Below are 57,671 nucleotides of genomic sequence, written 5' to 3'. Positions count from 1 at the left end.
CCCTTGCCCTTGCCCAGTTGCGGCAGGTCGGCGACCTTGAACAACAACAGGCGCCCTTCGGTGGTCACCGCGGCCAACCAGTCGTCCTCGCGACTGGCCAGCGGCTTGGGCGCCACCACCCGTGCCCCGGCCGGCAGACTGAGCAAGGCCTTGCCGGCCTTGTTCTTGGCCTGCAGATCCTCGCCCTTGACCACGAAACCGTAGCCGGCATCGGAGGCGATGACGTACAGCGCATTGTCATCGGGCAGCAGCACGCACTCGAAGGTCGCGCCTGGTGGCGGCGTCAGCCGGCCGGTCAGCGGCTCGCCCTGCCCCCGCGCCGAGGGCAGCGAATGGGCGGCCAGCGAATAGCTGCGCCCGGTGGAGTCGATGAACACCGCGTACTGATTGGAGCGCCCGGTGGCCGCCACCTTGAAGCCGTCCCCGGCCTTGTAGGACAGGCCGGTGGCATCGATGTCGTGGCCCTTGCCACAGCGTACCCAGCCTTTTTCCGAGACGATGACGGTGACCGGTTCGGTCGGCATCAGCTCGGTTTCCGACAGGGCGCGGGCCTCGGCGCGGGCTACGATGGGCGAACGGCGGTCGTCGCCGTACTTCTCGGCGTCCTCGATGATTTCCTTGCGCACCAGCTTCTTCAGCTTGGCTTCGCTGCCCAACAGCGCCAGCAGCTTGTCGCGCTCCTTGGCCAGTTCGTCCTGCTCGCCGCGGATCTTCATCTCTTCCAGTCGCGCCAACTGCCGCAGACGGGTGTCGAGGATGTAGTCGGCCTGCACCTCGGTCAGGCCGAAGGCCGCCATCAGCACCGGTTTGGGCTGATCCTCGCTGCGGATGATGCGGATCACTTCGTCGAGGTTGAGGAAGGCGATCAGCAAGCCTTCCAACAGGTGCAGACGCTTTTCCACCTTGTCCAGGCGGAACTGCAGGCGCCGGCGTACGGTGCCGATGCGGTATTCCAGCCATTCGCGCAGCAGTTGCCGCAGGTTCTTCACCTGGGGCTTGCCGTCCAGGCCGATGACGTTGCTGTTGACCCGGTAGCTCGACTCCAGGTCGGTGGTGGCGAACAGGTGGGTCATCAGTTCATCGGCGTCCACGCGGTTGGAGCGCGGGATGATGACGATACGGCAGGGATGCTCGTGATCCGACTCATCGCGCAGATCGGCGACCATCGGCAGTTTCTTGGCCTGCATCTGTCCGGCGATCTGCTCCAGCACCTTGGAACCGGAGACCTGGTGCGGCAGCGAGGTGACCACGATGTCGCCGTCCTCGATGCGGTAGACGCCGCGCATGCGCACCGAGCCGCGGCCGGTTTCGTAGATTTTCAGCAGGTCGGCACGCGGCGTGATGATCTCCGCCTCGGTCGGGTAGTCCGGGCCGAGCACGTGCTCGCAGAGCTGCTCGACCGTGGCGGCGGGCTCGTCAAGCAGGCGCACGCAGGCGGCGGCCACCTCGCGCAGGTTGTGCGGCGGCACGTCGGTGGCCATGCCCACGGCGATCCCGGTGGTGCCGTTGAGCAGCAGGTTGGGCAGCCGCGCCGGCAGGGTCGCCGGCTCGTTGAGGGTGCCGTCGAAGTTGGGCACCCAGTCGACCGTGCCCTGGCCCAGTTCGCTGAGCAGCACCTCGGAGTAACGCGACAGCCGCGCCTCGGTGTAACGCATGGCGGCGAAGGACTTGGGATCGTCCGGGGCGCCCCAGTTGCCCTGGCCGTCGACCAGGGTGTAACGGTAGCTGAACGGCTGCGCCATCAGCACCATGGCCTCGTAGCAGGCCGAGTCGCCGTGGGGGTGGAACTTGCCGAGCACGTCGCCGACGGTACGCGCCGACTTCTTGTGCTTGGAGTCAGCGTCCAGGCCCAGTTCGCTCATGGCGTAGACGATGCGCCGCTGCACGGGCTTGAGGCCGTCGCCGATATGCGGCAGGGCGCGGTCCATGATCACGTACATCGAGTAGTTGAGATAAGCCTGCTCGGTGAAATCGGCAAGGGATCGGCGCTCGACGCCGTCCAGGCTCAAATCAAGGGGTTCGCTCATGCGTGCCTCATTGCAGGGTTGATTGGCGCAGCACCAGGGTGCCGCCCTTCTGACTGAATTCGAGTTGTTTCAAGGCGCTCATGCCCAGCAGGATCTGGTCGCTATCCATGCCCGGGGCGATCAGGGCGGCCACGTCATGCAGGACGATGTCCCCCAACTGCAGGCTGGCCAGGCGCGTGCGGTGCGCGGTCGCCCGGCCGTTGGCGGTGCTGATCATGACCGGCGCGCCGCGCTCCAGGCCCAGTTGCTGCGCCACCGCGCTCGGCACCACGACCTGGCTGGCGCCGGTGTCGAGCAGCAGGGTCACCGTGGCGCCGTTGATCTGACCGTCGACCAGGTAGTGACCACCCCGGCTGCTGGCCAGCTGGACTTCGACGTAGCCGCTGCCGTGCAGCGACTGCGGCTGGCGATTGGGATGGGACCTGGCATCCTCCCACTCGCCGAAGAAATGAGTGGCCAGCAGCAGACCGGCGCCCCAGGCCAGCACCAGCATCACCCGTCCGGCACGCCGACCGGCGCTCTGCTCGCTCACCGCGTACTGCCCCAGCCACCGGCCGGCGCGTCGAAACGCCAGACCACTGGCCGCTGCTCACCATCGGCGCGGGCATGGCCGCCGTTGTCGACGCCGACCCAGGCGCCCTTCTCGTCCACCCACAGTGCTTCGGCCACGCCGTAGCTGAGCGGGTAGCGGCGCTCGTCGGCCAGGGCCGCCTCGGCGAAGGACCAGCATCGCTCCGCATCGCCGCTGGCCGGCTGACGCCGGCAGATGCGGTGCGCCTGGCGCTCCAGGGTGAAGAGCTTTTCGTTGTGAAAGGCCAGCCCGGAAAAATCCCTCGGCGCCTGTGCGCCGCCCAATTGCGCGGGCGACGCTTCAGTGCCGCCCTCGCTGAGGATCACGCAGCCGCCGTCGCAACGCCAGGTCGAACGGCGGTTGTGCAAGACCACCAGGCCGCGTCGCTGCTTTTCGGCAGCCAGCCACAGCCGTTCGCCGGCGGGGTCGATCGCCACCCCCTCGAACAGCGCGTTGAAATGCAGCAGCATGCCGCTGGCCCGGGCCTGGCGCACCATGCCCTCGGGCAACGGCAGCCACAGCGGATCCGCCGCCGGCGGGATCTGCAGCACGGCGGCATGGGTTTCACTGACCAGGTAGCGATTGCCCAGGGCGTCGCACGACAGGCCCTCGAAATCCAGGTGCCCGCCACGCACCAGGCCCGCCATCCAGGCGCGCATGCGCAGCCCCCAGGGCAACGGCATCACCGGGGCCGGCGGCGCCAGGAAATGCTCGGCCTCGGCCTGCCAGACATCGGCGGAGGTATCCAGCCGATAGAGACGGTCGTCCTCACGGTCGGAAACCGCCCACAAGGCGTCGCCGCACCAGGCCAGCCCGGAGAGGTTGCCCGCCGCCATGCCATCGACCGGGTGCTCGCTGCCCAGGCGCAGCTCCTCCAGTGGCGGCGTCTCGGCCAGCAGCGGGGTAGCGACAGCCAGCAACAAGGCGCCGAGCAGACGCCGCATCAGAGCAGCACCTCGGCCAGATTGCCCTTGGACTCCAGCCAGGACTTGCGGTCGCCGGCGCGTTTCTTCGCCAGCAGCATGTCCATCACTTCCCGGGTGCCCTCGAAATCGTCCAGGGTCAACAGCACCAGGCGCCGGGTATTGGGGTCCATGGTGGTTTCCCGCAGTTGCGGCGGGTTCATCTCGCCAAGGCCCTTGAAGCGCGTGACCTGGGGCTTGCCGCGACGCTTTTCGGCCAACAGCCGCTCGAGGATACCGTCGCGCTCGGGCTCGTCGAGGGCATAGAAGATATCCTTGCCCAGGTCGATACGGTACAGCGGCGGCATGGCCACGTAGACGTGACCGGCATCCACCAGCGGGCGGAAATGGCGCACGAACAGGGCGCAGAGCAAGGTGGCGATGTGCAGGCCGTCGGAGTCGGCGTCGGCGAGGATGCAGATCTTGCCGTAGCGCAGCTGGGTCAGATCGTTGGAGCCCGGATCGATGCCGATGGCCACGGCGATATCGTGGACTTCCTGGGACGCCAGCACTTCGCCGCCGTCCACTTCCCAGGTGTTGAGGATCTTGCCGCGCAGCGGCATGATCGCCTGGAATTCCTTGTCCCGCGCCTGTTTCGCCGAACCGCCGGCGGAATCGCCTTCGACCAGGAACAGTTCGCAACGCAGCGGGTTCTGCCCGGCGCAGTCGGCCAGCTTGCCCGGCAGGGCCGGCCCCTGGGTGACTTTCTTGCGCTCGACCTTCTTGCCGGCCTTGAGCCGGCGGCTGGCGTTGCTGATGGCCAGCTCGGCCAACTGCTGGCCGAATTCGGGGTGGGCATTGAGCCACAGGCTGAAGGCGTCCTTGACCACGCCGGAGACGAACGCCGCCGCTTCACGGGAAGACAGGCGCTCCTTGGTCTGCCCGGAGAACTGGGCATCCTGCATCTTCATCGACAGGACGAAGGCGATGCGCTCCCAGATATCCTCGGGCGCCAGCTTGACCCCGCGCGGCAGCAGGTTGCGGAACTCGCAGAACTCGCGCATGGCGTCCAGCAGGCCCTGGCGCAAGCCATTGACGTGGGTGCCGCCCTGGGCAGTGGGAATCAGGTTGACGTAGCTTTCCTGGACGCTTTCGCCACCTTCGGGCAGCCACAGCAGGGCCCAGTCGACCGCCTCCTTGCTGCCCGCCAGGCTGCCGCAGAACGGCTCGTTGGGCAGCCGCTCGTATTCGCTCACCGCGTCGACCAGGTAGGAACGCAGGCCGTCCTCGTAGAGCCACTCGACCCGCTCGCCGCTGGCCTTGTCCTCGAAGCTCACGGCCAGGCCGGGGCACAACACCGCCTTGGCCTTGAGCACGTGCTTGAGGCGGCTGACGGAGAACCTGTGCGAATCGAAGTACTTGCCGTCCGGCCAGAAATGCACGCTGGTACCGGTGTTGCGCTTGCCGACGCTGCCGATCACTTCCAGGTCGCTGGCCTTGAAGCCGTCGGCGAAGGCCATGCGGTACTCACTGCCATCACGCTTGACGCGCACTTCGACACGGGTCGACAGGGCGTTGACCACCGAGATGCCGACCCCGTGCAGGCCGCCGGAGAACTGGTAGTTCTTGTTGGAGAACTTGCCGCCGGCATGCAGCTTGGTGAGGATCAGTTCGACCCCGGGCACGCCCTCTTCGGGATGGATGTCCACCGGCATGCCGCGACCGTCGTCGAGCACCTCGAGGGAATTGTCCTCGTGCAGGATCACCTGGATCGTCTTGGCATGACCGGCCAGGGCCTCGTCGACGCTGTTGTCGATGACTTCCTGGGCCAGGTGGTTGGGCCGGCTGGTATCGGTGTACATGCCCGGACGCTTGCGCACCGGATCAAGGCCGGAAAGGACTTCGATGGCGTCTGCGTTGTAGGCGTTTTGCTGGGCCATAGGTCTCTGCAATCTTCTTGGGTTAATCGGGAGCGTCTAGCAGCAGTCGCACGCCTAGGGCGCGGGCGTGATGCCGGCGAAGGCGAACAGCATGGGCAGGCGCTCGCTGAAGCCCTGGAAACCATGGTCGCCGCCTGCCTGTATGCGCAGTGCGCAATGCCGGTAATAAGCCTGCGCGCGCCGGTAGTCGAGGGTCTCGTCGGCGGTCTGCAGCCAGACCTGGTAGCGCGCGGGGTCCCGCGGCGGGGCAACGTCCAGTTCGGCCAGCGCCGCGACGTGGTCGGCCGTCAGTTCCCAGGTTTCATCACTGTAATGGTTGCGTTGCGGGCCCAGGTAACCATCGAACAACTGGTGCGGGCGTACCGCCGGGTTGATCAACAACGCCTTGAGGCCATGCCGCTCGGCCAGGTGCGTCGCATAGTAGCCGCCCAGGGAGCTGCCGACCAGCACGGGGCGGCCGAGTTCGGCGATCAACGCCTCGAGCTGGGCGATGGCCTGGCGTGGGTGGTGATGCAGGGCCGGCACGCGCAACCGATCCGACAGGTCGATACGGGCCATGGCGGCGCTCAACTGGCTCGCCTTCGAGGATGCCGGCGAGCTGTTGAGGCCGTGGATATAGAGAATGCTTGGAGTCATAGCGGGAGGCTACTAGCGCGGGGCAGTCAGCTGCAAGCGTCAGACGCGCGCCGCGACTGGCAGCGTGACCTGGCGCACCCGAATTCAATACCCCTTGATGCTGTAGTCGACCTCGAAGGCCAGCCCGCTGATGCGCGATACGCCCGTCTCCAGCCGACCGTCGGCATGCAGGCGCAACCAGCGGTAGCCCGGGGCCGTGGTATCGACCTGGAAAGCCTCGCTGCCCGGGGCGAACTGCACGCAGGTCGAGGGCGAGGCGAGCAGGCGCACGTCGCCGCGCGCCTGGTCGAACTCCTGGTGGACATGCCCCCACAGCACCGCGCGCGCCTGGGGAAAGCGCTCCAGCACGGCAAACAGCGCCTCCGGGTTGCGCAGGCCGATCGGCGCCAGCCACTGACAGCCGACGGAAACGGGGTGATGGTGCAGGCAGATCAGGTGGTGCCGCTGCGGCGCCTCGCCAAGGGCGCGCTCGAGCAGCGCCAGTTGCCGGTCGTCCAGGTAACCGGGCACCGCACCGGGAATCGACGAGTCGAGCAGAATGACCCGCCAGCCCCCCAGGTCGACGACCGAGTCGAGCAGGTCGGTACCGATGCAGGCGTCCTGCATGGCCGGGACTTCATCATGGTTGCCGGGAATCCAGCGAACCGGCGCGGCGATCGCCGCCGTCATCTGCCGAAAGCGCTCGTAGGAGCGCGGGCTGCCGTCCTGGGACTGGTCGCCCGTGGCCAGCAGCAGGTCGATCTCGGGCTGCTCCTGAAGCACCAGTTCGATGACCCGCTGCAGGCTATCGCGGGTTTCCATACCCAGCAGTTTGCCGTCCGCCTCGGCAAAGAGGTGGCTGTCGGTCAGCTGCACCAGCAGCACCGAAGAATCAGCAGCGGATCTGAGCACACTCGACAAAGCCGTCTCCTTGAGCGCAATGCGAGAATTATGGTGGCTGGGCCGACCGGTGGTAAACCCGCTAATTAGGATTAGTTCACATAACCCCGAGGCTTTTCCCAGTATTGCGCTGGGATATTGCCCAGGGGGTCTCGTGTCGTGTCAATCATGGAATGTCGGACTCCCGTGGATACCCTCTCGATCCCTGGCCAGCAAGGGCCCGTTCGCAGTCAGGATTCGCCTGTAGGAGCGCGATGCGATGGTGGCCATCTCGCCAATCCGCATCGCGGCCACTATTCGCCGCGGGGGCGCGGCTCCTACGGGATCGCGAAAAACCACCGACCGTGTAGGAGCGTCGCCCCCGGCGCGATGCGATCGTGGCCATCCCGCAGAACCCATGGCATGGCCGCTATTCGCCGCGGGGGCGCGGCTCCCACACGAATGTGGCAATGCTGCGGCAGATACCGCGCGACCGACATTTGATCGGTGTCGCGACGCTAGAGCAACGGCTCCATTTCATGGCCACAGGCCAGGCAATGGCTGAGCCACTCGCCGAGAAACACGTTGAGCTGGGTCTTCTCGTCGGGCTGGTGCATCGCCGCGTTGGGATAGGGATAGATGCCGCGAAAGCGCCGGGCGCTCTGGGCGCCGATCACCTCGGCCATGCGTGCGTCGTGATACACGCGCACCTCCAGTTGCGGTACCGGCAACCAGGGCAGGCTGTGCTCCTGGCGTACCTGCACCGTCGAGGTGTAAGGGCAGCTCTCCACCACTTCCAGCGCCAGGATGCCGAGCTGGCGCTCGCCCTGGCTCAACGCCACGCGCCGGGCTCCCGTCGCCTCGCGCATCGCCGGCAACAGGCGCATCAGGCGCGCATAATTGGCCTCGCAAGCGGCCTGCAGTTCGATCAGATCGACCCGGTAACGCTCGCGCAGCAGACTTACCCCCATAATCCCCTGACCTCGGCGCGATTCAGCGCCAGCCACTGCAATGCGATGATGCTCGCTGCATTGTTGATACGCCCATCCCTGACCGCCTGCAAGGCATCCTCGAAAGGCCATACCTGCACGCGAATATCCTCGCCCTCCTCCTCGAGGCCGTGTATGCCGCCCACACCCGCGCTGTCGCAGCGACCGAGGAACAGGTGCACGAACTCGTCGGAACCGCCCGGCGAAGGGAAGTAGGCGGTCACCGGCCACAAGGATGTCAGCTGCAGCCCGGCTTCTTCCTCGGCTTCGCGACGCGCCACCTCTTCGGGCTCCTCGTCCTTGTCGATCAACCCGGCGACCAGTTCCACCAGCCAGGGGTTGACCGCCTTGTGCATGGCGCCGACGCGGAATTGCTCGATCAGCACCACGCTGTCGGTCACCGCATCGTAGGGCAGCACGCATACGGCATCGTGGCGGATGAACAGTTCCCGGCTGAGCACCGGGCCCATCGCTCCGGAAAACTGCCGATGCCGCAGGCGGAAACGATCCAGGCGGTAGAAACCGCGGAAACACTCTTCACGCTCGATGATCTCGACTGCATCCGGGCCGGGGTTGAAGGTATCGGTCATCTGCCTCTCTCTCGTATGCGTCCACTGTATTGGGCGCATCCTAACGCGCTATCCCGGACACTGCAGCCTCTTTGCAGAATCGCCCCGGCTGGCGAATAATCGAGAACTCCCTCGCCGCGAGGCAGTCGAACCCCCCGTCCTCAGCCAATGGCCCCGCTCCCTCAGATGAATACGCACAGATTCGCCAGACTCGCCGCCATCGCCAGCCTGGGCCTGCTGCTCGGCGCCTGCCAGAGCCTGTCCAGGAGCGCCTCCAGCGACGCGTTGCCGACCACCCACCAGCGCTGGGAACACCGCGCCCCTGGCTGCACGGCGCAGGATTGCCCGCTGGTGAACGTCGACCTGCAACTGCTGACCGGGCACCCCGAACTCAACGCGCGGATCGAAAAGACCCTGCTCGGCCTGACCCGGGAAGCCCTGGGCGAACCCCTGCCCGCCTCGCTGCAGGCCCACGAAAGGGAGTTCCTGGCCAACGCCAGGCCCGGCTGGGTCAGCTACCTGCAGGCCAAGGTCGTGGAGCAACATGACCGCCTGGTGGTGATCGAACTGTCCAGCTACCACTTCACCGGCGGCGCCCATGGCGTCCCGGGGCGTACCTACCTGAACTACGACCGCCAGTTGGACAAGGTGCTGAGCCTGCAGGACATGCTCGTGCCGGGCGAGGAGCCGGCATTCTGGCAAAGCGCGCAGCTGACCCACGAAGCCTGGCTGATCGCCCAGGGCCACGGCAACGATGCCGACTACCGGCAGACCTGGCCCTTCGAACGCACGGGCAACATCGCCCTGAACCGCGATGCGCTGATGCTCAAGTACGACGTCGCCCGCCTGGCGCCCTACGCCTCGGGCCATCCGGAACTGAAGATTCCCTACAGCCAGCTCAATGGCGTGCTGCGCCCCGAGTACATGCCACGCCCCGCTACCCGCTGAGGCGGGGTGAAGCAGTCTTTACGTACGACGCCAGTCCCGTAGCCTGGCGTTGAGCGCAGCGATACCCAGGGCAGCTTCCCGGGTGTCGCTGCGCTCGACCCGGGCTACGCGAGGAAGCGCGCAGCATGGCCAGACTCGCGTGGGAGCCGCGACCTCGCGGCGAATCGTGGCCATACCGCGATTACTGCGGCATGCCCGCCACCGCCTCGCGCCGGGGTCGACGCTCCTACTTCCTTGACGGTGAACGGGCTGTCGCAGACCAAGGAGCAAGACGGTATCTACGCGCTTTGCTTCTGGCTTGCGGCTTGCGAACGGCGCAGCAGCCCGAACGCCGCCTGCAGCAACGCGGCCAGGGCCAGTGCCGGCAGTGTGGCACCGATATCGGGGTAGAACCGCACCAGGCTGTGGAACAGCGTCACCCCAGCGGCCCAGGCCAGCAGCGCGTCCCAGCGCAGGGCGATGATCGGCGCGGGCGCGGGGCGACGCCGGCGCAGGACGAAGTGATCGACCAGTACCACACCGAACAGCGGGGCGAATACCGAGCCGATCAGCAGCAGGAAATTCTGGTATTCGGCCAAGGGGGCGAACCAGGCGATCAGCGTGCACAGCGCACCGATCGCCAGGGCCAGGTGCTCGACCTTGAGCGGCAGCAGAATGCCCAGCGAAACCGACGCCGAATGGATATCGGCGAAGGCATTCTCCGATTCGTCGAGCAGGATCAGCAACAGCGGTATCCCCAGCCCGGCGCCGGCCAGCGCCAGCAACAGCGCATTGACCTCGCCACTGGGCACGAACGCCAGGGTGTAGGCGACGCCCAGGCTCATCAGCCAGCAATTGCCGAGAAAGAAGCCCAGCGCCGTGCCACCGAACACCCGCCCGGCGGTCTTGCCGAAGCGCGAGTAGTCGGCGATCAGCGGCAGCCAGGACAGCGGCATGGCGATGGCGATGTCGAAGCCCAGGGCGAAGGGCATCGAGCCATCCCCGGCGCGCCGCCATAGCGCCCCGAGATCGACCTTGGCGAACAGATTCCAGGTCAGCCAGACACAGGCGCCGAGCAACAGCCAGATGCCCCACTTGCGCAGCACGCGGCGCACGAAGGTCAGCGGACCGGCCACCGCCAGCAGTGTGGCCAGGCTGCCGAACAACAGCGTCCACAGCGCCGGACTGTTCCAGCCACTGCCCGCGCCGAAGGCCTTGACCGCCAGCAGGGCCGCGGCATCACGCATGACGATGATCTCGAAGGCGCCCCAACCGACCAGTTGCAGCAGGTTGAGCAGCGCCGGCAAGGCCACGCCATGGCGCCCGAGGCTCAGGCGCAGCGCGCCCATGGAGGACAACCCGGTGTCGGTACCGATCACCGCCACCGCCCCCAGCAGCAGCACACCGAGGGCCGTGCCGCAGGCGATCGCCAGCAGCGCGCCGCTCATGCCCAGCCCCGGCGCCAGCAAGGCGCCGAGCTGCAGCACCATCAGGCCGACGCCCAGGGAGAACCACAGGGAGAACATATCGCGGGCGCCGAAACGGCGCTGACTCGCAGGGACGGGAATTCCGGGGGTATAGCGACTGACGGGAAGCGCCATGGTGATTTCTCGGTATGAGTGGATTATTGGCCGCTCGCGCAGGAGCCGCGACCTCGCGGCGATTTGCTCACAGCCGATCTTGCGCGATGGCTGCAATCGCATCGCCCCGGGGCGGGGCTCCTACCAAAGTGCGGTGCCTGGCGATTGTTGCCCGCCGACCAGCGTTCCGCAGAAGCCCTAGCCTTGCCGACGATCACGTCCAGCCGGATCGATCTCGCCGTGCGTATCACGCCCTGATCAAACCTGCCGGTAGATCACCGAACCTTCCTCCTTGAAGCGTTCGGCCTGCTGCTTGAAGCCGGCCTCCACCGCCTTGCTCTCGTCGGACAGGCCATTGTCCCTGGCGTAGTCGCGGACCTCCTGGGTGATCTTCATGGAGCAGAACTTCGGCCCGCACATGGAGCAGAAATGAGCGACCTTGGCCGAGTCCTTGGGCAGGGTCTCGTCGTGGAAGGCGCGGGCGGTGTCCGGGTCGAGGCCGAGGTTGAACTGGTCTTCCCAGCGGAATTCGAAGCGCGCCTTGCTCAGGGCGTTGTCGCGGATCTGCGCGCCGGGATGGCCCTTGGCCAGGTCGGCGGCATGGGCGGCGATCTTGTAGGTGATGATGCCGGTCTTGACGTCGTCCTTGTTCGGCAGGCCGAGGTGCTCCTTGGGCGTGACGTAGCAGAGCATGGCGCAGCCGAACCAGCCGATCATCGCCGCGCCGATGCCGCTGGTGATGTGGTCGTAGCCGGGGGCGATGTCGGTGGTCAGCGGGCCGAGGGTATAGAACGGCGCCTCGTCGCAGCATTCCAGCTGCTTGTCCATGTTCTCCTTGATCAGTTGCATGGGTACGTGGCCGGGGCCCTCGATCATGCATTGCACGTCGTGCTTCCAGGCGATCCTGGTCAGCTCGCCGAGGGTTTCCAGTTCGCCGAACTGAGCGGCGTCGTTGGCGTCGGCGATCGATCCGGGGCGCAGGCCGTCGCCCAGGGAGAAGGACACATCGTAGGCCTTCATGATTTCGCAGATGTCTTCGAAGTGGCTGTAGAGGAAGTTTTCCTGATGATGGGCCAGGCACCACTTGGCCATGATCGAACCGCCGCGGGAGACGATGCCGGTGACCCGTTTTGCCGTCAGCGGCACGTAGCGCAGCAGTACGCCGGCGTGGATGGTGAAGTAGTCGACGCCCTGCTCGGCCTGCTCGATCAGGGTGTCGCGGAACAGCTCCCAGGTCAGGTCCTCGGCCACCCCATTGACCTTCTCCAGCGCCTGGTAGATCGGCACGGTGCCGATCGGCACCGGCGAGTTGCGGATGATCCACTCGCGGGTCTCGTGGATATGCTTGCCCGTCGAGAGATCCATGACGGTGTCCGAGCCCCAGCGGATGCCCCAGGTCAGCTTGGCGACTTCTTCCTCGATGCTCGATCCCAGCGCCGAGTTGCCGATATTGCCGTTGATCTTCACCAGGAAGTTGCGGCCGATGATCATCGGCTCCAGCTCGGTGTGGTTGATGTTCGCCGGAATGATGGCGCGGCCGCGAGCCACTTCGTCACGGACGAACTCCGCGGTGATCTCCTTGGGAATGCTGGCGCCGAAACTGTTGCCGCCATGCTGTTCCTTGAGCAGGCCGGCGGCGCGCTGCTCGGCGAGCTTCATGTTCTCGCGGATGGCGACGTATTCCATCTCCGGGGTGATGATGCCCTGACGCGCATAGTGCATCTGGCTGACGTTCCTGCCGGGCTTGGCGCGACGTGGGTTGCGTACGTGGGCGAAGCGCATCTTGGTCAGCTCGGCATCGGCCAGGCGGCGCTGGCCGAACTCGGAAGAGAGGCCGTCGAGGCGCTCGGTGTCGCCACGCTCCTCGATCCACGGCGAACGCACGTCGGCCAGGCCCTTGCGCACGTCGATGGTCACGCCCGGGTCGGTATAGGGGCCGGAGGTGTCGTAGACGGTGACCGGGGCGTTGATCTCGCCACCGCTCCTGGTTTCAGAGAATGCGGTAGGCGTCACATCCAGGCTGATCTCGCGCATCGGCACGCGGATATCCGGGCGCGAGCCCTGGACGTAGATCTTCTGCGAACGGGGAAAGGGCTGGATCGACTGCTGGTCGACTTGTGCGGATTCGCTGAGATTCTGTTGTTGTTTGACGCTCATCGGTTGGCTCCTCGGCTGAATGTCGGAGCGAACCTGACCGCCGCAGCTGTCCGGATGATGTCGAGAGGGGTCAATGCGCGCCGTCTGACAACGATCGGACAGCCTGGGCGCGAGAGCGCCGCGAATGCGGCGCGGGAATTCCGCCATGGGCGGATACCTCTTGTTCCCTACGCAGGCCTTAACCTGATCAGGTTCAACGGGATCCGGAACTATCCGATCTCAGCCCACGATTCTGGGCACCCCGACAAGAACCCGGCCAGTCTACTGAAGACGTCGGCATAACACCAACGACCGCCATGACCCACACGTCGGATAGCGACACACCCGCGATGCTCATCGCCACCAGGGCTTACCCCAATCGCGGCTCAGCCCTGTCTGGCGTGCACCCGCGTTTCAGGGCCCAGGCTTGCGCTGAAACGGAAACAGCCCCTAATCTTGCCGCCTACTGCCCATTCTAGGATCCACAGACATGCTGCGCAGACTCTCCCTGGCTGCTGCCGTCGCCGCCGCTTCAACCGCTATGGCCTGGGCAGATCAGGCCCCGCTGTCGGTGCGTACCGACCTGATTTCCGTGTACCAGGAGGCCGCCGCCAACAACGCCGACCTGGCCGCCGCCCGCGCCGACTACCAGGCCCGCCGCGAAGTGCTGCCACAGGCCCGCGCCGGCCTGCTGCCGAACCTCAGCGCCGGCGCGCAGATGAACGACACCCGCACCACCCTGCAGACCCCGGCGGCGACGCTGTCGCGCAGCGGCACCGTGTATCAGGCCAACCTCAGCCAGCCGCTGTTCCGCGCCGACCGCTGGTTCCAACTGCAGGCCGCCGAGGCGGTCAGCGAGCAGGCCGCCCTGGAGCTCTCGGCCAGCGAACAGAACCTGATCCTGCAAAGCGCCGAAGCCTACTTCTCGGTGTTGCGCGCCCAGGACAACCTGGCCTCGACCAAGGCCGAAGAGGCCGCCTTCAAACGTCAGCTCGACCAGGCCAACGAGCGTTTCGAGGTCGGCCTCTCGGACAAGACCGACGTGCTCCAGGCCCAGGCCGGTTTCGACACCGCCCGGGCCAACCGCATCATCGCCGAGCGCCAGGTGGCGGATGCCTTCCAGGCCCTGATCACCCTGACCAACCGTGACTACCGCAGCATCGAGGGCATCCAGCACAGCCTGCCGATCCTCGCCCCGGTGCCCAATGACGCCAAGGCCTGGGTCGATACCGCCGCCGCGCAGAACCTCAACCTGCAGGCCAGCAACTTCGCGGTCGATGCCGCCGAGGACACCCTGCGCCAACGCAAGGCCGGCCACGCCCCGACCCTCGACGCCGTGGCCAGCTACCAGAAGGGCGACAACGACAACCTCGGCTTCACCAACAGCGGCATCCCGGGCCAACCCCTCTACAGCGGCGACGTGTCGCAACGCAGCATCGGCCTGCAACTGAACATCCCGCTGTACAGCGGCGGCCTGACCAGTTCCCAGGCGCGCGAGGCCTACCAGCGCCTGAGCCAGTCCGAGCAACAGCGCGAGGGCCTGCGCCGGGAAGTGGTGCAGAACACCCGCAACCTGCACCGCGCGGTGAACACCGACGTGGAAACGGTACAGGCGCGCAAGCAGTCGATCATTTCCAACCAGAGCGCGCTGCAAGCCACGGAAATCGGTTATCAGGTCGGCACGCGCAATATCGTCGACGTGCTCGACGCCCAGCGCCAGCTGTACAGCGCGGTGCGCAACTACAACGACGCCCGCTACGACTACATCCTCAACAACCTGCGCCTGAAGCAGGCCGCCGGCACCCTCAGCCCGGCGGACCTGCAGGCCCTGGGCAGCTACCTGAAGCCGGACTACAACCCGGATCGCGACTTCCTGCCGCCGGACCTGGCCCGCGCCGCCGAAGCCCAGCTGCAAGGCGACGAATAAGCTGCAGCGTGGACCGCCCGCCCACGGGTGGAAGGGTGGAGCGTCTCTTCCACCCTAGGATCGAGATCTGACGTAGATACCGTCTTGATCCTTGGCCTGCGAGAGTCCGTTCACACGTAGGAGCGCCGCCCCCGGCGCGATGCGATGGCGGCCACCCCGCAGAATCCATGGCGTGGCCGCTATTCGCCGCGGGGTCGCGGCTCCTACACGAATCGGGCGCTTCTGTGCGCTTATTTGCAGGGTGAGTCGGCTCGCGTAGCCAGTAGCCCGGGTCGAGCGCAGCGATACCCGGGAATCTCGTGCGGCGCCTGCGTCCTAAAGCAAGCGCCCCAACCCATCCAGCAAGCGCTGCAGCGCGCCCCGATTGGCCTTGAGCACGGCCAGCCCGGCTTGCCCCATGGCCACCCTGCGTGGCGGCTCGTCCCACAGCGCCGCCACTTCAGTGGCCAGCGCCTCGGCATCCGCCACCTCGCGCAGCGCTCCACGCTCGATCAGTTGCGCGGTGATCTCCTGAAAGTTGAAGCGGTGCGGCCCCATGATGACCGGCAGGCCCAGCGCGGCCGGCTCCAGAGGATTGTGCCCGCCGGTGGCGACCAGGCTGCCGCCAACGAAGGCGATATCGGCCAGGGCATAGAGAAACAGCAGCTCGCCCATGCTGTCGCCGAGCAGTACCTGCACCTCAGGCCCGACAGCCTCGCCCGAGGAGCGACGCACACAGGCAAGGCCCGCCTCACGCAACTGCGCCGCGGCGCTGTCGAAACGTTCGAGGTGACGCGGCACCAGAATCAGCAGGGCATCCGGATGGCTGGCGAGCAGTTGCCGGTGCGCCTGGATCACCAGTTGATCTTCCCCTTCACGGGTGCTGGCGGCGATCCACACCGGCCGCTGCGGCGCCTGCCACTGCTCCCGTAGCGCTGCGGCGCGAGCCAGCACGCTGGCATCCACGTCGAGGTCGAACTTGATCGAGCCGGTCACCTGTACCGTTTCGCGCCTGGCCCCCAGGGCGATGAAGCGCTGCGCTTCGACCTCGGTCTGCACCGCGAGCAGGTCCAGCTCGGCGAGCATCGGCGCGGTGAGCCTGGACGCACGCGCATAGCCCCTGGCCGAACGTTCGGACAATCGGCCATTGGCCAGCGCGACCGGAATACCTCGGCGGGCGCACTGGTGGATGTAGTTGGGCCACAGCTCGGTCTCCATGATCACCGCCAGCCGCGGACGAATTCGCTCGAGAAAGCGCGCCGCCGCCCAGGGCAGGTCATAGGGCAGATAACGGTGCTGAACGCGACCGGCGAACTGCGCCTCGGGAAACAGCGCGCGAATGCGCTCGGAGCCGGTGGGCGTCATGCAGGTCAGGGTGATCGGCAGATCCGGGTAACGTGTCAGCAGCTCACGCACCAGCGGCGCCGCCGCGATGCTTTCGCCGACCGATACGGCATGCACCCAGATACCACCGGGGCGCAGCGGCAGCAGGCCGAAGGCAAAGCGCTCGCCGACACGTTTGGCATAAGCAGGCGCGCGCCAGGCTCGCCAAATCAGGCGTAGACCGATCAACGGCAGGCAGAGATGGAACAGCAGGCTATAGAGATATCGGTTCATGGCGGCGAAGCTTAGGGGCTCCCGGCGCTTCAGCACAAGCGGGCACTGGCGCGCGAATCAGGGTTTCAACAGGCGCAGGCGCTCGCCCAGATAACGTGCCAGCCACTGCGCTGCCGGGCCCAGTGTCTCATCACGACGGAACACCAGCTCCACCGGCAGCGGTGGCGCGATCCAGTCACTGCTCAGCTCTATCAGATGCCCCTGATAGGTCGGGTACTGTGCCACGTGCCGGGGCAGGCAGGCCCAACCCAGGTTGCGCATCAGCAGCTCAGCCATCACGTAGAAACTGTCGGTACGCCAGGCCGTCGGGCTGATCCGCTCGTTACCGGGGTAGTGGCTGTCCTGCAGGGTAATCAACAGTTGCCGGTGCTGGGCCAGCTCGCGACGGTCGACGGAGCGTCCCTGCGCCAGCGGATGACTGGCCCCGCAGACCATGACCATATCCACCATGCCCAGACGTCGGCGCTCCAGCTCGGCGGGCATGCCCTCATGGTGAAACAGCAGGCCGAGGTCGGCACGCCGCTCGAGCAGTTGTCGCGCCACCGCGCCCTGGCCACCGCTGGTCATCTGCACCTCGACCCGTGGAAACGCCTGGGCCAGCGCCTCCAGGCTGTCCAGCACGGGCGGCATCGGCAGCGCCTCGTCCTGAGCCAGGCGTAGACACACCTCCTCGCCTCGCGACAGCCCGAGAGCCCGCCCCTCCAGCCGCTCGGACTGACGCAGCAACTCGCGGGCCTCTTCGAGCAATGCCTGGCCGGCTTCGGTCAGGCGCGGCTGACGACCGCTGCTGCGCTCGAACAGGCGCACGCCGAGATCGTCTTCCAGCGCTGCCACGGCGCTACTGACCGCCGATTGCACACGCCCGAAGCGCCGCGCCACGGCAGAGAACGAGTGGCCATCGGCAACGGCCACGAATACCTCGAGTTGCTCAAGACTCCAGCGCACAACCTATCTCCCTATCAGATAGGTAATGAGTTTACCTAACAACATGAGCCCGTAGAATTGGCGCTCTGTCTCAGGGTCTGTTGACGTTTCAGCACGACCGCGCCGGAGCCCGTTTTGCCGCGAGGCAAGGGCCGCGCCCGCTCCCGGCGGGCTTGCGGCATTTCCCACATCCATGTGGGTCACACAGCCGCGAAGTTTAGCGGGCTAAATGAGCCGGCGAGAAACGCCGCATCGCGGCAAAACAGGCCCGGCCCTGCGGGTTGCGCGGGAAATCTCGCCATGCGTCGTTGGAGGACTTGGCAAGGGAACACCATTCCCTGCGTCCTCCGCCTAGCGGATCGCCGCCCGGCCTGGCGAGATTTCTCGCGGCAACGCGGCTTGCGCTGAAACATCAACAGACCCTAGGAGTGCTGCCGATGAACGGTTATCTCTATCTCGCCCTGGCCATTGCTGCCGAGGTGGTCGCCACCACTTCCATGAAGGCCGTCGATGGCCTCAACAAACCCCTGCCACTGCTACTGGTGATCGTCGGTTACAGCATCGCGTTCTGGATGCTGATCCTGGTGGTGCGCACGATACCGGTGGGTATCGCCTACGCCATCTGGGCCGGCCTGGGTATCGTCCTGGTGAGCATCGCGGCCATGTTCGTCTACGACCAGAAACCGGATCTGCCCGCGGTGCTGGGCATGGGCCTGATCGTCAGCGGCGTGGTGGTGATCCAGCTGTTCTCCCGCGTCACGGGCCATTGACCAAAAACCGAAAACCTCGCTGAAGGCTGGACGCTGAACGACGAACGCTTTTCGTCCAGCCTTCAGCCTACAGCGCCTGGAATCGGGGCCGATTTCTGCCGGGTGCGGAGAAAGGACAACCTCCCCGGTTATACTGGGCGCCGGTATTTCTGTGAGGCGCCTGCATGTCCCAAGCTCTGAGCACTGACGTCCTGATCGTCGGCGGCGGTATCGCCGGCCTGTGGCTGAATGCGCGCCTGCGCAGCCAGGGCTTTTCCACCCTGCTGGTGGAGCATGAAACCCTCGGCGGCGGGCAAAGCGTCAAGTCCCAGGGGATCATTCACGGCGGCGCCAAGTACGCCCTGCACGGCACCCTCACCGGGGCTTCCGAGGCCATCGCCGACATGCCGCGACGCTGGCGCCAGGCTTTGGCCGGCACGGGCGAGCTGGATCTGGCGGGCGTGCGCCTGTTGTCCGAGGCCCATTACCTGTGGTCGCCGGGCACCCTGGCCGGCAACCTCACCAGCTTCTTCGCCAGCAAGGCCGTGCGCGGACGGGTCGACCAGGTCAAGGGCGATCAGTTGCCGGCCGCCCTGCAACACCCGAAGTTCAAGGGCAAGGTCTACCGCCTGGCCGAACTGGTGGTGGACGTCCCCAGCCTGATCGGGCGCCTGGCCGAACTGGCCGGCGACGGCCTGCTCGCCGCGGACGCTATCGCGCCGCTGCGCGAACGGGAGCAGATCGCCGGGCTGATCGTCGATGGCCGGGAAATCCGCGCCCAGCGCATCGTGCTCAGTGCCGGGCGCGGCAATGCCGATCTGCTGGCGGCGCTCGCCCTGAGCCAACCCGCCCAGCAACTGCGCCCGTTGCATATGGTGATGGTCAAGGGGCCGAGCCTGAAACCGCTGTACGCCCACTGCCTGGGTGGCGGGCCGAAGCCGCGCATCACCGTGACCAGCCACCCGGCCGAGGATGGCCAATGGGTCTGGTACCTCGGTGGCGACCTGGCCGAGGCCGCTGGCGTGGCCCGCGACGAGCCGACGCAGATCGCGCAGGCGCGCAAGGAGCTCGGTCAGTTGCTGCCCTGGGTCGACCTGTCCGCCGCGCAGTGGGCCACCCTGCGCGTGGAACGGGCCGAGCCGGCGCAAAGCGGCCTGACCCGGCCCGACAATGCCTTTCTCAGCGAGCAGGGCCCGCTGCTGGTCGGCTGGCCGACCAAGCTCGCCCTGGCACCGGACTTCGCCGATCGCGTGCTGGCAGCACTGGACAGAGACGGCATTCGCCCGACCGAGCAGCCGCCACTGCCCGCGCTGCCCCGGCCGAACATCGCCGTACCGGCCTGGCAGGAGGCATTCTGATGCGCGACCTGCATGCCCTGCACCGCCCGCTCGGCTCGACCGGCCTGAACGTCTCGCCCCTTGGCCTGGGCACGGTAAAGCTCGGCCGCGACCAGGGCGTCAAATACCCCAATGGCTTCACCATCCCGGACGATGCCCAGGCCCGCCAGTTGCTGGAGCTGGCCCGCGAACTGGGCATCAACCTGATCGACACGGCGCCGGCCTATGGCACCAGCGAACAACGCCTCGGCCCGCTGCTGCGCGGGCAGCGCCAGGACTGGGTGATCGCCAGCAAGGTGGGCGAGGAGTTCGACGCCGGGCAATCGCGTTTCGACTTCTCCAGCGAACACACGCGACTGTCGGTGGAGCGCAGCCTGAAACGTCTGGAAACGGACTACCTCGACCTGGTGCTGGTGCACTCCGACGGCGACGACCTGTCCATTCTGCGCAACGAGGCTGTGTACCAGACCCTCGCCGAACTCAAGCAGGCCGGGAAGATCCGCGGCTTCGGCTTCTCCGGCAAGACGGTCGAAGGTGGCCTGCTGGCGCTCGAACAGGGCGACTGCGCCATGGTCACCTATAACCTCGGCGAGCAGCATGAACGCACGGTATTGGACTATGCTGCCAGTCACGCCAAGGGCATCCTGATCAAGAAGGCGCTGGCCAGCGGGCATGCCTGCCTCGGCGCCGGCGTCGATCCGGTACGCGCCAGCTTCGAGCTGATCTTCGCCCACCCTGGCGTCACGAGTGCCATCGTGGGCACCATCAATCCTCTGCACCTGGCCCATAACGTCGCCATGGCCGCCGAGGTGATCGGCCAACGGACGAGGCGCGGACGAACATGACAGCGGCCTGCCAACAGCAGGCCTTTTTGTGGCCCGCCATCCCTGCGGGCCGTCGCAGGCGACGTCGAGCACGGCCCCCGGCCATTTTTCGCTGCCGCGCTTGCGCACCGACGCCAATACAAGAAGGAGCCGACATGCCGCGCATCATCTCCCGTAAAGATCCCGCCACGTTCAAGACCCTGCCGCTGTTCGTCGAGGCCACCCCCGACGGCCTCGCCTACCAGAGCCTGGGGCGCCCGCTGAACTTCAGCGAGATGCTCGAACGCCGCACCCCCATCGAGGTCGGCGACAGCCAGCGCTTCGCCGTGGAGCTGGCCAACCTCGGCGTCTCGGTGCGCCTGACCCTCAGCTGGCAAGGCCGCGAATACTGGTTGCTGGTACGCCAGCGCCGCCTCGACCGCGGGGATGTGGTGCTCAAGCTGATCTCCGGCTACGTACCGGCCCACGAGCTGAACCTGCCCTTGCTCACCGCGATCCAGGAGGTCGCCGAAGAATGCCTGCTGGAAACCGCCGAGGGCTGGCTGTACGGCCGCTTCGGCGAGACCTGGCTGCCGGCGCCCTACAAGGGGGCGCTGCACTACCGCGAGGCCGTGCATTTTCGTCTGAGCCCGCGGTCCGGCGCCGCACGCCCGGTGCAGTGCGGCAACCTGACCCTGCTCGAGCGCCCGCGCGCCTATGTCCACCTGCCCACGGCGTCCTTGCAGCTGGTCTACGACCTGCGCCTGGAGCTGCCCAGAGAAGCCAGGCAGCCGAGCCTGTTCCATGTCGACGAACACCTCGAAGGCGGCAAGCTGGTCGCGCGCCTCGATCGGGCCCGCCCGGATCTGTACCTGATTCCGCTGGAACAGGGCCGCCCCACCGCCGAGCTGCTGACCCTGAACAAAGGTCAGCTCAAGCCCGCCAGCACCCGCGGCCTATGGCTTGCCGAAAGTTTCGCGGCGCAGGATGGCTGGCTGGTCAGGGACGAACGCATCCGCTGGAAGGACTGGCTGGCCCTGCAGCAGCTGACCGCGAAGCCCGGCAAGCGCACGGCCGGCGGCAGCCGTCGGCAAAGCCCATCGCCAGCCACGCCCACGCCACTGACAACGGCAGCCCTGTCGGGCTAGTGTCGGCGCAAGCGGACGACCGATAGGAGCGCTAAAGGCTGGAGGCTGAACGACAAGCAAAGGCTCTTTCGTCCAGCTTTCCAGCCTCAAGCGTTTTTGATCGAAGGCCGAAGGCCGCTTCCGCCTTTGAGCACCACTCAGCCCGTTCGCTCGGATACGACATTTGATCTGTGATACGACACTAACGTGGTAACGCGCGTAGGAGCCCCGCCCCCGGGGCGATAACGATGGTGGCCACCCCACAAAATCCCCGCTGCGACCACCAATCGCCGCGGGGGCTCGGCTCCTACTGGGCCCGGGCAAACCGCCGCCCTGGCCGCTCGGAGCGAGGCCGTCAGCGACTGCGGATCTTCTCGACGATGGCCGTGGTCGAGCTGTTCTCCACCAGTCCGAGCACCCGCACCTCGCCGCCATAGGCCAGGACGATATCCGCGCCCACCACCTGGTCGATGCCATAGTCGCCGCCCTTGACCAGCACATCGGGCTGCACCTGCTTCAACAGGCGCTCCGGGGTGTCCTCGGAGAAGCTCACCACCCAGTCCACCGCGCCAAGCCCGGCCAGCACGGCCATGCGCCGGTCCACCGAGTTGATCGGCCGCCCCGGCCCCTTGAGGCGGCTGACCGAGGCGTCGTCATTGACCGCCAGCACCAGCCGGTCGCCCTGGGCGCGCGCCTGTTCCAGGTAGGTGACGTGCCCGGCATGGAGAATATCGAAGCAACCGTTGGTAAAGACGATCTTCTCGCCGTGGGCGCGGGCATCCTCGATGGCCAGCAGCAACTGATCCAGGCTCAGCACGCCGCGCTCGGAACCCTCCTCGCGCTGCACCGCACGGCGCAGTTCCGGCGCGCTGATGGCGGCGGTGCCCAGCTTGCCGACCACAATACCGGCCGCCAGGTTGGCCAGCGCCACCGCCTGCGGCAATTCCTCGCCCGCCGCCAGGGAGGCGGCCAGGGTCGAGATCACCGTATCGCCGGCACCGGTCACGTCGAACACCTCACGGGCCCGCGCCGGCAGATGCAGCGGCGCGTGACCGGGGCGCAGCAGGGTCATGCCGTGCTCGCCACGGGTCACCAGCAAGGCCCCCAGTTCCAGCTCGCGCATCAACCGAGCGCCCTGGCCGACCAGCTCGGCCTCATCCTCGCAGCGGCCGACGATGGCCTCGAACTCACTGAGGTTGGGGGTGATCAGGCTCGCCCCCCGGTAGATCGAGAAATCCTTGCCCTTGGGATCGGCCAGCACCGGAATGCCCTTGGCCCGGGCCGCCTGGATCAGCACCTGATGATTCTGCAGCGCGCCCTTGCCGTAATCCGAAAGCACCAGCACCTTGACCTGATCCAGCAACTGCTCGACCTGACGCGCCAGGGCCGCGGCATCGGTCTGGAACGGCTCTTCGAAGTCCATGCGCAGCAGTTGCTGGTGGCGACTCATGACCCGTAGCTTGACGATGGTCGGCTGATCGCCGATACGCTGAAAATAGGTCTTCACGCCGATGGCCTCGAGGCTGTCGCGCAGGCTTTCCGCCGCCTCGTCCTCGCCGGTGACCCCGACCAGCACTGCCGGCGCACCCAGCGCCGCGATATTCAGGGCGACGTTGGCCGCTCCGCCCGGGCGATCCTCGATCTGCTCGACCCTGACCACCGGCACCGGCGCTTCTGGCGAAATACGCGAGGTACCGCCGTGCCAATAACGATCGAGCATGACATCACCCACCACGAGAACGGGGGCCTGATCGAAACGGGGCATGGATAATTTCATGCGGAACTCCGACTTGCTAAGCGCTGAAATGGGCAGAATTCTAGCATAGCGGCAACGGGGCTCCGGTCGGCAACGCGATCTGGCGCGCATAACGCTCGCTACGCTGCCTGTCGACATCGGGTAAACTGGGGCACGCCCCTCCCCACCGGAAGTAGATGCCTGCATGTCGCGCCTCACCAACGAACAGTTTTCCGCGCTGCGCCAGAATGCTGAAGTGATAGAGGCCGACCATAACGGCGAAAAGGTGCTCAGGCTGACCGATGGCAGCTTCCTGAAACTATTTCGCCGCAAGCGATTGATCTCCTCGGCGGCGCTGGTCTCCCATGCCAAGCGCTTCGCCAGCAATGCCGTCGAACTGTGTCGGCGGCAGATCCGCTGCCCGCAGATCATCGCCACCTACCGTATCCGCAGTATCGAGCGCACCGCCGTGCATTACTGGCCGCTGCCCGGCGACACGCTGCGCCAGCGCCTGGCCAGGCACGCGGCGGATCAGGCTGGCCTGTGCCGTCATCTGGGGGTGCTGATCGCGGAATTGCATGAAAAGGGCGTGTATTTCCGCTCGCTGCACCTGGGCAATGTGGTGATCGATGACACAGGCCATCTCGGCCTCATCGACATCTCCGACATGGCCTGCAGCAATGCCCCCCTGGGCCGCCTCAAACGCTCGCGCAACTTCCAGCACCTGTTCCGCTACGCACAGGACATCCGCGACCTGCAGCCCCACCAGGAGGCCTTCATCGACGGTTACGTGCAGGACCTGTCGCCTACCGACGCGGCGCATTTCCGCAAACGGCTCGCCACCTTGTTCGACCGCCAGCCCGGCGCCCAGGCCTGAAGCGATGGCGACGCTCAGCGTGGTGTTGCCCGTGCACAATGCGGCGCCCTACCTGCACGAGGCGCTGGAATCGCTACTGCAGCAGAGCCGTCCGATCGACCAGATCGTCGTCGTCAACGACGGTTCCACGGATGGCTCGCAGGAGATCCTCGAGCGTTATGCGCGGGCACAACGACGCATCGAATTGCACGAGACGCCCAATGGCGGCGTATCACGCGCTCGCAACCTCGGCCTGCAGCGCTGTGCGGGCGACTATATCGGCCTGATGGACGCCGACGACATCAGTCGGCCGATGCGCTTCGAGCAACAGATCGTGGCCATGGAGAAGCGCCAGCTGGATGTCTGCGGCTGCGCGCTGCGTACCTTTGGCCGGCGCAACCGTACCGTGATCTACCCCGCCGAGGATCTCACCCTAAAGGCCAACTACCTGTTCTACGGCCGCACCATTCCGGGCCCCGCGGTGCTGCTGCGCCGCAGCGCCATCGGCGATACCCGCTTCGACGAGGGGCTGCGCTTCGCCGAAGACTTCGGCTTTTTCCTGGCACTGCTCATGCAACGGCCCTCGCTGCGCCTGCACAACCTGCCGCAGCCCCTGTACGACTACCGAACCCATGCCACCCAGGCCTCCCAGCGTCTGGCCCAGGAAAATGAGAACAACCTGGGGCAACTGCTGCATAAGTGGCTGCCCACGGCAGGTATCGAGTGCGACCGCGCGCAACTGAGCAGCCATTACCGCACCTGGCATGAGCATGCACGGTTATCGGCAACCGAACTGAGCAGCTACCTGCCGCTGATGCAGAACCTCTGTGCCTGGCTGCAACACCAGGACAAGGGCGCGCTCAAGGCGCGGAGTCTGTGGACGGCTTTGGCGCTCCGCCATCAAGGCGATGGCGAGGCCCTGGCCTTGGTCAGCCAGGCTGCGGGCTTCAGGCCATCGTGGTGGCGCCGACTGGCGCAGCGCTTGCGTGGCCTCTGACGCTGCGGCGATCATCGCCGCGAGTCCACAAAAACGTGCCGGTATCCAGTGGTTCCATCCCGGGTGGCCGCACCTTGCCTGCCCGTCAGGGCCAATGCCAGGGTCAGCGGAATCCAGGTGAGGAACCAGATCTCGCGGGGCTTGCTCCAGATCCCTGAACCATCCGAAAGAAAGGCGACACTGGCAAAGCACCAGACCCCGAGCAACGCACAACCCAGCGGCGAGGTTCGCGCGCGCCAACCCACCCGGAACACCAGGCCCCATATACCCAGCCAGAGCAGCAGGCCCACTCCGCCAAGGTCCAGGCCCACACTGATGAAGAGGTTATGGGGATGATCGAAGACCGCATTGAGCACTGGCAGAGGCAGACTGTAGACGCTGCCCATGCCCAACCCGCCCCACGGGTGCTGCGCCAGCAGCGAGAGCCCCTCAAGGGCGAGCTCCGGCCGGTAGGACAGCCCCCTGTCGGTCACCAGATTAGGCATCAGGATCGCCATGACGATCAACACCGCGATACCGCCAACGGCACCCAGCACGTAGATCCACTCACGCCGCAAGAGGGCGGAGAACACCAGGCCGACGCCTAGCGCCAACCACACGCCGCGACTCTGAGTGAAGAAGACGAAAGCGGCCAGCGACAGCAAACCCAGGCACCAGAACGCCTGGTGAATTACACGAGCCGGCTTGAGATGCAGCAGGGCCATCAGGAAGAAACCGAACACGTGGGCGGCCAGGATCGGATGACTCAATTGCCAGAAACTGGTCAGACGAAAACTCAACGGCAGCTCGTAAAGCACATAGGCGGTAAAGAGGCAGACAGCCGCCAGCGCGGCCATGCAGTAGCAGCAGACAGCCAGCAGCAACACCAGTTGCCGCTGCGCGATACCGGCGGCCAGCACGCCGGCCCACAAGGTCAGGTAGATCATCAGCGCATGCTTGATCTCCCGCCCCGGTTCTTCGCCATTGCTCCACAGGCTGCTCAACAGCGCCCAGGCAAAAAACACCGTCACCAGGCCCATCAGCGGCGTGCACCAGCTGCGCCAATCCTGGCGATTGGCGAACAGCAGATAAAGGCTGGGCAACCACAGCAACAGGATCATCAACTGGTAGTAAAGCTTGCTGGTCGGCAAGGCGATCCCGAGCAACAGGCACAGCAGCCCTGGCAGCAGGATCAACGGGCTCTTCGCTCCCGAGCCAGGAGCGGCGACAGCATGGTCATTCATCAAACCCAACCTCTCAATCATTGGCCAGGCGCCAGCGGGCACCACGGTTCACCATCGGTATCGACCAGTCGCATCAGCTCGGCGCCACTCCGACCAACAGGCCGTCCAGCAGATCACGGTAGCGACGGCGGAAATCCTCGATGGCGTGCGCACGTCGCAGATAGGCATAGGCCTGCAGTCCCTCGGCATCCCGTGCCTGGTCGGAGAGTTGCAACACCTCTCGCAGTCGCTGCACCAGAGTCGCTACATCGGCGGCGGCGAATATCCGCCCGCCGCAGTCCTGCAGGATAGGCCGCAGACTGTCGATATCGGACCCCAGCACGGGACACTTGCCGCTCATGCCCTCCAACAGAGCCAGCGGCAGCCCCTCGCTGAGCGAAGGCATGACGAACACATCGAACGCCCGCACATATTGCAACGCATCATCCAGCGTACCCGGCAGCAGCACCCGAGCGGTCATGATGTGCTCGGCGATGCAGGCTTCGAGCTCTGTCCGGCAACGGCCATCGCCAATGATCACCAGGCGAGCATCGGGAAACTCGTGCTGTAGTTGCGCGAAGGCCTGCAGCAGGTAGATATGCCCCTTGACCGGTACCAGCCGGCCGATACTGCCGATCACCCGCTGTTCCCTGCTCAGCCCCAGACGGGCGCGGGCCTCATCCGCCGGCAACTGCAGGCTCTCGGCACGGTCGATGTCGATGGCGTTGTTGATCTGCAGCGTATTGGCTGGCGTCAGGCCACAGTCGGAGGCCAGCAGATCCTCCCTGACCGCGCGGGACACACCGACGAAGCGCCATGCCGACGTCAGCAAGCGACGCATTTCCCAGCGCCGATAACGCCGGTCATATTCGCCCAACCCATGCAGCACGCCGATACAGGCACGGATTCGCAACCAGCGATTGAGTAGCATCAGCATGTTGATCGGTTTGAAACGGTGCACGATGACCGCATCGTACCGGTACTCACGACAATGCTTGTACAGTGCCCAGAGCACGCGTAAACGTAACCCCTTGGTCGCCGCCTGGCTGAAGCCGAAATACACCGAGCGTGCGGCGCAACTATGTGGCTCGCCCTCTCCCGGACGACCGCGCAGGAACGCCGTGGTCACTTCATAACGCTCGGCGGGCAAGGCCTTGATGATCTGCTCGGCCAGATCGGAGGCATTGACGTTGTAGCGGTTCTGCAACTGCAGCACCTTGAGACGCCGGCTCACCGGCCGCGCCTCCTGGTCGAGCCTTGCAACAGCAAGCGCAGGAGCTTGCGGGTATAGGTCCAGCGAAGAACCACCAGCGGATCAGCGCGCAACGCCGAGCGATAGAAGATCAACGCCTCCTCCTTCTCTCCCGCAGCGCTGAACAGACGGAACAGGGACAGACACCGCTGGCCATGAAATTTGCGCTTCAGATGCTGATGCTCGCCGGGCATCCGCTGCGGCGAGAAGACCTCCTCGACCAGGGCCAGCCCGGTTTGACGGGCATACTGGAGATTGTGTCGCAGGCTATCGGGGTGCTTGTGAATGATCGCCATGGGATGCTCCAGCAGCGAGCAGGGAAAACGCGCCAATGCCTGGGCAAACACGGGAATATCCTCGGCATTACGCAAGTGCTCGGGGTACAGGCCGGCAGAGAAGACCTCACGGTGCATGGCACAGGCGCCGTTGCACAGCGACAGGCGCTTGTCGAATAGATAAGCATACAAACGCTCGCCCGCTGCCGGCATCAGCGACGCGGCGGCATGCTCCGTACATTTGCCATCGAAGGCGACCGAACGATAGCCGCCGATCACCATGCGCGTCTGCGGCAGCTCGGTAACATGAGCGCGCAAGGCAGCCAGCGTGCCAGGCAGCATTTCATCATCCGCATCGAGAAAGATCAGAAACCGTCCACGCGCATGGGCGATACCGCAATTGCGCGCCGCAGCCGAGCCACCATTGTCCTGGCGCAATGCCGTGAAGCAGGAGCCGTGGGTCTGCTGCAACTCTGCGATGACCGCCGGCGTCGCATCGGTGGAACCGTCGTCAATGACCAGCAACTCGGCATCGGCGTCGGCGAGCTGAGCCAGCACCGAGCCCACGGCTCGGGGCAGAACGGCCGCATAGTTGTAGGTTGGAATAATGACGCTGATAAGCTTTTCAGGCATTGGCAATCCATCGCAACTGACAGGTGATCATGCCTGTCAGCATGTCGACACTTCCTCTCTCAGACGTCGGCCTGAACATCCGGTTCCTCCTGGGAACCTTTCTGCTCATCGTCCAGACCCATGGCATGCAGGCGCGCATAGTAGCCATTGCTGGCCAGCAGCGACTCGTGGGTACCGCGCTCGACGATCCGCCCCTGATCCATGACCAGAATCAGATCGGCCTTCTCGATGGTGGACAGCCGGTGCGCGATGACCAATGTCGTACGCCCCTCCATGACCCTGTCCAAAGCAGCCTGGATATAACGCTCGGACTCGGTATCGAGTGCCGATGTGGCCTCGTCGAGAATCAGCACCGGCGCACTCTTGAGCAGCGCACGGGCGATGGCCAGGCGCTGACGCTGGCCACCCGAGAGCATCACGCCATTCTCGCCGACCACCGTATCGAAGCCCTGTGGCAAACGTTCGATGAACTCGCTGGCATAGGCGGCACGCGCCGCTTCCTCGACCGCTTCGCGGGGCAACTGACGCAGATCGCCGTAGGCGATGTTGTTCAGCACCGTGTCGTTGAATAGGGAAACCTGCTGAGTCACCAGGGCGATATGCTTGCGCAGATTTTCTATCCGATAGGCTTCCACAGGTGTGCCATCGAGCAGAATCTGCCCTTCGCCGTGCTGGTAGAAACGCGGGATCAGGTTGGCCAGGGTCGACTTGCCGCTACCCGAGCGCCCAACCAGCGCCACCATCTGCCCAGGTTCGACGGTGAAGTTTATGTCCTGCAGAACGGCCTTGTCGGTACCGGGGTACACGAAGCTCAACTGGCGAATCTCCAGGGCACCGCGCACCTTGTCTTTTTCAATGGTGCCCTGATCCGGCTCGGGAGTTTCATCCAGTTGCGCGAAGATGCTTTCGGCACCTGCCAACCCCTTCTGAATAGTCGAGCTGACCTCGGAAAGCTGGCGAATAGGCTTGGGTAGCAGACCGGCGGCGGTGATATAGGCCACCAGATCGCCCACGCTGGCATCGCCACGCAGGAACAGCACCAGAAACATCAGGAAAGCCATGGCTGCGTAGTTGACCAGTTGCAGGCTCGGCGTATAGATCGCGCCGGTACGGGTCATGCGCAGTTGCTTGCGCGTGCTGTCTTCACTCGCGGTGTGGAAGCGCTCGCGCTCGTAGCGCTCGCCACCAAAACTGCGCACCACGCGGTAGTTCTGGATGGTCTCCGACGAGACATGGGTCAACTCGCCCATGGCACTCTGGATCTTGCGGCTCTGACTGCGGAACTTCCTGCTCGCGCTTTTCACCATCAAGGCGATCAGCGGCAGGATGGCGACCATGACCATGGTCAGTTTCCAGTTCATCCACAGCAGGTAGCCGAACAGGAACAGCACCGTCAGCCCTTCACGCACCATCACCTTCAGCGCATCGGTGGCCGCGCCGGTCACGGAACCGACGTTATAGGTGATCCGGGAAATCAGATAGCCCGTGGCATGGTTGTCGAAATAGCGATTGGGCAAGGTCAGCAGGTTATTGAACAGCGCGATACGCAGATCCTGAACCAGCCCCAGGGACACCCTGGCCAGATAGTAGCCGCCCAGAAACGACCCCAAGCCCTGCCACACGGTAATCAGCAACAGAGCCAGTGGAACACCGTAGAGCAGTTGCATGCTCCCCAACAGCGGCAGATCCACCGCACCGGCCCGGGGGTCGGCCAAGCCGTCAACGAAATACTTGAGCAGGCCGGCTAGCATCGGTTGGGTCGAGGCAAAAATGATATAGCCGATCATGCTGATGCCGAACATGAACCAGTAACGCTTCATATAGCTCAGCAAGCGCAGATACAGGCTGAGACTAGAAAAGGGGGCTTTTCCGCTAGACGAGAGTGGCATAAATGGCTATGGTCAGAAAATAGATGCCTAGCATACCACCCCCCGCCGCCCCGCCCAAATATCCTCAAGGCTTTCAAGTCCGCACAGAGCAAACCACACAGGCCAAAACGTCGCTGCGAGCAACTCAAGCGTTGAACTTCAGACAACACCTATCACAGTCAATTAAAGCATCACAGCACACGATAGGCTTCGCCAGATGATGACACCCGAAGAAAAATACCCTTACGCAACTTATAAAAACATTAAGAAACACCTGTTAGCGGCCACACAGAGAAACCAGCTCCTGTGCCTGTGTAAGCCGAGCGCAGCCATAATTGCAAATATCATCTACGACAAACGAAGCACGAAGAAAAAATTTCGAAAAGCACTCAGGCTCTTATGGATAACTCCCAACTACAGCGAACTCTGCCAGGCCCAAGGAAACCTTCTGACTTGGAATGTGAAAAGAGCAGACCATAAGCGGAGCGCAGAAGACATGTGTGCGTCTCTCGAGGCAGGCGCATTCAAGCTGACCTACATCGCCGACATGGACAAAGATTGTTCTCGAAAGCTGAACCTCCCAGCCATCGTGAAAGCCATTAAGATCGCCATGCAATGCAGGCAGAACATAGTCAATACCGTGTATATCGTCTGCGCACTCACCTACAGCATACAGAGCATTCAAAAAATCAAAAAGGAAAGAATCACTGACAAGATAAAAAGCTTGGTCTGCTACAACAGCTCGAATGTGCCCGAATGCTTTATTGCTGCCGTCTGCAGGGAGAAAGGGATAAAGACCTTCTCCTTGCAGCATGGGTTCTACTACCAATTCAAAAGTCCGCCGCCTCTGGCAGTGATCAACTATGAAAATGTTGTCGCGGACGAACTGCTTGTTTGGAGTGAGTTCTGCAAGGAGCAGATAGAGAGTTTCTACGAATCCGAGAATAGGGCATGCGACTTCTCCATGCCGATTGCGGGTTATTTCAAAAGCGGCTCGGCAAAGCCCTGCGCAGCACAAAAAGCGGCACATCCGACAGGCAAACATATCCTCTGCCTGCTACCCGGACCAGATGACTTAGAGGCCAGCATCGCACTGCTCAACCTGCTGAAAAACCTTCCCCAGGACCACAGAATAACCGTGCGCATGCACCCATTGATCACTCATCTTGAAGCCGTGACGAAAGCACTCCCAGAGCAGACAGAACTAGACACGAACAGATTATTGGCCGACACGCTTGCTCACAACCAATTTAGCATTGCCGTAGGGTTTAATTCGACAAGCTTGCTTGAAGCGCTGCTGGCAGACATTTACTGCGCCACCTTCAGCAGTGCTGCCAATAATTTCCCCGATATGCCAATTGATGAATTCAGTTGCACAGACGAACTGGAAAGCCTCATCAGAAGGAATCAGGAGCACAGCCCGAATGGCGATAAAAACTATCTTCTCGGGTCAGACACATTTCAATATGAAGCACTGATAATTCCACACGCTAATAAATAGTCGATATTGGCCGTTCTCTTGCATACTGTAGGAACGCGTCTATATCGCCAGAGCATAACAGTTCGGCAATGGCACATACCTCTTCTTCAGGCCACTGCCACCATTGCGAGGCCAGCAGTGCTTCACGCTGGCAGTCGTCGAATCTCCATCGCAAAAATCGAGCAGGATTACCCGCCACAATGGAATAGGGTTCAACGTCTCTTGTGACCACAGCCCCTGCCGCCACAACCGCCCCATGCCCTATCGAGACACCAGAAAGAATCATGCTGCCGGTGCAGATCCAGACATCACTACCGATAACGACGTCACCTCGCGTACCGTTGTAACCTTCGATCCCTGCCGCTGCAGAGAGCTTGGCCGGGAACGGATAAGTCGTTACCCAATCCGTGCGGTGATGTCCACCCAACAGAATGATCACGTTGGCAGCAATGGATGTATAGGCGCCGATTTTAAGTGTCGCCCCCTCATGAAAGTCATGGACTTCAGGCAGCCCGTAGGAACCGAAACCGATCTCATAATGCGGGTATTTAATGGAAAATCGACGTGCGCCCTTTTCGATCTCGGGAGATCGTGCAATCGCACGGAGCTGCTTTTTCTTTCTATAGCGTGCCCACCAACCCATAAAACCTCACAATTTTTTAATACCGAGATAATATAGCGGCAACTGCAAATAGAGCTTCAGCATCTTTCCGAAAAAGCGCGTTCTACTATGCCCTTTCCACTTGGCCTCAAAGGTATATTTCGCCTTACGGGTAAGAAGCACTTGGCTAACGGACGAATGAGACTTAAGCGTTCGGCTTTCCAAGTGATTCACTATCGAAGCGGTAACCAGCGCATGCTTCAACCCGTGTTGCTGCAATGTACGGGCATAGTCGTCATCGGCGTACCAAAAATAGAAGCGCTCGTCGAGCATACCCGTGACCTTTAACATATCGCGCCGAAATACCAGGCACCATCCCGCCACTTCACGCAACACTCGATAACCGGAGTAACTCCCGCTATTAGCGGAAAACCCACAACCCGGATGATGACGGGAGCAAAGTGGGCTGGCACTCTGCAATTCGCTATCCTTCTCAAATTCATCCACCAAGGCAGAAGCCCAACCCGGATGAAACTCCAAGTCATTATTGCAAATCGCGACAAAAGGAGCATTGCCCATTTTTATGCCACGATTCATATAACCGTGGTAATTGAAGGGCGGTGCAGGAAAGATCGTTTCCACACCGGCTTGAGGGTAGGGATCGGCCTTAGGGTTTGACTCGAGCACAACGATGCGAAACTGGATGCGCGAAGGATCCTCGGAGGCAACAAGCGTGTTCAGGCAATGATCGGTGACTTGACGCAGCGCCTCGTCCTTGGCAAAGCTCAGGATGACAACATCGAATATCGTGGGCCCAGCGACCAGACAATTTGCAGATTCATTCATAACGTGGCCCCTTGGACACTGAACAAGTATATCGAGCCCCCAGACAAGCCGCGTCTTCACTTCGGCGCCAGTCTTGCCAGCACCACACCGTGCTACGTGCATCAACCGGCGAGCAGAATACGTTCGACCCGGCCGCTCCAGGAATGCTCTTTCAGAAAACGCGCATGGCCATTCCGTGCAATTCGCTCACGCTCCTCGGGGTGCGCCAAATAATAGCGAACCTTCTCTTTCAACTCGGCTCCAGAGCGAAATACCTCGATCTCCTCTCCCGGGTTGAAAAGTGCGGTGATTTCATCACAGTGATCCGTCAGCAAGAAACAACCGGCAGCCACAGCCTCGAAAATCCGCAGATTGACGCCAGTCTCGGCGCCATAGAAATCCGACCGCGTGATATTCAGCACGATCCGCGAACTCTGCAGCAGGGTTTGCAGCTCATCGCCCCATACCGAACGGTCGTCCACACACTGGCGAAGCTTGCTGGACATAAGCGGGAAATTGCGCCGCCACCGATTGCCCCTTATCGAGAGATGTTCATGGATATTCTCGAGAAGGAATACCCGCCTCAGGTCGGCACTCCCGACAAACAGAACCTCCCGCTCTTTTTCGACGTTCAAGACGGGGACCGTCGCGGCACCGAAGGGCAGGTGATGGGCATTGAGTGCCAACGTATTTTTGAAAAAGCGCGTGGTCACTTCGGAAAAGGAGAAGATCAGATCGTAGCGCGGGAGTTCTTCCTGGAGGAAATACAGGAACTCTCGACGCTTGGAATAGAGATTGCAACTGTCCGTATCATACAAGATGAACCGGGCACCCGATGCCTTCACCAGGCGACTGACCAGAGCCAGATCGTAATGCTTGTAGAGGAAGCCGACCACAAGCACATGAGTAGGCGCCTCCTTGCTCAACAGCGCTTCAAGGGGGCCGATCGGCAGTCGCGGCAGGTGGGAGTAGCCGTCTCGATCTCGAAACTTGTTACGCGCCTTGAACATGGACGAATTGAATTTGTAAAGCGCTCGAGGCGGCTGCTCTAGCGCATTCCAATAGACAGTTTTAACCCCGCTTTCATCGAAAGCAGCACACAATTCCCTTGCCAGCGGTACCCCGCCGATGCCATCCAGAATCAGGTATTTACGTTTCTCAATGGTCAAACCACACCTCGCTGAACCGCCATCGGCCACTTTCGAAAGAGCCCGAACCTATTTCCTGCGCGCCCGCCGGTCACGCGGCCATTTGAAAAACAGCTGACGAACACGTTTCAGCAATTGACGATCCCACTGCCTTAGCGGTATTTGTCGCACGAGCCCCAAGGCGAAACGCTTATCACATATTACGGCAGGTCCCAGTATCTTGGTCAGTAGCCGGGCCTTTCCGGACTCGTAACTAGGATGCTGTCGGTAGAGTTCGAGCAACTGCATGCCATAGCAATATTCGGCTTTGTAATTCAATGACAGGCCGTCGGCATGCTTCCTGTACAAGGTCACGACGTCAGGAATGACAACGACCTGATAGCCCGCGTGAGCGACTTTCAGCGTCATCTGGAAGTCCTGCACGCGGAGGGCAGGATCGTAGCCGCCAGCCTTGAGCATCGCCTCGCGGCGATAGGCCACCAGGTTTCCACCGACGACCAAGGCGCGCGCCAACACTTGCGCAAAATCGTAGCGACGGACTTCGCGAGCCTTGCGTTTCTTCGGGAGCGTGTTGCCAAGCTGGTCGATACGTAGTGCCCGACCGCCCAGGCAGCCGACCTCGGGATGCTGCCGGAGATACTCGATCTGTAACGAGAGCCGGCCTGGAACCATGACATCGTCAGCATCGAAGGTGGCGACGAATTCCCCAGCCGCCAATGCCAGGCCGCTATTGAGAGCGGCACTGACGCCTTTGTTCGCCTGCCGTACAAACTCCACACGCTGAATATTCGAACGTTGCTGCCAGTCGGCCAAGGCACGCTCGATCTGCGAGGGACTGTCGTCGGTGGAGCCGTCATCCACGATGATCAGTTCGATACGTGGATAATCCTGAGCCAGGATGCTGGCCACAGCCTCACTGACATAAGCCCCATAGTTGTAACAAGGAACAATGACGGTTACCAACGGCCATGCACTGACGTCTGTCGCACTCATCGCTCATACCTTGGAAACGTGCCCATCAGCTCATCAAAACGGAGAGTGGCCGCGGAATCCGTGAACCGACGAGCCAGATTCGCCTGCATCCTGTCGGCAAGATCCTGCAGCCAGAGGGCTTCAGCCAGCGAAAGGTCTACCAGGCAGCGGGCCAGCGCCTCCTGGTCGCGGTAGGGAAATACTTCGCCAGCATCGGCAACGACCTCTCTCCCGCCTCCGCAATCGCTACAGATCACTGGAATCTCGGCTGCCATCGCCTCGAGCAATACCATGCCGAACGGTTCATGATCCGACGTCAGCGCGAAGACATCGAACGCCTTGAAATAGCGTTTCGCGTCAGCAACCTGTCCGAGGAAGAGCACCGCCTGCTCGACTCCCAATTCCTTGGCCAGCGCACGCAGTTCAGCCTCCAGGCGCCCGCGGCCCACGATCACCAGCACGCTGTTGGCAGGAAGGCTCGACAGGGCCAACGCAAAACCACGGATCAAGGTCGCCTGATCCTTGTCGGGATGCAGCCGCCCCACATTGCCAACCACCCATGCATCCTGCGGCAAACCGAGGTGCTCACGCGCTTCTTCGCGGGAGACCTGCTGGCTTTGTACGGCGTCGAGATCGATACGGTTGTACAGGGTTTCGATTCGCGACTCAGGCCAGGCCGGCAGGCATGACCTGATGTCGTCACGCACGGCGTTGGATACACCTAGAAGCACCAGCCGCTTACGGAAGGCATTGGCGAACAGCCGACGTGAAAAGCGCTGGTAAACGCCAAAGGCGTGATTCACCGCGATCACCGGCAGGCGCGTCGCCAGGCAGGCGATGTAAGTCGGTTTGAAGCGGTGGGCGATGCACAGCCTGAAATCGCGCGAGCGAGCCAGGCGGGCAATATCGCGGATGATGCGCAACTTGAGGCCACGCATATCGCGTGAGCCGTAACCGAGGAAAACCACCTCGTCCGAGGCGGAACCGGCCTCGACCTCGGCATCCGCGGCTCCGCTCAGGTAGACCGTCAATACCTTGTAGCGGGTGCCGGCGAACAGGCTGGCATACTGCCGGGCACAATCGAGGAAGGGCCCGTCATAGCCATGACAGATCTGCAGCACCCAGGGCTCAGGGCTGCTCATTCGGCTCGGCCCCGTCCTTGATCACCAGAATGTCCTCCATGATCAGATACTGCAGATCGGAGCCATAGAACATGTTCAGCGCATCGGTCGGGGAGCAGATCATCGGTTCGCCGCGGCGATTGAGCGAGGTGTTCAGCGACACGCCGTTGCCGGTGAGCTTTTCCAGTTCCAGCATCAGGTCGTACCAGCGCGGGTTGTACTGGCGCTCGAGCACCTGGGCGCGGGAAGTGCCGTCTTCGTGCACCACTTCGCTGACGCGTTCCTTCCATTCGTCGTTGACCTCGAAGGTGAAGGTCATGAACGGGCTCGGGTGGTCGACCTTGAGCATCTGCGCGGCGACGGTATCGAGCATGGACGGGCAGAAGGGTCTCCAGCGCTCGCGGAACTTGATCTGCTCGTTGATGCGGTCGGCCACGCCGGGGATGCTCGGGCAGCCGATGATGGAGCGGCCGCCCAAGGCGCGCGGACCGAACTCCATGCGGCCCTGGAACCAGGCCACCGGGTTGCCGTCGACCATGATCCTGGCGATGCGCTGCGGCGTGTCGTCGATCTTCTGCCACCTGGGCGCATTGGGGTGGCGCGCACAGGCGGCGATCACGTCTTCGTTGCTGTAGGCGGGGCCGAGGTAGACGTGTTCCATCTTCTCCACCGGCACGCCGCGCTGATGCGAGACGTAGGCCGCGGCGCCGACCGCGGTGCCGGCGTCGCCGGAGGCCGGCTGCACGAACAGTTCCTTGACCTCGGGGCGGGCGATGATCTTCTGGTTGAGCTTGACGTTCAGCGCGCAGCCGCCGGCGAAGGCGATCTTGCCGGTCTCGCGGAGGATGTCGCCGAGGTAGTAGTCCATCATCTCCAGGGCCAGCTTCTCGAACAGCGCCTGCATGCTGGCGGCATAGTGGATGTAGGGGTCGTCGGCGATGTCGCCTTCGCGCTTGGCCCCCAGCCACTCGATCAGCTTGGGCGAGAAGTAGAAGCCCTTGCCCTTTTCCTTGTAACGGCGCAAACCGATGACGTTGGCGTAGTCGGTATTGATGATCAGCTCGCCATTCTCGAAGGCGGCTAGGCGCGAGAAATCGTATTTGCTGGCGTCGCCGTAGGGCGCCATGCCCATGACCTTGAACTCGCCGTCGAGCATCTCGAAGCCGAGGAACTCGGTGACCGCGCCGTACAGGCCACCCAGGGAGTCGGGGTCGTAGAATTCCTTGATCTTGTGGATGGTGCCGTTTTCGCCGTAGCCGAAGAAGGTGGTGGCGTATTCGCCCTTGCCGTCGATGCCGAGGATCGCGGTCTTTTCCTTGAAACCCGAGCAATGGTAGGCGCTGGAGGCATGGGCCAGGTGGTGCTCGACCGGCTCGATCCTGATCTTCTTCGCATCGAAGCCCAGTTGCTCCAGGCACCAGACGATCTTCTTGCGGTAGCGCTTGTAGCGGCGGTTGCCCATGAGGACCGCGTCGAGGGCGCGATCCGGCGCGTACCAGTAGCGCTTGGCGTAGTGCCAGCGCGCCTTGCCGAACAGGCTGATGGGGGCGAAGGGAATGGCCACCACGTCGACGTCCGACGGTTTGATGCCGGCCTGCTCCAGGCAGAACTTGGCCGATTCGTAGGGCATGCGGTTCTTCGCGTGCTTGTCGCGCACGAAGCGCTCTTCTTCGGCAGCCGCGATCAACTTGCCGTCGATGTACAGCGCAGCGGAGGGATCGTGACTGAGGGCGCCGGACAGGCCGAGAATGGTCAATGCCACAGGTAAAACCTCTTGAAAGCAGCTACAAGCTTCAAGCTACAAGCCTCAAGCAACAGCAGTTATGGTTCGCCCCATGGGGCTTTACTTGCAGCTTGAAGCCTGGGGCTTGAAGCTGCTCTTGGGTAATCGTTCGTCCAGTAACCGGTACAGCGCCGAGTCCGCCGGCCAGTTGCGCAGGAAACGCGCGCGATCGCGGGCGTAGGCCGCGGCGAAGCTGGCCATGCTGGCGTGCTGGCGCATGGCGTCCAGGTCGATCAGGGCCCAGCGCCCATCCTGCCACAGCATATTGGTGCCTTTGAGATCACCGTGGCTGATGCGCTCACGCAGCAGGGCGGCGAACAGCTCCTCCAGCGCCCGCAACTCCGTTTCGGGCAGTAACTCTCCAGCCGCCTGGCTGGACGCGAAATAGGCGATTATATCCATACCCGGCGTGTGTTCGGTAACCAGATAGGCCTGGCGGCGCAACCAGCAGGTACGCCGCTCGAGCATGGCCAGCGGCGTGGGCGTGGCGATGCCGAGGAAAGCCAGGCGATTGCCCTCGCACCAGCTGTGCCAGGCCCGGCTCGGGCGCCAGAAACGCTTGAGCCAGTGCATGAAACCCTTGATGTTGTAGCGCTTGAGCACCAGAACCCGGTCGCCGACCTCGACCCTGGCCACCGTGGAAGAGCCACCGAGCTTGAGCGGCTGCCCGGCGGCGATGGCGGCATCCGGGTCGGCCAGCAGGGGCGCCAGCAGCTCGGCCTGTTCGCGGCGCACCACCTGCAGGCGCCAGGCATCGCGGCGCACGCGGAACGCCGTGCAGTCGCGGCCGATCTTGCGCAGAAAATCGCGCAGGCGCCCGCCGCGCCCCTTGTCCACTTCCTTGAGCAGCGCCTCGAGCGGCAGGGCATGCTCGCCATTGACCAGCAGGTAATGCACCAGCAGTTCCTCGATATGCGCGTCCAGGGCGCTGGGGAACTGGGCGAAGAACTGCCCGAGGTTGGCCAGCACCTTGGCGCGCGACAGCGGTTGCCCGGGCACCTCGGCGCGAACGCCACCGCCGTCGATCAGCGACAGGCGTCCGTCATGGTGCAGCAGATTGTCCAGGTGCAGGTCGTCCTGCCACAGGCCCTTGGCATGCATGCTGGCGATGATCGCCAGGGCATCGCCGAGGACGGCCTGCTGGGCATCGGCCAGCAGCGGCTGATGGGCCACCGCCTGCCAGTCATCGCCGAGGCTACGGGCCTCCTCGAGGAACTCGAACAACAGCCAGCCCCCCGCGCCGGGCACCAGGCCCTGTTCGAGCAGGGCCGGGGTCGGCAGGCCCTGCTCGGCCAGCAGCCGGGCGCCGCGCAACTCGCGGGCGAAATGCCGTTCGGCCTTGGCGCCGACCAGCAGTTTGGCCAGCACGCTGCGCCCCTGCCACTGCGCCCGCCCGACATAACGCTGGCCGGGCAATACCCGCAGCAGGCTCTGCAGCTGCAGTGACACGCCGTTGCCGGCGTCGATGGGCAACGGCAGTTCGGGGCTGCGCCCCGCCTCGATCAGCTCGGCCAGCCTCATGAGCGCCGCGCCTTGTCGTCGAGGCGCGCGTTCAGGCGCTGCAGCCAGTAATCCACCTGGCTCGCCGAGCCCAGGTAGGCGCTGAGGAAGTCGACGATGTCAGCGTCGCTCCAGACCCTGGCCCGGCGCAGCAAGGGTTCCAGATCCTTGACCCGGTCGCGCTCGCCGAACAGCAGCGGACGGGTCTTTTCCAGGTCGATCAGTTGGGCGGCGAAGCCATCGGCCTTCTCTTGCAGGAAGATGTGCTTGGGGTAGAAGCAACCGTGCACCTGGCCACAAGCGTGCACCTGGCGCGCCAGCACCCCGCAGGCGCTGACGATCGCCTGGCGCTGCCCGGCGGGCACGTGCTGCCAGCGCGGCAGCCAGCTGTCCAGATCCTGCCAGTCATCCAGGGCCCGGGTCAGCAGGATCGCCCGGCGCTCACCGGACACCCGTCGTTCGGTGAAGAACGCCGCGCGCATCGCCGGAATGCCGAGGCGCCGGTAACGCCTGATATTGCGGAATTCGCGGGCCAGGGTCGGCTCGCCGAGCGGCCGCGCCAGGCTGCGGGTCAGGTAATTGCTCTGCCGCTTGAGGTAATAGGCGCGATCTTCCAGCTCGAGCCGGTAGACCGTGCTCCAGCCGCCGCGCGGCGCCGTATTCGGCTCGTCCACCGCGTGCAGTTCCAGCGCCCATAGCGCCTCGTAACTGGCCAGGCCGTGGCGCTCGAGCAGCGCCTGATCGTCGCTGTCGATGAAATCCTTCATTCTCTTCCCTCGAAATAGCGGACGATCTGCCCGATACGTCGCTTGTCGCTGGCGTTGAGCCGCTCGCGCCGGCGGTATTGCAGGTAAAAGCGCAGGCGCTGGGTGCGCGACAGGCTGTACTTGGCCACCTTGTCCAGGCAGGCCAGATCCTTGACGATGCGGTGGCGCAGCAGCGGCCCCCACCAGAACGCGCCGGTCGGACAGTCGATGAGGTACAGCCGGCGGTGTTCGTCGACCAGCAGGTTGCGCCACTTCAGGTCGTTGTGGGTGAAGTGGTGATCGTGCAGGGTACGCGTGGCCTTGGCCAGCTGCTGGCTGACATCGTCGACCCAGACGCGGTCACGCAAGCGCGCATCGCCACTGCCAGCGAGCCGCGATAGGTCCACGGTATCGACGATTTCCTGGGTGATCAGGGCGCCACGGACGAATGCCCCACCCTTGCGCTCCAGGCCGTAGGCGGCGATGGGCGCGGTGGGAATGCCCCATGCCGCGAAGTGCTTGAGGTTCTGCCATTCGGCCTTGACCCGTGGCCGGCCGATGAAACGCCGCACGCCCTTGCCGGCGCCGAAGTAGCGCTTGACGTAGTAGCGCAGCCCATCGAACTCCACGCGGATGACATCCGACAGCGGATCGCGGGTGATCGCCTCGCCCTGCAGGGCGAACACCGCCTCCAGACTGACGAAGGCCCGCGCCGCCTGCGGCGTGGCCAGGGCGGTGACGCGCCACTCACTCATGCCCGGCCCCCGGCGCGTACTTGCGCGCATAACGACTGAGCAGCCGCTCGGCCTTGCGCTGCAACCAGGCCAGCAGCGCCGCCTCGTCACCCAGGATCTGCCGCAGCGGGCGCCCGGCGCCCGCGGCAGCGAAGTAGGCGTCGAGAAAACGCAGCAGATCACGCTTCGTCAGCCCGATGTTGAGGGCCGAGAAATACAGCCCGGCCAGGTCCTTGTCGCGCCAGCGCCGGGGCACGGCGGGACGGATCTGCGCACGGTGCAGATCGATCACCGAGAGGCGGAAGTCGTCGGCCCGCAGCGGCTGGTCGGTGTGCAGCAGGAAATGACAGATATAGCAGTCGCGATGATTGACGCCGGCGGCGTGCATGCGCCCGGTCATCTGCGCCACGCGCCGGATCAACGCCCATTTCAGCCGTGGCGGCGGCGGCTGTTCCAGCCAGCTCAGGGTCAGTTGCTCCAGGTCGACGGTCGGCGCCAGCTCTTCGGTGACGATGAAGGAATGCTGTTGCGCCGGATTGCTGCCGCGTTCGCCGTAGGCCGCCGCGGTCATGGTCGGCACGCCGGCCTCGGTCAGGCGCTGGATGGCCTTCCATTCCTGGCCGGCGCCAAGTACCGGCAGACGCGCGCTGGCGAGATTCTTGACGATCTCGCCCCAGCCGACGCCACGGTGGATCTTGACGAAATAGCCCTTGCCGTCGACCTCGGTGCGCAGCGTGCGACGCGCCTCCAGTTCCCGGTAGACCTGGCCCTGCAGACGTTCGACCTCAGCGAAGGCATCCTTGCCGGCCCACAGGGACTTGAAGGGTTCAGCGAGAATCAGGCGCATAAGCCCCCCTGTAGGAGCCGCGCCCTCGCGGCGAATAACACGGGTAACAGGAACACACGACCGCCTCGCGCCGAGGACGACGCGCCTACACGATCGCTGGTTGCGACAACATTACTCATGTCCGCTCTGCCAGGATCACATCGGCCGCGTGCTGCGGCATGCTGTACAGGTCAGCGGTTTCGGCGAAGGCCAGGCCGTTGCGCTGCCACAGCGAGCGCTGCGCCTCGTCGGCGAGCACCTCGGCCAGCAGGCGGTTGAGCGTGCCCTGCTCGAACGGGCTGTCCAGCACCCGACCGGCGTCGGCATCGCGGATGTAGTGGGCATAACCGCAGACATCGGTAACCAGTACCGGCAAGCCCGCCACCAGGGCTTCGAGCAGCACGGTGCCGGTGTTCTCGTTGTAGGCCGGATGGATCAGCAGGTCGGCCCCCAGCAGGAAACGCGGGATATCGTCGCGGCCCTTGAGGAAGGTGACCTGATCGGCGATCCCCAGGGCCTTGCTCTGCACCTGGAAGACCTTGGGCTCGTCCTGGCCGATGACGAACAGCCGCGTGCGCCGGCGCAACTCGGACGGCAACGCCGCCACGGCTTTCAGGCTGCGATCCAGGCCCTTGGTCTTGAAGCCGGAGCCGATCTGCACCAGCAGCAGGTCGTCGTCGGCCAGCTCGAACTCGCGGCGGAACCCGGCGCGTATCTCGGCCGCGTTGGCCGGCACCCGGCGATCCACGGCGATCCCCGGCGGCAGCAGGTGAAAGCGCTCGGCCGGCGTGCCGTAATGCTTGACGAACAGCGGCTGCTGCACTTCGGAAATCATCAGGATCTCGGTATGCGACTCGGGCGCGAACACCGCCCGTTCGTACTCGGCGAAGTGCTTGTAACGCCCCCAGCGGCGGTACAGGGGATTGCGCAGGGTCTGCGCCTTGTCTTCGAAGCAGCCATCGGCGGCATAGTAGACATCCAGCCCGGGCATCTTGTTGAACCCCACCACCCGGTCGACCGGACGCTGGCGCAGATCGGCCTCGACCCAGGCACTGAGCTTCTCGTTGCGCCGATGGTTGAACAGCGCCTTGACCGGCACCACCACCACCTCGAACCCGGCGGGAATCTCCCCTTCCCAGATCGGCGTGTACACGCGGATGCCGTGGCCGCGCCGCTGGCACTCCAGGGCGATGCGCATGAAATCGCGCTGCAGGCCGCCGAACGGAAAGTATTTATAGAGGATGAAAGCCAGGCGCATCGGCCCTCCGCTTGGTGGCATCAGTCTATTCCCATGTCCAGCAGCAGCGCGTGCAGTTCGGTGAACACCCGCTGCGGCAGCAGATCGTCGAAGCAGGGCTTGTCGCGATCGCCCTTGCCGGCATCGGGGCCGCTGGCGCACAGGTGAATCTGCGCACGACCGTAGGCGCCGACACGGCCCGGCAGCGTCGGCCCGTACAGCGACACACAGGGCACGTCCAGTGCGGCGGCCAGGTGCCCGAGCCCGGTGTCCACCGCGACGCAGGCCTGGGCGCCGGCGATCACCTTGGCCACCCCGGCCAGGTTCAGTTTCGGCAGTACCGCGGCGCCTTCGATGTCGGCGGCGATACGTTCGGCGCGCGCCTTCTCCGCCTGGTTGCCCCAGGGCAGGCGAATCGACCAGCCCTGCTCGCTGACCCGCTCGGCCAGTTCGCGCCAGTAGGCTTCCGGCCAGTGCTTGCTCGGCCAGGTGGTGCCATGCAGGAAGACCAGATAGGGGCGCGACGGCGAATCCGCAAGCTGGGCGCGGTTCAAGCCGTAGTCGCCCAAGCCGGCGGGCACGCTGTAGCCCAGGGCCTGGGCGAACAACTGGCGCACCCGCTCCAGCGCATGCTGGGCACGCGGCACGCAGTAGCGGCGGTCATAGAAGCGGCTGGCGATGGGCTCGCGCGCCGAGCTGCGATCCAGCCCCGCCACCGGTGCCTTGACGTAGCGCGTCAGCCAGGCGCTCTTGAGCAGGCCCTGGGCGTCGATCACCAGGTCGTAACGGGTGTCGCGCAAACGTTTCTTGAAGCGCGACCATTCACCGCTACGCAGGGTCTGCAAAGGGTGCTTGCGCCAGCGCCGGATGGCCACCGGGATGACCTGGGAAACCGCCGGGTGCCAGGCCGGAATCTCGGCGAAGCCCTCTTCCACCACCCAGTCGAAACGGATGCCGGGGATGGCGCGGGCGGCATCGGTGAGCGCCGGCAGGGTGTGGATGACATCCCCCAGGGATGAGGTCTTGATCAGCAGCACCCGCATTCAGCGCACGCTCCACATGACGGTGACGGCACACTGCCGCGGTTGGCTCGACGGCACGCGCTATCCCTCGACCGGAGCGGCCAGCAGCCGGTCCAGGGCCTCGGTGGCGGCGCGGGGCGGCAACTGCACCAGGCAGTTGTAATGGCCGAAGCGGCAGGTGCGGTCGAAGCAGGGGCTGCAATCCAGGCCCAGGCGCACGACTTCCACCTGCTCGGCCAGAGGCGGCGTGAACTGCGGCGAGGTGGAACCATAGACCGCCACCAGCGGGCGATTCAGCGCCGCGGCGACGTGCATCAGCCCGGAATCGTTGGACACCACCGATGCCGCGCAGGACAGCAGATCGATGGCTTCGGCCAGGCTGGTTTCCCCGGCCAGGTTGACCGCCTCTTCACGCAGCCCCGGAATCAGCCGCGAGCGGATATCCTCGCCGACCGGGTGATCCTTCTTCGAACCGAACAGCCAGACCTGCCAGCCCTCGCGGATCCTGGTCTCGGCGACCTTGGCGTAGTGTTCGCTCGGCCAGCGCTTGGCCTCGCCGAACTCGGCACCGGGGCACAGCGCCAGCACCGGGCGGTCGAGCTGCAGGCCGAAGCGGGCCAGGGCCGCGTCGCGGGTGGCCGGATCGATCCGCAACGAAGGACGCGGATAGGGTTGCGGCAGCTCGGCGCCCGCCGGGTAGGCCAGGGCCATGAAGCGTTCGATCATCAGCGGGTAGCGCGCCTTGTCCAGGGTGCGCACATCGTTGAGCAAACCGTAGCGCAGCTCGCCCTTCCAGCCGGTGCGCAGGGGGATGCCGGCGAAGAACGGCACCAGCGCCGACTTCAGCGAGTTGGGCAGCAGGATCGCCTGGTCGTAACGACCGGCCAGCGACTTGCCGATGCGCCGCCGCGTGGCCAGTTCGAGCACGCCGTGCCCCAGGGGAAAGCTCAGGGCCTCGCGCACTTCGGGCATGCGCTCGAGGATCGGCCGGCTCCACTCCGGCGCCAGCACGTCGATCGCGCAGTCGGGATGGCGCACTTTCAGACACTGGAACAGTGTCTGCGCCATCACCATGTCGCCTACCCACGAGGGGCCGATGATCAGAATATTCATAAGCTCAGCGCTGCACTATCGATTAAGGGGCGGCGCGGCGCGCGATCAGCGGGGAGCATCAGCTCAACCCCAGCTCACGCCAGATGCGCAACACGTTGCGCCTGTGCACGTGGAACTGATCGCCACTCACCACCCCGGGCTGCTTCTGCAGTGCTTGCCGGTGGGCCGCCGAACGGTAGGCCTTGTAGGCATCCTGTAGCAGGGTCGCCTCGCCATCGTGCAGCAGACCGAGCCGATCCAGCCCTTCCAGAATGCGAATGTTGTCGGTGAATTCGAGCAGCGTCGGGTGCTGCTTCGACCACGCCAGGGCCGCGTATTGCACCATAAATTCGATATCGACGATACCACCGGCGTCCTGCTTGAGATCGAAGGGCACCGCGGCATCGAAGGCGTTGGCCGCGGTCCCGGCGGCCGTGACGCGGGTGCCGAGGTTGTCGCGCATCTTCGCCCGCATCTCGCTGACCTCGCGCCGCAGGGTCGCCTGCTCGCGCTCGCGGCCGAGCACCGCGGCGCGTACCGTCGCGAACGCCCGGGCGACGCGCGGGCAGCCGACCAGCACCCGCGCGCGCACCAGCGCCTGATGCTCCCAGGTCCAGGCCTCGTTTTCCTGGTAACGCTGGAAAGCGCCCAGGGAACTGACCAGCAGCCCCGCCGCCCCCGAGGGGCGCAGGCGCATGTCGACGTCGTACAGCTGACCGGAGTTGGTCTGCGCCGTCAGCAGATGGATGATGCGCTGCCCCAGGCGGGTGAAGAACTGCGCCCCGTCGATGGGCTTGGCGCCATCGGTCTCGGCCTGGGGATCGCCATCATGGATGAACACCAGATCCAGATCGGAACCGTGACCCAGCTCGATGCCGCCGACCTTGCCGTAACCGACGATGACGAAGTCCGGCGCGCACAGGCTGCCGTCGACGCGCTGCGGCGTACCGTGCCGGGCCACCATCTGCCGCCAGGCCAGGGCCAGCACCTGGTCGAGAATGGCCTCGGCCAGCCAGGTCAGGTAGTCGCTGACCTTCATCAGCGGCAGGGTGCCGACGATTTCCGAAGCGGCCACGCGCAGCCCGTGGGCCAGCTTGAAATGGCGCAGCGCCTCCATCTGCTGCTCCAGGTCGTCCTCGGGAATCCGCATCAGTCGCTCGCGCAGCTCGGCGACCAGTTCCGGCGCCTGCGGCGGGTTGAACAGCCGGCCTTCGTTGAGCAGTTCATCGAGCAGCAGCGGAAAGCGGGCGATCTGCTCGGCGATCCATGGGCTGCCCGCGCACAGGGCCAGCAAGCGCTGCAGGGCATTGGGGTTTTCCGTCAGCAGCACCAGGTAGGCCGAGCGCCGGGCCACGGCCTCGATCAACGGCAGCACCCGCTCCAGCACCAGATCGGGGTCGTCCTGCTCGACCGCCAGCGCCAGCAGCCGCGGGATGAAGGCATCCAGGCGCTCACGACCCAGGCGCTGCATGGCGCGCACCTGGTTGCCATTGCGCAGGCCGAGCAGGCGCTGCCAGGCCGCTTGCGCATCGCTGAAACCGGCCTCGCTCAACTGCCGGCAAGCGGCCTCCTCGTCCTGATCGTCATTCCACAGCGGCAGCCAATCGCCTCCCGGCACCTGCTCGTCTACCTGGCCATCCGCATCCTCGTCGGGGTCGGCGATGACCTGGCGGAAATGCCAGTCGACGCGGCTGCGCCAGTGCATCAGTTGGCGGTGGAACGCCTGCCAGTCGGCGAAGCCGAGCATGCACGCCACCCGCGCGCGATCCTGCTGGTTGTCCGGCAGCATCTGCGTCTGGCGGTCGTCGATGGCCTGCAGGGCATGCTCGGTGTAGCGCAGAAAGGCATAGCCGGCCTGCAGCTCGTCGACCACCTCGGCCGGCAGGTAGCCCTGGCCCTCGAGGGTATCGAGCACCTTGCGCAGCGAGCGCTGCTGCAGGCTCAGGTCGCGCCCGCCGTGGATCAGCTGGAAGGCCTGGGCGATGAACTCCACTTCACGGATGCCACCGGCGCCGAGCTTGATGTTCTCGGCCATGCCCTTGCGCCGGACTTCCTGCTGGATCAGTTGCTTCATGGTGCGCAGGGCGTCGATCGCGGAGAAGTCCAGGTAACGCCGATAGACGAAGGGCCGCAGCATGTCCAGCAGTTGCGCGCCGGCGACCTGATCGCCGCCGACCACGCGCGCCTTGATCATCGCGTAGCGCTCCCAGTCGCGCCCCTGATCCTGGTAGTACTGCTCCAGGGCATTGAAACTGAACACCAGGGAACCGGAAGAGCCATAGGGCCGCAGGCGCATGTCGGTGCGGAAGACGAAGCCGTCGACGGTGATCGCATCCAGCGCCTTGATCAGTTTCTGCCCCAGGCGGATGAAGAACTCCTGGTTGTCCAGCGGACGCTTGACGCCTGCGGTCTCGCCGCCCTCGGGATAACCGAAGATCAGGTCGATGTCCGACGACAGGTTCAACTCATGGGCGCCGAGCTTGCCCATGCCGAGGATCACCATCTGCTGCGGCTGACCGCTGCGCTGCCCCACAGGCGTGCCGAACTGCTGGCGATGCCGGGCATACAGCCACTGGTAGGCCTGGTCGATACAGGCGTCGGCCAGGTCGGAGAGGTCGCGACAGGTTTCGACCAGGTCGGCCTGGCGGCTGATATCGCGCCAGATGATGCGCACCTGCTGGCGATTGCGGAAGCGTCGCAGGCAACGCGCCAGTTGATGTTCATCCTGGCACTCGCGCAGTTGTTCCAGCAGTTGCCCGCGCAGCTCGCCTTGCGCGAGAGGCCGCTCCAGCTCGCCGCTGCCGGCCAGTTCGAGAAACATCGGCGGATCCCGCAGCGCCTGTTGCGTCACGAAGTCGCTGGCGGCGGTGACACGCGCCAGCAGCTCGCGTCGCGATGCCGGCCAGGCCGCGAATGCCGCGGTGGCGTCGCTCGGCAGTTCGGCGAAGGCGTCGAGCAGCGCGCGTTCGGCGCGCTGGGCGATAACGAGGAGGTCGGCAGGTAAAGAGACGAGCGCAGGCAAGCTCATGGTCTATCCTTCTGGGCGGACAAGCGAGCCCGCTTGAAAACTGGCGGAGCCAGTGCAAAGGCTCGTCGCGCAAGGCGTGCGCCTGATTTGATTGTAGTTTCGCTACGACTGTTTATAACTGAAGGGCTGAAATCGCCGTCGAAATGTAGTAAAACTACACGAAGCCGGATCTACCTAACCGGTATATCCAAGAATTCACGTGCCCGCTCATAAAGCCGGCCACGCATCCTGGCTTCCGATTCTGGAAGCCTTTCCGCTCTGGAGCAAGCCATGCAAGACCTCGATCCAATCGAAACCCAGGAATGGCTGGACGCGCTGGAATCCGTCCTCGACAAAGAAGGCGAAGACCGCGTTCACTACCTGATGACGCGCCTGGGTGAACTGGCCACCCGCAGCGGTACCCAACTGCCCTATTCGATCACCACGCCGTACCGCAACACCATCCCGGTCACGCGTGAAGCGCGCATGCCGGGCGACCTGTTCATGGAACGCCGCATCCGCTCGATCGTTCGCTGGAACGCCCTGGCCATGGTCATGCGCGCCAACATGCAGGATCCGGATCTGGGCGGCCACATCTCCACCTTCGCCTCCAGCGCGACCCTCTACGACATCGGCTTCAACTACTTCTTCCAGGCTCCCACCGAGGAGCACGGCGGCGACCTGATCTACTACCAGGGCCACGCTTCCCCCGGCATCTACGCCCGCGCCTTCCTGGAAGGCCGCCTGAGCGAAGAGCAGATGCTCAAGTTCCGTCAGGAAGTGGACGGTGGCGGCCTGTCGTCCTATCCGCACCCGCACCTGATGCCGGACTTCTGGCAGTTCCCCACCGTCTCCATGGGCCTGGGCCCGATCACCGCGATCTACCAGGCGCGCTTCATGAAGTACCTGGAAAACCGCGGCTTCATCCCGGCCGGCAAGCAGAAGGTCTGGTGCTTCATCGGCGACGGCGAGTGCGACGAGCCGGAAACCCTGGGCGCCATTTCCCTGGCCGGCCGCGAGAACCTCGACAACCTGATCTTCGTCATCAACTGCAACCTGCAGCGCCTCGACGGCCCGGTACGCGGCAACGGCAAGATCATCCAGGAGCTGGAAGGCAATTTCCGCGGCGCCAACTGGAACGTCAACAAGGTCATCTGGGGCCGCATGTGGGACCCGCTGTTCGCCGAAGACGAAGACGGCCGCATGCAGCGCCGCATGGATCAGGCCATCGACGGTGAGTACCAGAACTACAAGGCCAAGGACGGCGCCTACGTGCGCAAGCACTTCTTCGGCGCCGACCCGGAGCTGCTCAAGCGCGTCGAGAAGCTCTCCGACGAGGAGATCTTCAACCTCAACCGCGGCGGCCACGACCCCTACAAGGTCTATGCGGCCTACCATCAGGCGGTCAACCACAAGGGTCAGCCGACCGTCATCCTGGCCCACACCATCAAGGGTTATGGCACCGGTGCCGGCGAAGCGAAGAACACCGCGCACAACACCAAGAAGGTCGATATCGAGTCGCTGAAGAAATTCCGCGATCGCTTCGACATCCCGCTCAACGATTCGCAGCTGGAAGAACTGCCGTTCTACCGCCCGGCCGAAGACAGCGCGGAAATGAAGTACCTGCGCAAGTGCCGCGAGAAACTCGGCGGCCACCTGCCGCAGCGCAATCGCGGCACCATCAGCATCCCGACCCCGCCGCTGGATATCCTCAAGGCCGTCCTGGACGGTTCGGGCGACCGCGAAATCTCCACCACCATGGCCTTCGGCCGCATCCTCGCCGCGCTGGTCAAGGACAAGGAGCTGGGCAAACGCATCGTGCCGATCCTCGCCGACGAGGCCCGTACCTTCGGCATGGAAGGCATGTTCCGCCAGCTGGGTATCTACTCGCCGGTCGGCCAGCTGTACGAGCCGGTCGACCGCGACCAGGTGATGTACTACCGCGAAGAGAAGGACGGCCAGATCCTCCAGGAGGGCCTCAACGAGGCCGGGGCGTTCTCCTCCTTCATCGCTGCCGGTACCGCCTACAGCAACTACAACACGCCGATGCTGCCGGTCTACATCTTCTACTCGATGTTCGGCTTCCAGCGTATCGGCGACCTGGCCTGGGCGGCCGGCGACGGCCAGACCCGCGGCTTCCTGCTGGGCGGCACCTCGGGCCGCACCACGCTGAACGGCGAAGGCCTGCAGCACGAGGACGGCCACAGCCACATCCTCGCCAGCACCATCCCCAACGTGCGCAGCTACGACCCCACCTACGCTTACGAGCTGGCGGTGATCATGCGCGAAGGCACGCACCGGATGATGACCCTGCAGGAAAACGTTTATTACTACATCACCGTGATGAACGAGAACTACCAGCAGCCGGCCATGCCGGAAGGTGTCGAAGAAGGCATCATCAAGGGCATGTACCTGCTCGAAGAGGACCACAAGGAAGCCGCCCACCACGTGCAACTGCTGGGTTGCGGCACCATCCTCAACGAGGTGCGCGAAGCGGCGAAGATCCTGCGCAACGACTACAACATCGGTGCCGATGTGTGGAGCGTCACCAGCTTCAACGAACTGCGTCGCGACGGCCTGGCCGTGGAGCGCAGCAACCGCCTGCACCCGGGCGACGAGCCCAAGCAGAGCTATGTCGAACAGTGCCTGAACGGCCGCAAAGGCCCGGTTGTGGCGAGCACCGACTACATGAAGCTGTTCGCCGAGCAGATTCGTCAGTGGGTACCGGTCAAGGAATACAAGGTGCTGGGCACCGACGGTTACGGCCGTAGCGACAGCCGCCGCAAACTGCGCGATTTCTTCGAAGTGGATCGCCGCTGGGTCGTCCTGGCCGCGCTCGAAGCGCTGGCCGATCGTGGCGAGATCGAACGCAAGGCCGTGGCCGAGGCCATCGTCAAGTTCGGTATCGACCCGGAAAAACGCAACCCTCTGGACTGCTAAGGAGACGCATTGTGAGTGAATTGATTCGCGTACCCGACATCGGCGGTGGTGAGGGTGAAGTCATCGAGCTGTTCGTCAAGGTTGGCGACCGCATCGAGGCTGACCAAAGCCTGCTGACCCTCGAGTCGGACAAGGCCAGCATGGAGATTCCGGCGCCCAAGGCCGGCGTCGTCAAGAGCCTGAAAGTGAAGCTGGGCGATAACCTGAAAGAAGGCGACGAGTTGCTCGAACTGGACGTGGAAGGCGATGCCGAGGCCGCGCCGGCCAAGCAAGAGCAGGCGCCTGCCCAGGCCGAACCTGCCGCAGCAGCGCAACCAGCCGCCGAGCCTCAGGCTCAGTCTGCTGGCAGTGCCGAGCCTGAGGAAGTCAAGGTGCCGGACATCGGCTCCAGCGCCAAGGCCAGCGTGATCGAAGTAGCGGTCAAGCCGGGCGACACCATCGAGGCCGATCAGTCGCTGATCACCCTCGAGTCCGACAAGGCCAGCATGGAAATCCCTTCGCCCGCCGCGGGCGTGGTGGAGAGCGTGTCGGTCAAGGTCGGTGACGAAGTCGGCACCGGCGACCTGATCCTGGTACTCAAAGGCGCTGCTGGCGCACAGCCGAAGCAGGCCGCTAGCGCCCCCGCTGCCGCACCGACTGCAGCCCCTGCCGAGGCCGCCGCTCCTGCGGCAGCCGAAGAGCCGGCTGGCGAAAGCAGCGAAGAAGTCCGTATCCCGGATATCGGCGACGACGCCGCTGGCGTGATCGAAGTGCTGGTCAAGGTTGGCGACAGCGTTGAAACCGAGCAGTCGCTGATCGTGCTGGAATCGGCCAAGGCCAGCATGGAGATTCCGGCACCCAAGGCCGGGGTTATCGAGAGCATCGCCATCAAGGTCGGTGATCAGGCCAAGACCGGCGACCTGATCCTGGTGCTGAAAGTCCAGGGCAAGGCAGCCGCCAAACCTGCCGCCGCCGCTCAGGCGCCAGCTGCAGCCCCGGAGCAGGCCAAAGCGGCCAACGTTCAGGGTTCGGCACCCGCCAAGGCGGCACCGCAGGCCGCTCCGGCCGCCGCGCCAGGCCGCTCCGGCAGCAAAGTGCACGCCGGCCCGGCCGTGCGCCAGTTGGCCCGCGAGTTCGGTGTCGAACTGAGCGCCGTCGCCGGCACGGGCCCGAAAGGTCGCATCCTCAAGGAAGACGTGCAGCTCTACGTCAAGGCCGAACTGCAGAAAGCCAAGTCGGCCCCGGCTGCAGCTGGCGCCACTGGCGGCGCCGGCATCCCGCCGATCCCGAGCGTGGACTTCAGCAAGTTCGGTGAAGTGGAAGAAGTGGCCATGACCCGCCTGATGCAGGTCGGCGCCACCAACCTGCACCGCAGCTGGCTCAACGTGCCCCACGTGACCCAGTTCGATTCGGCTGACATCACCGAACTGGAAGCCTTCCGCGTGGCGCAGAAGGCCGTGGCCGAGAAGGCCGGGGTCAAGCTCACCGTGCTGCCGCTGCTGCTCAAGGCCAGCGCCTACCTGCTCAAGGAACTGCCGGACTTCAACAGTTCGTTGGCTCCGAGCGGCAAGGCCGTGATCCGCAAGAAATACGTGCACATCGGCTTCGCCGTCGATACCCCGGATGGCCTGCTGGTGCCGGTGATCAAGAACGTCGACCAGAAGAGCCTGCTGCAACTGGCTGCCGAAGCCGCCGCCCTGGCGGAAAAGGCGCGCACCAAGAAGCTCTCCGCCGACGACATGCAGGGTGCCTGCTTCACCATCTCCAGTCTCGGCCATATTGGCGGCACCGGCTTCACGCCGATCGTCAACGCACCGGAAGTGGCGATCCTCGGTGTCAGCAAGGCAACCATCCAGCCGGTATGGGATGGCAAGGCCTTCCAGCCCAAGCTGATGCTGCCGCTGTCGCTGTCCTACGATCACCGGGTGATCAACGGCGCCGCCGCGGCCCGCTTCACCAAGCGCCTGGGTGAAGTGCTGGCGGATATCCGCACCATGCTGCTGTAACCACACACCCGCTTTTCGAGCGCCACGCTCGCATCCTCAACCCCGCCCGATCCGGCGGGGTTTTTTTTAGCCCGCCATCCCTGGCGATCACCCTGCGGACCGTCGCAAGCGACGTCAAAAATCGATCCCGGCCATTTTTCGTGGCCATATCCCCCGTTATGTATTGCCGCAACCGTGGATACCGTCCTGCCCGTTCGCAGGCAGAGGGTTCGCCTGTAGGAGCGTCGACCCCGGCGCGATAGCAATGCTGGCATCCCACAAAATCCCTGGCGCGACCAGCAATCGCCGCGGGGTCGCGGTTCCTGCACAAACCTGGCCATCCTTCGTGCTTATCACTGAATCATTCCCGTGGTCACCCTCAAGCCGTCGCAAGCGACGTCAAAAACGCGCCTGGCGATTTCTGACCCGCCGTTCCTGATGACCCTCTTCGCAGCGGCGCAGGAGCGATGCGAATACTTCTTCCCCCCGGATTTCCGTGCACCGTTGCAGCTCAAGAGTCGCCCTGCGTGCGCTATTGCCGCACACCCCGCGAACGCATAAAAATATTATTAAAAATCAATCAGTTGAAACATATAAATCACAATGCTATTAGATTCCTTGTCAGCCGCCACACCATGATGCAACCTAGCCTGCCTAGGCTTCGCGCTATAGTGAACAAGGTCGGGCGCTCGCCTATGCCAGCAGACTGGAATACAGCCATTCGATGAAAAGCCATCCCGATGCCGCAAGCCGTTTGGCGGCCGAGGTCGTGACGCAGCTACCGGTGCCCTCGCGGCTCGGGATGATGCGTTTCGAACGGCTGAACGAGGCGAACTGGATGCTGCTGTTCCTCGACTCCTCCTGCGAAAGGCAGTTCGGCATTGCCGCCAGCGATCTCTGCACCCTGGTCGAAACGCCCTACGCCAGCCTGATGGAGCCCGAAGTCCGCTACCGGCTGCACGATGCCATTCAGCTGCAACTGGCTCAGTATCCCCATTACATGGTGCGCTACACCCTGCACACGCCCCATGGGCCGCTCAACCTCATGGAGCTGGGCGAGCCCTTCAAGCAGCGTGGCCGGCACCTGCTGCGCGGCTACCTGCTGGTGACCGACAGCGCGCCACACGAAGGCTCGGATCAGCACTCCAACGAACAATCCCCGACAGCCCTGCCGCTCAACTCCATGGCCCTGTACCAGCGCAGCCAGGAAGAACAGCAGCAACAACAGCAACGCACCCAGGCCCAGCAGCAACTCATCGTCCAGCTGTCGAGCCATCGCTACGAGGCCGCCGACCCGCTGCGCGAAGCGGCCGAGCTGATCACCCGCAGCGCCTGCGAGCTCTACCAGGTCGCCCGCGCCGGTATCTGGCAACTCAACGGCGACACCCTGAACCCCGTCACGCTCTACCTGCTCGACCAGGCTCACTACGAAATCCCCGCGCCGCTCGACGGCCGCCGCTATCCCCACTACATGGGGGCCCTGAAAGACGGGCGCTCGATCGACGCCCACGATGCCGAGAACGACCCGTGCACCAGCGAGTTGCGAGACGATTACTTGCGCCCCGAGGCCATCGGCGCCGTGCTCGACGCCAGCATACGCGTCGGCGGCGAGGTGGTCGCCGTGCTCTGCCTGGAGCACTGCGGCGGGCCGCGGGTCTGGCAGGCCGATGAGATCGCCTTCGTCGGCGAACTGGCGGACCACTACGCCCAGGTGCTGAGCCATCAGGAACGACGCAACGCCACCAGCGCGCTGTACCTGTTCCAGCGCGCGGTGGAGCAGAGCGCCAGCGCCTTCATCCTGCTCAACCGCGACGGCCAGGTGGAGTACGTCAATCCGAGTTTCACCGCCATCACCCAGTACAGCGCCGACGAGGTACAGGGGCGCCAGCTCTCGGAGTTGCCCGCCCTGGAAAACCTCAGCGAACTGCTCTTCGATGCCGACTCCGGGCTGGCCGACCACAACAGCTGGCAGGGCGAATTCAAGAGCCGGCGCAAGAACCTGGAACCGTACTGGAGCCAATTCTCGATATCCAAGGTACATGCCGACGACGGCACCCTGACCCACTACATCGGCATCTACGAAGACATCACCGAAAACAAGCAGTCCCAGCAGCGCATCGAGCGCCTGGCCTACAGCGACAACCTGACCGGCCTGGGCAACCGCTACGCCTTCATCCGCGCCCTGGAGAAACGCTTCACCAGCGCCGCCAACGCCAGCATCAGCCTGCTGCTGGTCGACATCGACAACTTCAAGCGCATCAACGACAGCCTCGGTCACCAGACCGGCGACAAACTGCTGGTCAGCCTGGCCAAACGGCTGCGCAACAGCCTCAGCCCGAATGGCACCCTGGCCCGCTTCGCCAGCAACGAATTCGCCATCCTGCTCGACGACTGCGACAGCGCGCAGGGCCAGGCGATCGCCCAACAGGTACTGGGCATGCTGGACAAGCCGCTGTTCATCGACAACCAGTTGATCAACATCACCGGTTCGGTAGGCCTGGCTTGCGCCCCCGAACACGGCGAGGACCCGCAAACGCTGATGAAGCATGCCGGGCTGGCGCTGCACAAGGCCAAAGCCAACGGCAAGCACCAGTTGCAGGTGTTCACCGACACCCTCAACGCCGAAGCCAACTACAAGCTGTTCGTCGAGAACAACCTGCGCCGCGCCCTGACCCAGAACGAGCTCGAGGTGTTCTACCAGCCCAAGCTGTGCCTGAAGAGCGGCCAGTTGCTGGGCATGGAAGCGCTGCTGCGCTGGCAGCATCCGGAAAAGGGCATGATCCGCCCGGATCAGTTCATCAGTGTGGCCGAGGAAACCGGCCTGATCATTCCCATCGGCAAATGGGTGGTGCGCCAGGCCTGCCGCATGAGCAAGCAGCTCACCGCCGTCGGCCTGGGCAGCCTGCAGGTGGCGATCAATCTGTCGCCGAAGCAGTTTTCCGATCCGGACCTGGTCGGCTCCATCGCCGCCATCCTCGCCGAAGAACAACTGCCGCCCGAACTGCTGGAACTGGAACTGACCGAAGGCCTGCTGCTGGAAGCCACGGAGGACACCCGCGATCAGTTGAGCCGCCTGAAACGCCTGGGCCTGACCCTGGCCATGGACGATTTCGGCACCGGCTATTCATCGCTCAGCTACCTGAAGAAATTCCCCATCGACGTGATCAAGATCGATCGCAGCTTCATCAAGGACATCCCGGAAAGCCAGGACGACATGGAAATCACCTCGGCGGTGATCGCCATGGCGCACAACCTCAAGCTCAAGGTCGTCGCCGAAGGCATCGAGACCCCCGCCCAGCTGGGCTTTCTGCGACGTCAGCAGTGCGATATCGGCCAGGGCTACCTGTTCGACCGGCCCATTGCCGCACGCGAGCTGGTAGAAAGCCTGAAGCGCTACCCCTGCCGACCGGCGCGCTGAACGGCAGCTAACGCCGGCCACCCCATACGGTCTACCGACATCTACACGCACAGAGGACAAGGCTCATGGTCTTACGCTCGCAAATTCTCGCCCACAAACTCGAACTGCCCAGTGCCGAACAGGCCTTGCCCGGGCGAGAAACGCCGCTGCCGGTACCCGAGGCGCACTACGTCAACGGCAACCCGCTGCAAGGGCCGTTCCCCGAAGGGCTACAGCTGGCCCTGTTCGGCCTGGGTTGCTTCTGGGGCGCCGAGCGGCGCTTCTGGCAACAGCCGGGCGTGTGGAGCACCGCGGTGGGCTACGCCGGGGGCTACACGCCCAACCCGACCTACGAAGAAACCTGCTCCGGGCTGACCGGCCATGCGGAAGTGGTGCTGGTGGTCTTCGACCCACGGCTGACCCGCTACGAGCAGTTGCTGAAAGTGTTCTGGGAAGCGCACAACCCGACCCAGGGCATGCGCCAGGGCAACGACATCGGCAGCCAGTATCGCTCGGCCATCTATTGCTACGGCGCCGAACAACTGGCCGCCGCCCGGCACAGCCAGGCACAGTTCCAGAGCGAGCTGGAAAAGTCCGGCTACGGCGAAATCACCACGGAAATCGCCGAGGCGCCGACCTTCTATTACGCCGAGGCCTACCACCAGCAGTATCTGGCGAAGAACCCCGACGGCTACTGCGGGCTGGGCGGCACCGGCGTCTGCCTGCCGGCGTAGCTGGAGGCTGGAGGCTGGAGGCTGGAGGCTGGAGGCTGGAGGCTGGAGGCTGGAGGCTGGAGGCTGGAGGCTGGAGGCTGGAGGCTGGAGGCTGGAGGCTGGAGGCTGGAGGCTGGAGGCTGGAGG

44 protein-coding genes and 1 riboswitch (1 of these 45 running past the window's edge) are annotated in these 57,671 nt (G+C 64.4%); of the genes, 13 read left to right on the top strand and 31 right to left on the bottom strand.

The window, feature by feature from the left end:
* The 8 genes from parC to DNK34_RS22280 all read right to left on the bottom strand — a co-directional run.
* Nucleotides 1–2,027 carry the 5' portion of a DNA topoisomerase IV subunit A gene (gene parC, locus DNK34_RS22315; protein ID WP_131173352.1) on the bottom strand. 223 nt of this gene lie to the left of the window's left edge, so only the first 2,027 of its 2,250 coding nucleotides appear in the window; the start codon lies at nt 2,025–2,027; its stop codon lies off the left edge, out of view.
* A 7-nt stretch (nt 2,028–2,034) separates the two neighbouring features.
* Nucleotides 2,035–2,559 (bottom strand): retropepsin-like aspartic protease family protein, encoded by a 525-nt coding sequence (locus DNK34_RS22310; protein ID WP_131173353.1) that lies wholly within the window; start codon nt 2,557–2,559, stop codon nt 2,035–2,037.
* Nucleotides 2,556–3,545 (bottom strand): esterase-like activity of phytase family protein, encoded by a 990-nt coding sequence (locus tag DNK34_RS22305; RefSeq protein ID WP_425273943.1) that lies wholly within the window; start codon nt 3,543–3,545, stop codon nt 2,556–2,558. Before DNK34_RS22305 ends, DNK34_RS22310 begins: the two co-directional genes overlap by 4 nt.
* Nucleotides 3,542–5,440: a DNA topoisomerase IV subunit B gene (gene parE, locus DNK34_RS22300; RefSeq protein ID WP_131173355.1), complete on the bottom strand. Its 1,899-nt coding sequence runs from the start codon at nt 5,438–5,440 to the stop codon at nt 3,542–3,544. The genes DNK34_RS22305 and parE overlap by 4 nt, the downstream gene beginning before the upstream one ends.
* Nucleotides 5,441–5,494: 54 nt before the next feature.
* The gene (locus tag DNK34_RS22295; RefSeq protein ID WP_131173356.1) at nt 5,495–6,076 is read right to left on the bottom strand and encodes a YqiA/YcfP family alpha/beta fold hydrolase; all 582 of its coding nucleotides are present in this window, start codon (nt 6,074–6,076) and stop codon (nt 5,495–5,497) included.
* 84 nt (nt 6,077–6,160) lie between these two features.
* Nucleotides 6,161–6,976, bottom strand: a complete 816-nt coding sequence (cpdA, locus tag DNK34_RS22290) for a 3',5'-cyclic-AMP phosphodiesterase (RefSeq protein WP_131173357.1) — start codon at nt 6,974–6,976, stop codon at nt 6,161–6,163.
* 476 nt (nt 6,977–7,452) lie between these two features.
* Nucleotides 7,453–7,905: a DUF1249 domain-containing protein gene (locus tag DNK34_RS22285; RefSeq protein WP_131173358.1), complete on the bottom strand. Its 453-nt coding sequence runs from the start codon at nt 7,903–7,905 to the stop codon at nt 7,453–7,455.
* The gene (locus DNK34_RS22280) at nt 7,896–8,513 is read right to left on the bottom strand and encodes an NUDIX domain-containing protein (protein ID WP_131173359.1); all 618 of its coding nucleotides are present in this window, start codon (nt 8,511–8,513) and stop codon (nt 7,896–7,898) included. The genes DNK34_RS22285 and DNK34_RS22280 overlap by 10 nt, the downstream gene beginning before the upstream one ends.
* Nucleotides 8,514–8,678: 165 nt before the next feature.
* On the opposite strand from DNK34_RS22280, the gene DNK34_RS22275 reads away from it, so the two are divergent.
* Nucleotides 8,679–9,440 carry a DUF3298 and DUF4163 domain-containing protein gene (locus DNK34_RS22275; protein WP_131173360.1) on the top strand — a complete coding sequence of 254 codons (762 nt, stop codon included), beginning with the start codon at nt 8,679–8,681 and terminating at the stop codon, nt 9,438–9,440.
* Between the two features lie 278 nt (nt 9,441–9,718).
* On the opposite strand, the gene cytX is transcribed toward DNK34_RS22275, so the two are convergent.
* Nucleotides 9,719–11,020: a putative hydroxymethylpyrimidine transporter CytX gene (cytX, locus tag DNK34_RS22270; protein ID WP_131173361.1), complete on the bottom strand. Its 1,302-nt coding sequence runs from the start codon at nt 11,018–11,020 to the stop codon at nt 9,719–9,721.
* A 237-nt stretch (nt 11,021–11,257) separates the two neighbouring features.
* On the bottom strand, nt 11,258–13,156 hold the full coding sequence (gene thiC / locus DNK34_RS22265; RefSeq protein WP_131173362.1) for a phosphomethylpyrimidine synthase ThiC: 1,899 nt from the start codon (nt 13,154–13,156) through the stop codon (nt 11,258–11,260).
* Nucleotides 13,157–13,303: 147 nt separating this feature from the next.
* Nucleotides 13,304–13,410, bottom strand: a riboswitch (TPP riboswitch).
* Nucleotides 13,411–13,625: 215 nt separating this feature from the next.
* On the opposite strand from thiC, the gene DNK34_RS22260 reads away from it, so the two are divergent.
* Nucleotides 13,626–15,062, top strand: a complete 1,437-nt coding sequence (locus DNK34_RS22260; protein ID WP_131173363.1) for a TolC family outer membrane protein — start codon at nt 13,626–13,628, stop codon at nt 15,060–15,062.
* A 315-nt stretch (nt 15,063–15,377) separates the two neighbouring features.
* Here the strand turns inward: DNK34_RS22260 and waaA are convergent, their stop codons facing one another.
* Together waaA and DNK34_RS22250 are read right to left on the bottom strand one after the other, a co-directional pair.
* Nucleotides 15,378–16,658, bottom strand: coding sequence for a lipid IV(A) 3-deoxy-D-manno-octulosonic acid transferase (waaA, locus tag DNK34_RS22255; RefSeq protein ID WP_131173364.1), 1,281 nt, complete (start codon nt 16,656–16,658; stop codon nt 15,378–15,380).
* 57 nt (nt 16,659–16,715) lie between these two features.
* On the bottom strand, nt 16,716–17,603 hold the full coding sequence (locus DNK34_RS22250) for a LysR family transcriptional regulator (RefSeq protein ID WP_131173365.1): 888 nt from the start codon (nt 17,601–17,603) through the stop codon (nt 16,716–16,718).
* A 416-nt stretch (nt 17,604–18,019) separates the two neighbouring features.
* On the opposite strand from DNK34_RS22250, the gene DNK34_RS22245 reads away from it, so the two are divergent.
* The 4 genes from DNK34_RS22245 (at nt 18,020) to DNK34_RS22230 (ending at nt 21,619) form a co-directional block, all read left to right on the top strand.
* The gene (locus tag DNK34_RS22245) at nt 18,020–18,352 is read left to right on the top strand and encodes a DMT family transporter (RefSeq protein ID WP_131173366.1); all 333 of its coding nucleotides are present in this window, start codon (nt 18,020–18,022) and stop codon (nt 18,350–18,352) included.
* Nucleotides 18,353–18,516: 164 nt separating this feature from the next.
* Nucleotides 18,517–19,689, top strand: coding sequence for an FAD-dependent oxidoreductase (locus DNK34_RS22240; RefSeq protein ID WP_131173367.1), 1,173 nt, complete (start codon nt 18,517–18,519; stop codon nt 19,687–19,689).
* On the top strand, nt 19,689–20,513 hold the full coding sequence (locus DNK34_RS22235; protein ID WP_131173368.1) for an aldo/keto reductase: 825 nt from the start codon (nt 19,689–19,691) through the stop codon (nt 20,511–20,513). Before DNK34_RS22240 ends, DNK34_RS22235 begins: the two co-directional genes overlap by 1 nt.
* A gap of 134 nt (nt 20,514–20,647) precedes the next feature.
* Nucleotides 20,648–21,619, top strand: coding sequence for a metal ABC transporter ATPase (locus DNK34_RS22230; protein WP_242675296.1), 972 nt, complete (start codon nt 20,648–20,650; stop codon nt 21,617–21,619).
* 334 nt (nt 21,620–21,953) lie between these two features.
* On the opposite strand, the gene hldE is transcribed toward DNK34_RS22230, so the two are convergent.
* Nucleotides 21,954–23,375 (bottom strand): bifunctional D-glycero-beta-D-manno-heptose-7-phosphate kinase/D-glycero-beta-D-manno-heptose 1-phosphate adenylyltransferase HldE, encoded by a 1,422-nt coding sequence (gene hldE / locus DNK34_RS22225; protein ID WP_131173369.1) that lies wholly within the window; start codon nt 23,373–23,375, stop codon nt 21,954–21,956.
* 163 nt (nt 23,376–23,538) lie between these two features.
* Here hldE and DNK34_RS22220 point away from each other — a divergent pair, with 163 nt between their 5' ends.
* Together DNK34_RS22220 and DNK34_RS22215 are read left to right on the top strand one after the other, a co-directional pair.
* Nucleotides 23,539–24,210, top strand: coding sequence for a BUD32 family EKC/KEOPS complex subunit (locus DNK34_RS22220; protein WP_207401571.1), 672 nt, complete (start codon nt 23,539–23,541; stop codon nt 24,208–24,210).
* 4 nt (nt 24,211–24,214) lie between these two features.
* Nucleotides 24,215–25,186: a glycosyltransferase family 2 protein gene (locus DNK34_RS22215; RefSeq protein WP_165497279.1), complete on the top strand. Its 972-nt coding sequence runs from the start codon at nt 24,215–24,217 to the stop codon at nt 25,184–25,186.
* An 11-nt stretch (nt 25,187–25,197) separates the two neighbouring features.
* Here the strand turns inward: DNK34_RS22215 and DNK34_RS22210 are convergent, their stop codons facing one another.
* From DNK34_RS22210 to msbA, 4 genes are read right to left on the bottom strand one after another with little or no spacing between them, the layout of a single operon-like run.
* Nucleotides 25,198–26,451 (bottom strand): O-antigen ligase family protein, encoded by a 1,254-nt coding sequence (locus tag DNK34_RS22210; RefSeq protein WP_131173371.1) that lies wholly within the window; start codon nt 26,449–26,451, stop codon nt 25,198–25,200.
* Between the two features lie 31 nt (nt 26,452–26,482).
* A complete protein-coding gene (locus DNK34_RS22205; RefSeq protein ID WP_131173372.1) occupies nt 26,483–27,622 on the bottom strand; it encodes a glycosyltransferase in 1,140 nt (379 codons plus the stop codon).
* Nucleotides 27,619–28,548 (bottom strand): glycosyltransferase family 2 protein, encoded by a 930-nt coding sequence (locus tag DNK34_RS22200; RefSeq protein ID WP_131173373.1) that lies wholly within the window; start codon nt 28,546–28,548, stop codon nt 27,619–27,621. The genes DNK34_RS22205 and DNK34_RS22200 overlap by 4 nt, the downstream gene beginning before the upstream one ends.
* A 59-nt stretch (nt 28,549–28,607) precedes the next feature.
* A complete protein-coding gene (gene msbA, locus DNK34_RS22195; RefSeq protein ID WP_131173374.1) occupies nt 28,608–30,437 on the bottom strand; it encodes a lipid A export permease/ATP-binding protein MsbA in 1,830 nt (609 codons plus the stop codon).
* A gap of 196 nt (nt 30,438–30,633) precedes the next feature.
* Here msbA and DNK34_RS22190 point away from each other — a divergent pair, with 196 nt between their 5' ends.
* Nucleotides 30,634–31,917 carry a hypothetical protein gene (locus DNK34_RS22190; RefSeq protein ID WP_131173375.1) on the top strand — a complete coding sequence of 428 codons (1,284 nt, stop codon included), beginning with the start codon at nt 30,634–30,636 and terminating at the stop codon, nt 31,915–31,917.
* On the opposite strand, the gene DNK34_RS22185 is transcribed toward DNK34_RS22190, so the two are convergent.
* From DNK34_RS22185 to glnE, 14 genes are all read right to left on the bottom strand, one after another.
* On the bottom strand, nt 31,907–32,539 hold the full coding sequence (locus DNK34_RS22185; protein WP_131173376.1) for a CatB-related O-acetyltransferase: 633 nt from the start codon (nt 32,537–32,539) through the stop codon (nt 31,907–31,909). The genes DNK34_RS22190 and DNK34_RS22185 overlap by 11 nt on opposite strands.
* Nucleotides 32,540–32,545: 6 nt before the next feature.
* Nucleotides 32,546–33,343 carry a glycosyltransferase family 2 protein gene (locus DNK34_RS22180; protein ID WP_207390822.1) on the bottom strand — a complete coding sequence of 266 codons (798 nt, stop codon included), beginning with the start codon at nt 33,341–33,343 and terminating at the stop codon, nt 32,546–32,548.
* A gap of 101 nt (nt 33,344–33,444) precedes the next feature.
* On the bottom strand, nt 33,445–34,491 hold the full coding sequence (locus DNK34_RS22175) for a CgeB family protein (RefSeq protein WP_207390821.1): 1,047 nt from the start codon (nt 34,489–34,491) through the stop codon (nt 33,445–33,447).
* 48 nt (nt 34,492–34,539) lie between these two features.
* Nucleotides 34,540–35,463 carry a glycosyltransferase family 2 protein gene (locus DNK34_RS22170; protein ID WP_131173377.1) on the bottom strand — a complete coding sequence of 308 codons (924 nt, stop codon included), beginning with the start codon at nt 35,461–35,463 and terminating at the stop codon, nt 34,540–34,542.
* Nucleotides 35,460–36,584: a glycosyltransferase gene (locus DNK34_RS22165; protein WP_131173378.1), complete on the bottom strand. Its 1,125-nt coding sequence runs from the start codon at nt 36,582–36,584 to the stop codon at nt 35,460–35,462. Before DNK34_RS22165 ends, DNK34_RS22170 begins: the two co-directional genes overlap by 4 nt.
* Entirely contained in the window at nt 36,571–38,325 is a 1,755-nt protein-coding gene (locus DNK34_RS22160) for a carbamoyltransferase family protein (protein WP_131173379.1), read from the bottom strand. Before DNK34_RS22160 ends, DNK34_RS22165 begins: the two co-directional genes overlap by 14 nt.
* 81 nt (nt 38,326–38,406) lie before the next feature.
* Complete coding sequence (locus DNK34_RS22155; RefSeq protein ID WP_131173380.1) at nt 38,407–39,867, bottom strand: lipopolysaccharide kinase InaA family protein; 1,461 nt, start codon at nt 39,865–39,867, stop codon at nt 38,407–38,409.
* On the bottom strand, nt 39,864–40,613 hold the full coding sequence (locus DNK34_RS22150; protein WP_131173381.1) for a lipopolysaccharide kinase InaA family protein: 750 nt from the start codon (nt 40,611–40,613) through the stop codon (nt 39,864–39,866). The genes DNK34_RS22155 and DNK34_RS22150 overlap by 4 nt, the downstream gene beginning before the upstream one ends.
* On the bottom strand, nt 40,610–41,347 hold the full coding sequence (locus DNK34_RS22145; RefSeq protein WP_131173382.1) for a lipopolysaccharide kinase InaA family protein: 738 nt from the start codon (nt 41,345–41,347) through the stop codon (nt 40,610–40,612). Before DNK34_RS22145 ends, DNK34_RS22150 begins: the two co-directional genes overlap by 4 nt.
* A complete protein-coding gene (gene rfaP, locus DNK34_RS22140; RefSeq protein WP_131173383.1) occupies nt 41,340–42,173 on the bottom strand; it encodes a lipopolysaccharide core heptose(I) kinase RfaP in 834 nt (277 codons plus the stop codon). Before rfaP ends, DNK34_RS22145 begins: the two co-directional genes overlap by 8 nt.
* 115 nt (nt 42,174–42,288) lie before the next feature.
* The gene (locus DNK34_RS22135) at nt 42,289–43,410 is read right to left on the bottom strand and encodes a glycosyltransferase family 4 protein (protein WP_131173384.1); all 1,122 of its coding nucleotides are present in this window, start codon (nt 43,408–43,410) and stop codon (nt 42,289–42,291) included.
* A 20-nt stretch (nt 43,411–43,430) separates the two neighbouring features.
* On the bottom strand, nt 43,431–44,432 hold the full coding sequence (gene waaC / locus DNK34_RS22130) for a lipopolysaccharide heptosyltransferase I (RefSeq protein WP_131173385.1): 1,002 nt from the start codon (nt 44,430–44,432) through the stop codon (nt 43,431–43,433).
* 60 nt (nt 44,433–44,492) lie between these two features.
* On the bottom strand, nt 44,493–45,524 hold the full coding sequence (gene waaF, locus DNK34_RS22125) for a lipopolysaccharide heptosyltransferase II (RefSeq protein WP_131173386.1): 1,032 nt from the start codon (nt 45,522–45,524) through the stop codon (nt 44,493–44,495).
* A 58-nt stretch (nt 45,525–45,582) separates the two neighbouring features.
* Nucleotides 45,583–48,531, bottom strand: coding sequence for a bifunctional [glutamate--ammonia ligase]-adenylyl-L-tyrosine phosphorylase/[glutamate--ammonia-ligase] adenylyltransferase (gene glnE / locus DNK34_RS22120; protein ID WP_131173387.1), 2,949 nt, complete (start codon nt 48,529–48,531; stop codon nt 45,583–45,585).
* Nucleotides 48,532–48,801: 270 nt separating this feature from the next.
* Here glnE and aceE point away from each other — a divergent pair, with 270 nt between their 5' ends.
* The 4 genes from aceE (at nt 48,802) to msrA (ending at nt 57,545) form a co-directional block, all read left to right on the top strand.
* Complete coding sequence (aceE, locus tag DNK34_RS22115; protein ID WP_131173388.1) at nt 48,802–51,450, top strand: pyruvate dehydrogenase (acetyl-transferring), homodimeric type; 2,649 nt, start codon at nt 48,802–48,804, stop codon at nt 51,448–51,450.
* Between the two features lie 11 nt (nt 51,451–51,461).
* Entirely contained in the window at nt 51,462–53,435 is a 1,974-nt protein-coding gene (gene aceF / locus DNK34_RS22110; RefSeq protein ID WP_131173389.1) for a dihydrolipoyllysine-residue acetyltransferase, read from the top strand.
* Nucleotides 53,436–54,138: 703 nt separating this feature from the next.
* The gene (locus DNK34_RS22105; RefSeq protein ID WP_131173390.1) at nt 54,139–56,832 is read left to right on the top strand and encodes a sensor domain-containing phosphodiesterase; all 2,694 of its coding nucleotides are present in this window, start codon (nt 54,139–54,141) and stop codon (nt 56,830–56,832) included.
* Nucleotides 56,833–56,897: 65 nt separating this feature from the next.
* The gene (gene msrA, locus DNK34_RS22100; protein ID WP_131173391.1) at nt 56,898–57,545 is read left to right on the top strand and encodes a peptide-methionine (S)-S-oxide reductase MsrA; all 648 of its coding nucleotides are present in this window, start codon (nt 56,898–56,900) and stop codon (nt 57,543–57,545) included.
* The last annotated feature ends 126 nt before the right edge of the window (nt 57,546–57,671 follow it).

The sequence above is a fragment of the Phytopseudomonas dryadis genome (assembly GCF_004327355.1).
Classification (GTDB): domain Bacteria; phylum Pseudomonadota; class Gammaproteobacteria; order Pseudomonadales; family Pseudomonadaceae; genus Aquipseudomonas; species Aquipseudomonas dryadis.
Note: the sequence above shows the minus strand (reverse complement) of the source record. Positions and strands in the feature narration are given on the sequence as shown.

Bases quoted from the DNA above. Each gene is read 5' to 3' on its own strand.
- parE (WP_131173355.1), bottom strand. From the start codon at position 5,440: ATGGCCCAGCAAAACGCCTACAACGCAGACGCCATCGAAGTCCTTTCC.
- DNK34_RS22295 (WP_131173356.1), bottom strand. From the start codon at position 6,076: ATGACTCCAAGCATTCTCTATATCCACGGCCTCAACAGCTCGCCGGCA.
- DNK34_RS22285 (WP_131173358.1), bottom strand. From the start codon at position 7,905: ATGGGGGTAAGTCTGCTGCGCGAGCGTTACCGGGTCGATCTGATCGAA.
- DNK34_RS22280 (WP_131173359.1), bottom strand. From the start codon at position 8,513: ATGACCGATACCTTCAACCCCGGCCCGGATGCAGTCGAGATCATCGAG.
- DNK34_RS22275 (WP_131173360.1), top strand. From the start codon at position 8,679: ATGAATACGCACAGATTCGCCAGACTCGCCGCCATCGCCAGCCTGGGC.
- cytX (WP_131173361.1), bottom strand. From the start codon at position 11,020: ATGGCGCTTCCCGTCAGTCGCTATACCCCCGGAATTCCCGTCCCTGCG.
- thiC (WP_131173362.1), bottom strand. From the start codon at position 13,156: ATGAGCGTCAAACAACAACAGAATCTCAGCGAATCCGCACAAGTCGAC.
- DNK34_RS22260 (WP_131173363.1), top strand. From the start codon at position 13,626: ATGCTGCGCAGACTCTCCCTGGCTGCTGCCGTCGCCGCCGCTTCAACC.
- waaA (WP_131173364.1), bottom strand. From the start codon at position 16,658: ATGAACCGATATCTCTATAGCCTGCTGTTCCATCTCTGCCTGCCGTTG.
- DNK34_RS22245 (WP_131173366.1), top strand. From the start codon at position 18,020: ATGAACGGTTATCTCTATCTCGCCCTGGCCATTGCTGCCGAGGTGGTC.
- DNK34_RS22240 (WP_131173367.1), top strand. From the start codon at position 18,517: ATGTCCCAAGCTCTGAGCACTGACGTCCTGATCGTCGGCGGCGGTATC.
- DNK34_RS22235 (WP_131173368.1), top strand. From the start codon at position 19,689: ATGCGCGACCTGCATGCCCTGCACCGCCCGCTCGGCTCGACCGGCCTG.
- DNK34_RS22230 (WP_242675296.1), top strand. From the start codon at position 20,648: ATGCCGCGCATCATCTCCCGTAAAGATCCCGCCACGTTCAAGACCCTG.
- hldE (WP_131173369.1), bottom strand. From the start codon at position 23,375: ATGAAATTATCCATGCCCCGTTTCGATCAGGCCCCCGTTCTCGTGGTG.
- DNK34_RS22220 (WP_207401571.1), top strand. From the start codon at position 23,539: ATGTCGCGCCTCACCAACGAACAGTTTTCCGCGCTGCGCCAGAATGCT.
- DNK34_RS22215 (WP_165497279.1), top strand. From the start codon at position 24,215: ATGGCGACGCTCAGCGTGGTGTTGCCCGTGCACAATGCGGCGCCCTAC.
- DNK34_RS22200 (WP_131173373.1), bottom strand. From the start codon at position 28,548: ATGCCTGAAAAGCTTATCAGCGTCATTATTCCAACCTACAACTATGCG.
- msbA (WP_131173374.1), bottom strand. From the start codon at position 30,437: ATGCCACTCTCGTCTAGCGGAAAAGCCCCCTTTTCTAGTCTCAGCCTG.
- DNK34_RS22190 (WP_131173375.1), top strand. From the start codon at position 30,634: ATGATGACACCCGAAGAAAAATACCCTTACGCAACTTATAAAAACATT.
- DNK34_RS22185 (WP_131173376.1), bottom strand. From the start codon at position 32,539: ATGGGTTGGTGGGCACGCTATAGAAAGAAAAAGCAGCTCCGTGCGATT.
- DNK34_RS22180 (WP_207390822.1), bottom strand. From the start codon at position 33,343: ATGAATGAATCTGCAAATTGTCTGGTCGCTGGGCCCACGATATTCGAT.
- DNK34_RS22170 (WP_131173377.1), bottom strand. From the start codon at position 35,463: ATGAGTGCGACAGACGTCAGTGCATGGCCGTTGGTAACCGTCATTGTT.
- DNK34_RS22165 (WP_131173378.1), bottom strand. From the start codon at position 36,584: ATGAGCAGCCCTGAGCCCTGGGTGCTGCAGATCTGTCATGGCTATGAC.
- DNK34_RS22155 (WP_131173380.1), bottom strand. From the start codon at position 39,867: ATGAGGCTGGCCGAGCTGATCGAGGCGGGGCGCAGCCCCGAACTGCCG.
- DNK34_RS22150 (WP_131173381.1), bottom strand. From the start codon at position 40,613: ATGAAGGATTTCATCGACAGCGACGATCAGGCGCTGCTCGAGCGCCAC.
- DNK34_RS22145 (WP_131173382.1), bottom strand. From the start codon at position 41,347: ATGAGTGAGTGGCGCGTCACCGCCCTGGCCACGCCGCAGGCGGCGCGG.
- rfaP (WP_131173383.1), bottom strand. From the start codon at position 42,173: ATGCGCCTGATTCTCGCTGAACCCTTCAAGTCCCTGTGGGCCGGCAAG.
- DNK34_RS22135 (WP_131173384.1), bottom strand. From the start codon at position 43,410: ATGCGCCTGGCTTTCATCCTCTATAAATACTTTCCGTTCGGCGGCCTG.
- waaC (WP_131173385.1), bottom strand. From the start codon at position 44,432: ATGCGGGTGCTGCTGATCAAGACCTCATCCCTGGGGGATGTCATCCAC.
- waaF (WP_131173386.1), bottom strand. From the start codon at position 45,524: ATGAATATTCTGATCATCGGCCCCTCGTGGGTAGGCGACATGGTGATG.
- glnE (WP_131173387.1), bottom strand. From the start codon at position 48,531: ATGAGCTTGCCTGCGCTCGTCTCTTTACCTGCCGACCTCCTCGTTATC.
- aceE (WP_131173388.1), top strand. From the start codon at position 48,802: ATGCAAGACCTCGATCCAATCGAAACCCAGGAATGGCTGGACGCGCTG.
- DNK34_RS22105 (WP_131173390.1), top strand. From the start codon at position 54,139: ATGAAAAGCCATCCCGATGCCGCAAGCCGTTTGGCGGCCGAGGTCGTG.
- msrA (WP_131173391.1), top strand. From the start codon at position 56,898: ATGGTCTTACGCTCGCAAATTCTCGCCCACAAACTCGAACTGCCCAGT.